We start from the raw sequence: 55946 nt of genomic DNA, 5'->3' as shown, positions 1-55946 counted from the left end.
TGGCGCAGCTGGCCCACGCCGGACGGCGGTCACATCGACCAGATCGCCGAGGTGGTCAAGCAGCTCAAGACCAACCCCGATTCGCGCCGCATCATCGTCAGTGCCTGGAACGTGGCCGACCTGAACAAGATGGCGCTGATGCCCTGCCACGCGTTCTTCCAGTTCTACGTGGCCCCGTCGGAGACGCCCGGTGGGCGGGGCAAGCTCAGCTGCCAGCTCTACCAGCGCAGCGCCGACATCTTTCTGGGTGTGCCGTTCAACATCGCCAGCTACGCCCTGCTCACGCACATGGTGGCGCAGCAATGCGACCTTGAGGTGGGCGAGTTCATCTGGACCGGTGGCGATTGCCACATCTACAGCAACCACCGCGAGCAGGTGCAGGAGCAGCTCTCGCGCACGCCCTTCGCCTATCCAACGCTGAAGATCAAGCGCCGCCCGGCGTCGATCTTCGACTACGCGCTCGACGACTTCGAGATCGTCGACTACCAGCACCACGCCGTCATCAAAGCCCCGGTCGCGGTCTGAGCGCCCCCATGCTCAGCCGCCGACAGCTTTGGGCCCTGGTGGGTCTGACCCTCATGTGGGGGGTCAACTGGCCGATGATGAAGCTCTCGCTGCAAGAGCTCACACCGCTGTACTTTCGCGCCAGCACCATGTGCCTGGGCGCGCTCTGGTTGTTCGTCTACGTCGCACAGCACGGCGAGCGCATGTGGCCCCGCGGGCGCGAGTGGCTCACGATTGCCTGGCTGGGCCTGCCCAACATTCTGGGCTGGCACACGCTCTCGATCTTCGGCGTGAAGGAGCTGGCGTCGGGGCGTGCGGCCATCATCGGCTTCACCATGCCGATCTTCACCGTGTTGCTGGGCGCTTTGTTCTTTGGCGAGCGCGTCACGCCGCGCGTGCGCCTGGCGGTGGTATCGGCCGGCATCGCCATCGGCCTGCTGCTCTGGCACGAGTTGCAAAGTCTCAGCGGCCGCCCCGCTGGCATTGCCTGGATGCTGGGTGCCGCGGCCTGCTGGGGCCTGGGCACCCTCACCTTCAAGCGCGCGCACTTTCAGCTCACGCCCATGGTGGTCACGGTGTGGATGCTGCTGCTGGGCAGCGGCGTGTTGTGGGTTCTGGCCATCGCCCTGGAGCCAGTGCCCGCGCCGCAGCGTTTCAGCCTGCCGATGTGGCTGGCCCTGGCCTATGGCGTGATCATCAACTACGGTGTGGCGCAGCTGATCTGGTTCGGCTTGGCGCGCCACTTGCCACCGGCCACCAGCGCCATGAGCGTGATGGCGATCCCGTTGGTGGGCACGCTGTCGGCCACCTTCATCGTGGGCGAAATCCCGCACTGGCAGGACTGGCTGGCGATCCTGTTCGTCATGGTTGCCATCGCCAGCGTGCTGTGGCCCACCCGCGCCGCCGCACAATGACGCCATGGCACGACTGAACCTCATCTACGCGCGCGCCGCCAACGGCGTCATCGGCAAGGACAACGCCATTCCCTGGCGCCTGCCGGAGGACATGGCGCACTTCAAGCGCACCACGCTCGGCGCGCCCGTGATCATGGGACGCAAGACCTGGGACTCCCTGCCGCCGCGTTTTCGCCCCCTGCCCGGGCGAAGCAACATCGTGCTCTCGCGCGACGCACAGTGGCAAGCGGCAGGGGCGTCGACCGCGGCGTCCCTCGATCAGGCCATCGCCAGTTGCGGTGACGTGCCCGAGATCTGGGTGATCGGCGGCGCCCAGGTCTACCGACTCGCACTGCCGCACGCCCAGCGGGTGGTGGTGACCGAAATTGCCCAGGCCTTTGACGGTGACGCGCACATGGATGCGCTCGGCCCCGAATGGGCGGAAACCGCGCGCGACAGCCAGACAGGCGCCAACGGCCTGCCATTCGCCTTCGTGACCTACGAACGTCGACCCTGAAGGAGAGGTGACACCGATGAAACTGGCGACCTGGAACGTCAACTCCCTGGCCGTGCGATTGCCGCAGGTGCTCGACTGGCTGGCTGCCAATCCGGTCGACGTGCTGGCCTTGCAGGAGCTCAAGCTCACCGACGACAAGTTCCCGGCACAGGCCTTTGCCGACGCCGGCTACCAGGCGCAATGGCATGGGCAAAAGACCTACAACGGCGTCGCACTGATCACGCGTTCGCCGTCGGCCGATGTGGTCAAGAACATTCCAGGTTTTGAGGACGAACAGGCACGCCTGATCACGGCCACGGTGGACGGCGTGCGGGTGATCGGCGGCTACTTTCCCAACGGGCAGGCGCCAGGCTCCGACAAGTTCGCCTACAAGATGCGCTGGCTCGAGGCGCTGCGGGAATGGGTGCGCAACGAACTCATCGCGCACCCGGCGCTGGTGCTGATGGGCGACTACAACATCACCTTCGACGACCTCGATGTGTGGGATCCGCAAGGCCTGCGCGAGACCATTCACTGCACCACCGAAGAGCGCACCCACTTGCAGTCGCTGATCGGCCTGGGACTGAGCGACGCCGTGCGTTTGTTTCCGCAACCCGAGAAGAACTACTCGTGGTGGGACTACCGCGACCTCGCCTTCCGGCGCAACCGCGGCCTGCGCATCGACCACATTCTGGTGAGCGAGGCCATCAAGGCGCGCGCCAGCGCCTGCGCCGTGGACAAGCTGCCCCGCAAGAACGAACGCCCCAGCGATCACGCGCCGGTGGTGCTGACGCTGGGCTGAGTCGCCCGGCGCCCGCTGGGCGCCAGCGAGCGGCCTCACTCCAGGTTGAGTTCCTGGATCTTGCGGGTGATGGTGTTGCGCCCGATCCCGAGCTTGTGCGCGGCTTCGATGCGCCGCCCGCGCGTGTTGGTCAGCGCCGTCTGGATCAGCTTGGTCTCGAAGCGCCGGGTCAGTACGTCCCACACATCGGTGCGCCCCGTTTCCAGCAAGGCCATGGCCTCGGCCTGAAGACCGGACTCCCACGAGCCGGGCACGCCCTCGAACACCGTGGAAGAGGTAGCCACAGGCGTCAATGAGCTGGCAGGCGTGACCACCGGCACATCGCGCGCAACGTCTGCTGCCGAAGACGCAGACGGAGGTGAAGACAGGGGCGCAGCGGGCGCCAACGACGCCGGTAGCGTGGACTGGACGGATGCCGCCAACTCCGTGCCACCCACGGCGCCAAGCACCTCCGGCGGCAAGTCCTTCGACTCGATCACCTGCGCCGGTGCCATCACGGTGAGCCAGTGGCAGATGTTCTCAAGCTGGCGAACGTTGCCCGGGAAATCGAAGTTGCCCAGCAACTTGAGCGCCGCGTCCGAAATGCGCTTGGGCTCCACACCCAGCTGCTTGGCGCTTTGCTGCAGAAAGAAGCGCGTGAGCATCTGCACGTCCTCGCGGCGCTCGCGCAAGGCCGGCAAGCGCAGGCGGATGACGTTGAGCCGATGGAACAAGTCCTCGCGGAACACGCCTTCCTTGACGCGCTGCTCCAGGTTCTGGTGGGTGGCCGCGATGACCCGCACATTGGCGCGCACCGCGCTGTGGCCGCCAACGCGATAGAAGTGCCCGTCGGACAACACGCGCAGCAAGCGGGTCTGCAGATCGAACGGCATGTCGCCGATCTCGTCGAGGAACAGCGTGCCGCCGTCGGCCTGCTCGAAGCGCCCGCGACGCATGGTCTGCGCACCGGTAAAGGCGCCGCGCTCGTGCCCGAACAGTTCGCTCTCGAGCAAGTCCTTCGGAATGGCCGCGGTGTTGATGGCCACGAAGGGCCCGTTGGCGCGCGGCGAGTGCTTGTGCAAGGCGCGGGCCACGAGCTCCTTGCCCGAACCCGATTCGCCCGTGATCAACACCGTCACCTGGCTCTGGCTGAGCCGGCCGATGGCACGAAACACATCCTGCATGGCCGGGGCCTGGCCCAGCATTTCGGGCGCGGCGCTGAGGCGTTCTTCCGACACTTCTTCGCGCTGGCTTTCATCCACTGCCCGGCGAATCAGCTCAACCGCCTTGTTCAGATCGAAAGGTTTGGGCAGGTACTCGAACGCGCCGCCCTGAAACGCCGAGACGGCGCTGTCCAGGTCGGAGTAGGCGGTCATGATGATGACTGGCAGCGAGGGGTAGCGGACTTTGACCTTCTCGAGCAGGTCCAGCCCCGAGCCACCGGGCATGCGGATGTCGCTGACGAGGATTTGGGGGCCCTCGCTCTCGGGCGTATCCGCCAGGGCCTTGAGCACGTCGGTGGCGCTGGTGAAGCTGCGCGTGGGCAGGTTCTCGCGAAGCAAAGCCTTCTCAAGCACGAAGCGGATCGACTGATCGTCATCCACTATCCAGATCGGCTTCATGTATCGGTGGTCCCTTCAGGTCTCGCAGCGCGGTTGGTATCGATCAAGGCAACGGAATCAGGATCTTGAAATCCGTGTGACCCGGCACGCTCTCCACCTCGATCAGGCCATGGTGCTGCTGCACGAAGGTCTGCGCCAGCGTGAGGCCCAGTCCGGAACCACCATCGCGACCCGACACCAGCGGGAAGAACACCCTGTCCTTGATCGAGTCCGGCACGCCGGGCCCGTTGTCGATGACATGCAATTCCAGTGCCAGCCGATAGCGCTGCTTGCCAAAGGTGAGCTGACGGCCCACGCGCGTTCGCAAGGTGATGCGGGCGTCACCCGCCTCGATGCGCTCGGTCAGCGCCAGCGCAGCGTTGTGCGCGATGTTGAGCACGGCCTGAATGAGTTGTTCGCGATCGCCCCGGAATTCGGGGATCGAGGTGTCGTAGTCGCGCACGACCTTCAACCCACGCGGGAACTCGGCCACGATCAGCGAACGCACCCGCTCACACACCTCGTGGATGTTGACGTCGCCCACCACATGCGGACGACGGTGCGGCGCCAGCAGGCGGTCCACCAGTGACTGCAGGCGGTCGGCCTCGTGCACGATCACCTGCGTGTACTCAATGAGCTCCTTGCTTTGCAGTTCCATCTGCAGCAGCTGCGCCGCGCCGCGAATGCCGCCCAGGGGATTCTTGATCTCGTGGGCCAGGTTGCGGATGAGCTCCTTGTTGGCCTGGGCCTGATCCAGCAGTCGCTCCTCGCGCTCTTGGCGGGTCTGTTGCTCCTGCGGCAGCAGCTCGACCACCACTTCGCCTGTCTTCTCGGTCTGTGCCACCACCACGTGCACCGGCAGCGGCTCATGGTTGAGTCGACGCAGGAAAGCGTCGTAGCGCAAGGCGGCAAACTCGTTGCTGCGCGCGCCTTGCAGGGCGTTGTCGAGCAGCACGGGTTCGGTGAAGCAGTCCTGCAGCCGAACGCCCGCCAGGCTGCGCCTGGAAAGGCTGAGGGCGTCCTCCAGCGCAGCGTTGGCAAACACCACGTGGCCCTCGGCATCGACCACCGCCACCAAGGTGGCCAGCAGATCCAGCGCCTGCAATCGCGCGGCCAGATCGGGGTTGGAACGGGCATCGCTCGCCCGGCCGTTGGTGCGGCGAGCGGCGAGACTGAAAAGAGAGAAGGCGTCGGGCTTTTTCAAGCCGTCAATTGTGCGGCAGAAGTTCGGGAGAGGTGCGGCAGAACCCGCCGCCGCCCGAGGAAGCCCCAGGGGACTTCAGTTCGTGGCACCGCCCATGCGCTGCAACTCCCTGCGGATGCCGGCCACGTCGTTCTCGGCACGCGTCACCGCGTCTTTGAGTTCGGCCACGCGGTCCAGGTAGCGTTGGTAGTTGCGCGACTCGATGCCTTGCTTCTCAGGCTCGCCGTTGGCGTAAGCCTTTTGCGCAGCCGCCAGACGCTCTTCGGCCTTGCGCAGTTCTGCCTCCAGCGTGGCGCGGGCGTCGGCATCACGCTGACGCTGCGCCGCGTTGTCGACCCGTGGCGCACTGGCGGGCGAGCTCGGACGCGCTGCCGGCGACGGCTTGGTGCCCTCGATGATGGTGATATTGCCACCCTGCAGCGGCGTGCAACCACGCTGCTTGGCCACCGCGGCGTTGTTGGTGTACTCGTTGCCGCACCGGTAGATGGGCTCCTGAGCCAAGGCCGGCCATGCAGCAATCAGCACCAGGCTGGACACACCACAACGGACGAAGCGGGACTGGACAGACAACGGGTCACCTCCTGAATGCGAACGCGAGGCAGTATGACCGAAATGCCACGCAAAAGTGCCGAGGGCTCACCCGCATCGACGTGCGCCCAAGAAAAAGGGACGGCCGGAGCCGTCCCTTCTGGTGAGCCGACGCCGCATGCGCGGCGCGCGATCACAGGCTGTAGTACATGTCGTACTCGACCGGGTGAGGCGACATGCGGAAGCGGGTCACTTCGTTCATCTTCAGCTCGATGTAGGCGTCGAGCATGGAGTCGGTGAACACGCCACCCTTGGTCAGGAACGCGCGGTCCTTGTCGAGGTAGTCCAGCGCCTGGTCGAGGCTGGAGCACACGGTCGGGACCAGCTTGTCCTCTTCCGGCGGCAGGTGGTACAGGTCCTTGGTGGCGGCTTCGCCCGGGTGGATCTTGTTTTCCACGCCGTCCAGGCCCGCCATCATCAGGGCCGAGAAGGCCAGGTAGGGGTTGGCCGAAGGATCGGGGAAGCGTGCCTCGATGCGGCGACCCTTGGGGTTGGCCACGTACGGGATGCGGATCGATGCCGAGCGGTTGCGCGAGCTGTAGGCCAGTTTCACCGGAGCTTCGAAGCCGGGCACCAGGCGCTTGTAGCTGTTGGTGCCGGGGTTGGTGATGGCGTTGAGCGCGCGAGCGTGCTTGATCACGCCACCGATGTAGTACAGGGCGAACTCGCTCAGGCCGGCATAGCCGTCGCCCGCGAACAGGTTCTTGCCGTCCTTCCAGATCGACTGGTGCACGTGCATGCCAGAGCCGTTGTCACCGGCGTAGGGCTTGGGCATGAAGGTGGCCGTCTTGCCGTAGGCGTTGGCCACGTTCCAGACCACGTACTTCAGCACCTGCGTCCAGTCGGCGCGCTCGACGAGCGTGCTGAACTTGGTGCCGATTTCGTTCTGGCCTGCGCCCGCCACTTCGTGGTGGAACACTTCGCAGGGGATGCCCAGCGACTCAAGGATCAGCACCATCTCGGCGCGCATGTCCTGCGTGCTGTCGACCGGGGGAACCGGGAAGTAACCACCCTTGACGGTGGGACGGTGACCGCGGTTGCCGCCTTCGAGCTTGGCACCGCTGTTCCAGGGGGCTTCGTACTCTTCGATCTCGTAGAACACGCGGCCAGGCTCGTTGCTGAAGCGCACGCCGTCGAAGATGAAGAACTCGGGTTCCGGTCCGAAGTAAGCAGTGTCGCCCAGGCCGGACGCCTTCAGATAGGCCTCGGCGCGGCGGGCAATGGAGCGCGGATCGCGGTCATAGGCCTTGCCATCACTGGGCTCGACCACGTCGCACTGCAGGAACATCGTGGTCTCTTCGAAGAAGGGGTCGATGTTGGCGGTGTTGGGGTCGGGCATGAGCTGCATGTCCGAGGCTTCAATGCCCTTCCAGCCGGCGATGGACGAACCGTCGAACGCGTGGCCCGAGCTGAACTTGTCCTCGTCGAAGGCCGAGATCGGCACGGTGACGTGCTGCTCTTTGCCGCGGGTGTCGGTGAAGCGGAAGTCGACGAATTTGACTTCGTTCTCCTTCACCATCTGCATCACGTCTGCGACGGTCTTTGCCATCAAATGCTCCTGTGTCTCTGTGGAAAGGTGGATAAAAAAATGGGACGCCCGCCGGCATGCAGGTTCCATGCCACTCGAACGCCGTGGACACGGCGTTCAGACGCGCCGGAGATTATGGCGCGTGAACGACTTGAGCCCGCGCCAGGACTGGACCCAGCCACCATCGCACCTTTTCAGTGCTCGCCCAATCTTGGTGCATCGCGCTCAGCGCACCATTTCGGGGCCAAGTTCGGCGCCATGGCCCCTGAGCCCCGCGAGCAAAGCCTCGAAAGCGGGCCTCACTTCCTCAGGCGGGCCTTTGACGCCCAGTTCAATGTGGCGCCCAAAAGTGGGGTGGTCCACGCTGGGCAGGCTGAACACCTTGACCCCGTGCGTGGCTTCGATCTGAAGCATCAGCGGCGTCAGCGTGGCTTCCATGGCGCCCATGACGATCACAGACCGCTCCTGAAACGCGCTGATTCGGTGCAGATGCGCATACCGATGATCCAGCAGGGCCTCAATCATCGGCCAGGCCATGACCGGAAACCCCGGGACGAAATGCACCTGCGCCCCACCCGGCCCGACGCAGCTGAACCCGGGAATCTTGTTGTAGGGGTTCTGGATGATCTCTGCCCCAACCGGGAAGACACCCATGTTGTAGCGGTGCACGTTGTCCGTTCGTTCAGGCTCGAAGGCCACGCCTTGTTCGGCCGCCACGTCGCGCATGCGTGACTCGATCAGGCGTGCGGCCTCGGGGTGCAGTGCCAGCTCCACGCCAAGAGCGCGCGCCGCGCATTGGCGCGTATGGTCGTCGGGGGTGGCACCGATGCCGCCACTGCAAAACACCACACCCTGCCCCGCAAAGGCGTCGCGCAAGGTGGCCGTGATGCGATCGGGATCGTCTCCTACCACCTGCGCCCAGGCCAGGGAAAGACCGCGCGCAGCCAGCAGCTCGGCCACCTTGGGCAGGTGCTTGTCCTGGCGTTTGCCCGAGAGGATTTCGTCGCCGACGATGATCAGGCCAAACGTGGTGCTCATGGTGTCGTAGGGGGTTCGGGCAGGGAAAGCGCCGCAGGCGGGGTCGCATCGTGTGTGAGTGCGGGCTCCGGATCAAGGACCTCGACGCTGGCCGTTGCGCGCATGCGCTCCAGCGCCGCCAGCGCAAAATGCGCGAACCACAACGACGCAAACGCAAACACCAACGTGTAGATCCAGATGGCGGCCGGCACCAGCAGCGGCGCCAAGGCAATGAACATGGCGCCGGACGCCCACAGCAAGCTGGGCGCCGCACCGAGGTAGCCGCTGAGAACGCCCATCACCAACAAGGTCGCACGGTGCTCGCGCAAGATGTGGCGGCGCTCATCGGCACTGGCGTGCGTGGCCAGTGCGTCAAACGCAAAAACCCGGTAGGTGAGCCACCCCCAGATCAATGGGGGCAGCACCAGTACCAGGGGCGGAATCAGCCACAACGGCATCGACAACACCAAGGCCACAACCGCCAACAAGGTTGAGCCAAGCGACCAGAAAATGCTCACCAGCACCGAGCCACCGTGCAGCTTGGCAAGGGTGGGGAAGCGGCGTTGCCCAACCAGATCCACCATGGCCGGCGTCATGAACGAGGCCACCAGCAGCAGGCACAACACGACGATGGCAGGCGTGGCCAGCACCAGCACGATCATCGGCGCGAACACCGCACGCAAGGACCCCAGCCCCATGCGCTCCAGCCAGCCAAGGAAGGCCTGAATCAGGTCGAAGGCCTCGAACCAGGCGGCCACGGCGGCCACCGACGAGTCCCAGAAGAAATACCCAAGTGCGAAGGACACGGCGACCATCAGCACCAGCGGGAGAAAGGAAAGCGCAATCACCCGGGGGTGAAGGCAGTAGGCAACGGATCGCCAGAAGGCGTCGAACATGGCTCGCATGAGCGAAGAATACCTTCAGCAGGCGACATTGCCTTCTCGCTAGGATGGCGGCCATGAACTCGGTCGACATTCACGGCGTGCAACTGGAAGTGGCCCACATCCCCGGGCCTTCGGATCGGCCCCCAATGGTCTTTCTGCATGAAGGCCTTGGTAGCGTTTCACTGTGGACGCAGCGTGGTGTGTGCTGGCCCGCCCAGCTGTGCGAGGCAACGGGGCGCGCGGGGTGGATGTACTCGCGCCGCGGCTATGGGCAGTCCGATCCGGTGGCGCAGGTTCGTGGGCCGGCGCGCATGGAGGGTTTCTGGCACGTTGGCAGGCACGAACCCGACTACATGCACCGTGAAGCGCTGGACGTGCTCCCGCTGGTGCTGGCGCAACTGGGCATCGAACGGCCGGTGCTGGTCGGCCACTCCGACGGCGCCACCATCGCGTTGCTGCACGCGGCCCGTTTTGATGTGAGCGCGTGCGTGGCCATCGCACCGCACGTCTTCGTCGAGGACATGTCGGTCCAGGCCATCGCTCAGGCGCGTGAGGCCTACATCGCTGACCCGGACTCGCCGACCGGGTTGCGCCAGCGACTCGCGCGCCATCATCGCGACGTCGACAACGCGTTCTGGCAGTGGAACGACGTCTGGCTGAGTGAGGCGTTTCGCACCTACGACATCGTGGATGAGTGCTCGCGCATTCGCGCCCCGCTGCTGGTGGTGCAAGGCGAGCAGGACGAATACGGAAGCCTGCAACAAGTGGAATCTGTGCGACGTGCCGTGCCGCACAGCCTTGCCCACACCCTGCCCGATTGCGGTCACAGCCCCCAGCGTGATCAACCGCACGCGCTGACCACACTGCTTCAGGCATTCGTGAATTCCGTCCCGAATTGAACGAAGCGTTACCTCAGTTTGGGGATAGATTGCCTGCGACTGGAATCCCAGAATCCACTCGCCCCGCCAGTTGGCGCCGCAGCCAACGCGCCACAGTGCACCCCCCGAAACCTGAAGGAAGTCACGGCTCCCCGGGTTAATCCCCCGGCAGTGCAAAGCGTGACGGCGGACATGTATACACTTTGATACAAGTCTGGCAAATCGCCCCTCCATGAACACTTGGAACCAACCCTGGCTGCTTGTAGCCCTCGCCCCCGCCCTGCTGGCGGTGGGTGCGCTGCTGCACCGGTTCTGGGCCGCGCGAAAAGCCCGGGAGAAGCGTCGCATTCCGAAACACTGGCCACTGGCAGCGCGCCCACTGGCCAACAGCGAGGAAGCCAGGGTCTGGCATTGGCTGGCCCGTGCCTTCTACGACCACCACGTGATGATCAAGCTGCCGGTAACCCGTTTCACGCTGCCTCGCCAGCGCGAAGAAGGTGTGGACTGGTACAAGCTGCTGGGCGGCGTCTACTGCACATTTACAGTCTGCAAGTCGGACGGGCGCGTGGTCGGCTGCCTCGACGTCCCCGGAGCGGCGGGCATTCCGCGCAGCACCCGTGCGCTCAAGCACTCGCTGCTCAGCCAGATCGGCCTGCCCTATTGGGTGGTCCGCTCGAACAGCCTGCCCACCGTTGCGGAGATCCGCGCCGAATTTCTGGGCGAGTCGGAGTTCAACCGAGCCATGCGCGAGCGCGAGATGGAAGAGCGCGCCATCATCGCGGCCCAGGCCAACCTGCGCAGTGCCATCAATCGCCAACGCAGCACCCGTTCCAACAGCGACTTTGGCCCCCTGTCGAACTGGCCCAACAGCGTGCCAGCCGATGCGCGCAGCAGCGACTTCCACTCCCAGTGGCAGGACAACAACTCGTTCCTGATGCCTCTGGACAGCCGCAAAGGTGATCTTCTTTGAGCTCAAACCGACGCGATCACCGCGGCGGCTGCCTCAACAATTGAACCTCGTCAGCGCTGAGCCAGCGCCATTGACCAGGTGACAGATCATCAGGCAACACCACTGCGCCAATGGCCGAGCGATGCAATTGCTCCACGCGGTTGCCCACCGCCGCAATCATGCGTTTGACCTGGTGGTATTTCCCCTGGGTCAGTACCAGGCGAAGACTGCAATCGCCAGTGGCATCCGCCTTGGCCGCTTTGACGGGGCGGGGGTCGTCATCCAGAACCACCCCCGCTTCCAGCCGGGCACACGTGTTCGCTGTCAACGGATGCCGCAAGACCACTTCATAGACTTTGGGAACGTGGTGCTTGGGCGAGGTCAGGCGATGAATGAACGCACCATCGTCCGACAACAGCAAAAGGCCGGTCGTGTCCTGGTCCAGGCGCCCCACCGCTTGCACGCCGGCGGCCGCTCCACCTCCGCGCTGGCGCAAGGGACCAGGCAGGAGGGTATAGATGCTGGGATGCGACGAAGCGCGCTGTGAACACTCATAGCCTGCCGGCTTGTTCATCATCAAATAGGCGCGTTCCTGCCACATCCATTGCTGCCCGTCCACGCGAAAGCGCAGGGAATGGGGATCAACGAATTCATCTGGGTCCAGCGAAGGATCGATGGCGTCGCCCACGACCACCAGCCCCTGTTGAATCAGGCCACGACAGATTCGACGGGTTCCAAAACCCTGCGAATACAACACTTCTTCCAAGCGCAACATGCCTGCGATTGTCCATGCACAGCGTGCCACCCTGGCTGATGCTCGCGCTCGGCCACAATCCAGGCTCGACCGAAGCTATTCATGCGCATGAAAGACCGCCTGCGGGCCTGGCTACCTTCTCCCGAGACGATCCGATCCAACCGATGGCTGCGTTGGCTGAGACCCCTGTTGCACCAGCCAAGGCTGTGGCACTTCAGCCGGCGAGGTATCGCCATGGGGCTGGGGATCGGCGTCTTCTTCGGGTTCCTTGTTCCGGTAGCGCAAATTCCGTTTGCCGCCGCTGCGGCTGTGATCGCTCGAGCCAACCTGCCTGTCGCGGTTGGCAGCACGCTGGTAACGAACCCCGTCACCTTCGGCCCGGTCTACTACGGCGCCTACAGGCTGGGTAAAGCCTTGCTAGGTGAAGAGCCCGTCTCACATCAAGACGCCGCCCGGGAGCTCGATCATGTACAGAACCTGCCAACTCAGGGCGGCGCATCGGGTCAGCTGAGGCTGTGGCTGGAGCGCATTGGGGCAGTTGGCAAACCCTTGTTCTTGGGGTTGGCCGTCGTTGCCTGCGTCAGTGGATTGGCCGCCTATGCGCTGGCCAGCGCAGCCTGGGTGGCCCGCACTAGGTGGCAACGCAAGCGCCGCCTGCGCCAACGCGCCTTGCGTGGCAACAGACCCTTGCAGTGAGTGGTGGAGCTGGGGGGAATTGAACCCCCGTCCGCAAGCCTTCTTCGCGCAGTTCTACATGTGTAGCCGTCTGATTTGAATCTCGCCTTCTGGATCGCGCAGCGGCACGCTATCCATCAAGCCAGCAGCCTTGAATCTCACCTCGCGCCAAGCTGCCCGGCACGAGACCAGCCGATGTGAATGCCCTCGCAGCCGGGAGGTCTTGCGACCCCCTTGCCCAGCCCATCGGCGTGCTGTTGCGAGGCTCACCGGTGTTTAAGCGGCGAGTGCGAAACGTTCGTCGTTTGCAGTTAGTTTTTTTCTGCGGTTTTACGAGGTGACAGAACCTCGACATGCCCTGCTGCGTGTCCGAACCCACGTCGAAACCGGTGCAGCCCCAGGAGAGCGAGAGTTTAGGGCAAATTGAACAGTTTCAAGAGCTGCAGCGGGCTGTCAATGGCAGCGTCGGCGTTCCACGACGCGACGTTGGCCTCCGACCCGAGGTAGCCGTATCGCGCTGCCACTGTGCGCATACCCGCTGCCCGACCCGCCTGAATGTCGCGCTCATCGTCTCCGACGTACACACAGTCTCGAGCCTCAACCCCCATACGCCTTGCCGCTTCCAACAAAGGCGCAGGGTGGGGTTTTGCATGGGGTGTTGTGTCACCGCACACGAAGGCCTGCATTCTTTCAAACACGGGCAACGCACGGGCAATGGGAAGTGCGAACCGCTCAGACTTGTTCGTCACCACGCCCATACCTCGACCCGATTCAGCAAGACGTGCCAGCAATTCATCAACACCGCCAAACGGGCGTGTCGCATCGAGCATGCGCACCTCGTAGGCGTCAAAAAACGCCTGGCGCAAGGCCTCATAGCCCTCGGCCTCAGGGGTGATACCAAAGGCCACTCGCAACATGCCACGCGCGCCGGAGCCGGCGTGCGCCCGATACCGAATCAACGGCAAAGGCGCCAGGCCCTGAGAAGCCCGCAAATGCTGAGCCGCAGCCCCAAGGTCGGGCGCGCTGTCCAACAAGGTGCCGTCCAGGTCAAAAAGCACAGCACGTACATCGCGCCACATCCCTTCGGCCATGTCACAAACGCCGGGTTGCGAACAGGTAATTGACGGCGGTGTCACTGCTGAGCCAATAGTGCTGTGTCAGCGGGTTGTATTCCATGCCTCGGGTCTGGATAAGCTCCAAGTCTGCCGCGCGGCAATGGGTTGCGAGTTCGCTGGGGCGGATGAACTTGGCATATTCATGCGTGCCTCGCGGCAGCATCCGGAGCATGTATTCGGCACCAAGAATCGCAAACAGGAACGCCTTCGCGTTGCGATTGATCGTGGAAAAGAACACCCAGCCGCCTGGCTTTACCAATCGACTGCACGCGTTCACGACAGACGCCGGGCGAGGCACGTGCTCCAACATCTCCATACAAGTCACTACATCAAAAGAGCCCGGCAATTCGGCTGCAAGCTCCTCCGCACTCACCTCACGGTAGTTGACATTGGGTGTAGACGCCTCCAGCGCGTGAAGCTGAGCGACTTTTAGTGCCTTGGACGCCAGATCGATACCAGTGACTTGGGCCCCGCGCCTTGCCATGGCGTCCGACAAGATGCCGCCACCGCACCCCACGTCCAGTACGTTCTTGCCAGCGACCGAAGCCAGTCCATCAATCCAATCCAATCTCAGCGGATTGATTCGGTGCAAGGGCTTGAACTCGCTGTCCTGATCCCACCAACGATGGGCAAGGTCCGAAAACTTGGCCAGTTCGGCCGGGTCAGCATTGCTTTGAGCAGACATGAGCGAATTATGCAAAGGGCAACAAAAAACCGCGCCATGGCGCGGTTTTTCTTGATCGCGAGGCGAATCAGTTCTTGCGGGTGCCCACAACTTCGACTTCCACGCGACGGTTCTTGGCGCGACCTTCGCGGGTGGCGTTGTCAGCGACCGGTTGGGTCAGGCCTTTGCCTTCGGTGTAGATACGGTTGCTTTCGATACCTTTGCTCACCAGATACGCCTTCACGGCCTCGGCGCGCTTGACAGACAGTGCCTGGTTGTAAGCAGCGGCACCGGTGGCGTCGGTGTGACCCACGGCGATCACGACTTCCAGGTTGATGCCTTGCACCTTGCCAGCCAGATCGTCCAGCTTGGCGCGGCCTTCGGGCTTGAGAACGGCCTTGTCAAAATCAAAGAATGCGTCGGCTGCGTAGGTGACCTTGGTGGCGGCCGGCGCAGGTGCCGGGCGCGGAGCGGGAGCCGGCGCCGGTGCGGGAGCAGCTGCCGCCGGGGCAGGTGCGGGAGCCGGGGCCGGAGCGGGCATGGCGGCTTTGGGAACAATCGCGCCGTCGCAACCTTGAGCAGCAGTGGCAGGCGTCCAAGTGGCATCGCGCCAGCACAGTTCATTCGTGCCGTTCTTCCACACCAGCTCGCTGGTCCCGTTACGCCAGTTGTCGATGCTCTGAGCACCTGCAGCCGTTGCCATGGCGGCGGTTGCAAACAGCATTGCCACTCGGTTGAGTTTTTTCATGGTTTTCCTCTTGGTAAGCCGCAGACGACCTGCGTGACACAAATAACGGTACGACAGAAAACGTTCGGGAGGCCAATCGACCCAAAACGCTGAAAACATTGTGCCACAAGCATGATGACGGTCGTGGGACCGGTTTGGCGCGGCTGGCTGCCTGCGCCACCAAGGCGACATCCGTTGCCCCATCGCAACAGCCCCCCCACAGGAGAGCACCGCGGCTCGCGAACTAAAATGCCCGGTTGCTTCCAGGCCCTGTCCACCAGCTCAAACACCCATGACGTCATTCGCCAAAGAAACCCTGCCCATCAGCCTGGAAGAAGAGATGCGCAGGAGCTATCTCGACTACGCGATGAGCGTGATCGTGGGGCGAGCGCTGCCAGATGCCAGGGACGGTCTGAAACCTGTGCATCGGCGTGTGCTCTACGCCATGCACGAACTCAACAACGACTGGAATCGACCTTACAAAAAGTCGGCCCGTATCGTTGGTGACGTTATTGGTAAATACCACCCCCACGGCGACTCTGCGGTCTACGACACGATCGTGCGGATGGCGCAGGATTTCTCGCTTCGCCACATGCTGGTGGACGGTCAGGGCAACTTTGGCTCGGTCGACGGCGACAACGCGGCGGCCATGCGCTACACGGAAATTCGCCTGTCGAAGATTGCCCATGAGATGCTGGCCGACATCGACAAGGAGACGGTCGATTTCGGTCCGAACTACGACGGCAGCGAGAAGGAGCCGCTGGTCTTGCCAACCCGCCTGCCCAACCTGCTGGTCAACGGCAGCGCCGGCATTGCCGTTGGCATGGCGACCAATATCCCGCCGCACAACCTCAATGAGGTCGTCGACGCCTGCCTGCATCTACTCAAAAACACGGATGCGTCCATCGATGAACTGATGGAAATCATTCCGGCGCCGGATTTCCCGACCGCAGGGATCATCTATGGCATTCAAGGTGTCAAGGACGGCTACCGCACCGGTCGCGGTCGCGTGGTGATGCGGGCCAAGTGCCATTTCGAGGACATCGACAAGGGCCAGCGCCAAGCGATCATCGTTGACGAGCTGCCCTACCAGGTCAACAAAAAGACGCTTCAGGAGCGAATGGCCGAGCTGGTGCACGAGAAGAAGCTGGAAGGCATCTCGCACATCCAGGATGAGTCGGACAAGTCCGGCATGCGCCTGGTGATCGAGCTCAAGCGCGGCGAAGTGCCCGAGGTGGTGCTCAACAACCTGTACAAGCAAACACAGCTACAGGACACCTTTGGCATCAACATGGTGGCGCTGGTGGACGGCCAGCCCCGCCTGTGCAACCTCAAGGACCTCATTACCGTCTTTCTGGAGCACCGCCGAGAGGTGGTGACGCGGCGCACCATCTTCAACCTGCGCAAGGCACGTGAGCGGGGTCACGTGCTCGAAGGTCTGGCCGTGGCGCTGGCCAACATCGACGAATTCATCCGGATCATTCGCGAGTCCCCCACCCCACCGGTGGCCAAGGCGGAGCTCATGAACCGAAGCTGGGACAGCCAGTTGGTTCGCGAAATGCTGACACGCGCCAAAGCCGACGGCGGCACGGTGAACGCCGACGACTATCGCCCCGACGGCCTCGACAAGCTGTACGGCATGCAAGGCGATGGCCTCTACCGCCTCTCCGATACGCAGGCCCAGGAAATTCTGCAGATGCGCCTGCAGCGCCTGACCGGCCTCGAGCAGGACAAGATTGTTGCCGAGTACAAGGAGGTGATGGCAGAGATCGACGATCTGCTCGACATCCTCGCCAAGCCCGAGCGTGTGTCCACCATCATCAGCGAGGAGCTGATCGCCGTTCGCCAGGAATTCGGGCAGACCAAGCTGGGCGCGCGGCGCAGTGAGATCGAGCACAACGCGCAAGACCTCGCCACCGAAGACCTGATCACCCCGACCGACATGGTGGTCACGCTCAGCCACTCGGGCTACATCAAGAGTCAGCCGCTGAGTGAATACCGTTCACAACGCCGCGGCGGTCGAGGCAAGCAAGCCACCGCCACCAAGGAAGACGACTGGATCGACCAGTTGTTCATTGCGAACACCCACGACTGGATTCTCTGTTTCAGCAACCGTGGCCGCCTCTATTGGCTCAAGGTCTGGGAGGTTCCATCGGGCTCACGCGGTTCGCGAGGCAAACCCATCGTGAACATGTTCCCCTTGGCTGAGGGCGAAAAGATCAACGTGGTACTCCCGCTGACGGGCGAATTCCGGAGCTTCCCGGCAGATCACTACGTGTTCATGTCCACGGCCGGCGGCACGGTCAAGAAGACGGCACTTGATGAGTTCAGCAACCCGCGCAAGGCCGGCATCATCGCGGTGGACCTGGACGAAGGCGACTACCTGATCGGGGCAGCGCTTACCGACGGACAACACGACGTCATGCTGTTCTCCGACGGCGGCAAGGCGGTGCGTTTTGATGAAAACGACGTGCGTCCCATGGGCCGAAATGCACGCGGCGTGCGCGGCATGATGCTCGAAGATGGCCAACGCGTGATCGCCATGCTGGTCGCTGAAGACGAGTCTCAAAGCGTGCTGACCGCCACCGTCAATGGCTACGGCAAGCGCACGCCCATTGGTGAGTACACCCGCCACGGCCGCGGCACCAAGGGCATGATCGCCATTCAACAAAGCGAGCGCAACGGCAAGGTGGTGGCGGCCACCCTGGTACATGCCGACGATCAGATCATGTTGATCACCGACAAGGGTGTGCTGGTGCGCACCCGCGTCGGGGAGATTCGCGAAATGGGACGCGCCACACAGGGCGTCACGCTGATCGCACTGGACGACGGCGACGAACTCTCTGGTCTCCAACGCATTGTTGAGAACGACGCCAATGCGCCCGAGGGAAGCGAGCCGGAGGGCGACGAACCGGCGGCAACGACGTGATGGCGCGACCCTTCAACTTTTCGGCCGGTCCGGCCGCCATGCCGGCTGAGGTCTTGCAAACCGCAGCGACCGAGATGCTCGACTGGCACGGCACGGGCATGAGCGTGATGGAGATGAGCCATCGCGGCAAGGCATTCGGCGAAATTCTGGCCGCAGCCGAGGCCGATCTGCGAGAGCTCCTGGCGGTGCCGGCGCACTTCAAGGTGCTGTTCATGCAAGGTGGTGGCCTGGCCGAGAACGCCATCGTCCCGCTGAACCTCTCAAAGGGTGGTGCCATCGACTTCGTGGTCACGGGCAGCTGGAGCCAGAAGTCGCTCAAGGAGGCGGCCCGCTACGCCACGGCGCGTGTGGCGGCCTCCAACGCAGACACCCAACACACCACGCTTCCTCCGCCCACGAGCTGGCAACTGAGTGCCGACGCGCAGTACGTGCACCTGTGCAGCAACGAGACCATTCATGGCGTCGAGTGCCATGAGTTGCCCGACCTCAAGTCGCTGGGCAGCGACGCACCGTTGGTGATCGACTTCTCTTCGCACGTGGCCTCGCGCCCGGTGGACTGGTCGCGTGTCGGCCTGGCTTTCGGCGGTGCGCAAAAGAATCTTGGGCCAGCCGGGCTGACGCTGGTTGTCGTTCGCGAAGACCTCATTGGACATGCCCTGCCCGTTTGCCCGTCGGCCTTCGACTACGAGACCGTCGCCGACAACCAGTCGATGTTCAACACGCCGCCCACCTACGCGATCTACATGGCTGGCCTCACCTTTCAGTGGCTCAAGCGCCAGGGTGGCGTGGCGGCCATGGAGCAGCGCAATATCGCCAAGGCCAAGCTGCTGTACGGCTTCATCGACGGCTCTGACTTTTATGAAAACCGCGTGGCCATCGATTGCCGCTCACGCATGAACGTTCCGTTCTTTCTCAAGGACGAGCGGCGCAATGAGGCCTTTCTGGCCGGCGCACATGCGCGCGGCCTGCTGCAGCTCAAGGGGCACAAATCGGTGGGTGGCATGCGCGCCAGCATCTACAACGCCATGCCCATCGAGGGCGTGCAAGCCCTGGTCGACTTCATGCGCGACTTCGAGAAAGAGATGGCCTGACCCATGGCCGCACAGCCACAACAATCCGATGCCCTGGGCGAATTGCGCGTGCAGATCGACTCGCTCGATCGCCAGTTGCTCAGCTTGCTGAACCAGCGCGCCCGCGTGGCCGAGCAGGTTGGCGAGCTCAAACGCCAAGAAGGCACGCCATTTTTCCGCCCGGATCGCGTGGCCCAGGTCATCGACAAGATCCAGCACGCCAATGAAGGCCCATTGCTCAATCAGCATGTGGCGTCCATCTGGCGCGAAATCATGTCTGCTTGCCTGGCGCTGGAGACGCCCCAGCGGGTGGCCGTGCTCGGACCGCAAGGCACGTTCTGCGAACAGGCCGCCATCGAGTTCTTCGGCAGCGCGGCCAACCTTGTGTATTGCGCCAGCTTTGACGAGGTGTTCCACGCCACTGCGGCCGGCACGGCGCAGTTCGGCGTGGTCGGTGTCGAGAACTCGACCGAAGGCGTGGTCGCGCGCTCGCTTGACTTGTTCCTGCGCTCGCCGGTGCACGTGGTTGGCGAAGTCAGTCTGCTGGTGCGGCACAACCTGCTGCGCCGCCAGGTCGGCCTCGACGGGATAGAGGTGGTCATGGCCCACCCCCAGGCCCTCGCACAGTGCCAGGGCTGGCTGTCGCAGCATTTGCCACACGCCGAGCGCCGCGCGGTGGGCAGCAACGCCGAAGGTGCACGCTTGGCCGCAGAGGATCCGCGATTTGCGGCCCTGGCCAGTGAACGCGCAGCGGCCCAGTTCGGGCTGCACATCGTGGCCCACGCCGTACAGGACGAGGCCTACAACCGCACGCGCTTTGCCATCATCTGCCTGCCCCAGACGCTGGCCACACCGCCGGCCAGCGGGCGCGATTGCACCAGCCTGGTGGTGTCAGTGCCCAACCGCCCAGGGGCGGTACACGACTTGCTGGTACCGCTCAAGCGCCATGGTGTGTCAATGACCCGCTTCGAAAGTCGCCCGGCAAAGTCAGGGCAGTGGGAGTACTACTTCTACATCGACCTCGCCGGCCACCCGTCACAAGCGAACGTGGCCGCCGCCCTTGAAGAACTCCAAAGCCTTTGCGCCTTCTACAAGGTGCTGGGTGCCTACCCGGTAACCGAATGATGTTTGAACAGTTGGGACTGATCGGCTGCGGCCTCATGGGCGGCTCGTTTGCGCTGGCGCTCAAGCGCGCTGGCCTGGTCAAGCGCGTGGTTGGCTACAGCAAGTCACCTTCCACCACGGAGCGCGCGCGGCAGATGGGGGTCATTGATGTCGAGGCCCCGAGTGCCTTGCTGGCGGTGTCCGGCGCCGACCTGGTGCTGCTGGCCGTGCCGGTAGCGGCCACCGAAGCCACCTTCAAGGCCATTCGCCACCTCGTGCGCAACGACGTGCTGATCATGGACGTCGGGTCCACCAAGCGTGAGGTCATTGACGCCGCTCGCCGCGTGCTGCGCGAACAGGTCGGCGTCTTCGTACCGGCGCACCCCATTGCAGGCAAGGAACTCGCCGGCGTGGACAACGCCGACGTGGATCTCTACACCGGTCGCCAGGTCATCCTGACCCCCATCGAACGCACCTCGCCTGGCCACGTGGACAAGGCCGAGAAGGTCTGGCGTGCGCTGGGCTGCCAGGTCAAGCGCATGACGCCCGAAGGTCACGACGCCGCCTATGCGGCGATCAGCCATCTGCCACACCTCATGGCCTTTGCATTGATGACCGCCATTCAGAACCAGCCGGAAGGGGCTGACTACCTTTCCCTGGCGGGTCCGGGCTTTCGCGATTTCACCCGCATCGCAGCCAGCGACGCGGCGATCTGGCGCGACATCCTGCTGTCCAACCGCGAAGAGCTCATCGCTCAGTCGCGCCACTTTCTGCGCGCCATGCAGCAGTTCGAGGCCACGATCAAGAACGGCGACGCGGACGCACTTGAAGCGCTTATCGACAAGGCGAGCGAGGCGCGGGCGAACTGGCGCATGACGGCCATCAAGCCGCAAGGCTGAGCGGGTCGGGTCGCCACGCATGTTCTCAATACCCAGCCTGGACCTACCCCACCTTGCCACTGCCGGTGGGCGGGTGCGACTCCCCGGCTCGAAGAGCATCTCCAACCGGGTGCTCCTGCTGGCCGCGTTGAGCGACGGCCCCACCCAGGTCGATGACCTGCTCGACTCCGACGACACCCGCGTGATGCTGGACGCCCTGCGCGCACTGGGCTGCGGCGTGGAGTCCACCGGCGAGTCCTCGGTGCGCGTGCGCGGCCTCGGCGGCCGGCTCCCCGTTCGCGATGCCCGTCTGTTCCTGGGCAACGCCGGCACGGCCATGCGTCCGCTGACGGCCGCTCTTGCGCTGATGGCCACCGCCGAAGGTGCCCGCTTCGAGCTCAGCGGGATCGCGCGCATGCACGAACGCCCCATTGGCGATCTGGTGGATGCACTGCGCCAACTGGGCTGCCCAGTGAAATGCCTGGGCAACGAAGGCTACCCGCCGCTGCAACTGGGTGACGGTGCAGCGCATTCACTGCAGCTTGACGCGCCCATCCAGGTGCGGGGCGATGTGTCCAGCCAGTTCCTCACCGCCTTGCTGATGGCGCTGCCCCTGGCCGCGCACTCGCAGGACGTGGTGATCGAAGTGGTCACCGAACTCATCTCCAAGCCCTACATCGAAATCACCCTCAACCTGCTGCAACGCTTTGGCGTGCAGGTGCAGCGCAAGGGCTGGCAACGATTCGTCATTCCCCGAGGCAGTCGCTACACCTCACCCGGGCACATCGCCGTGGAGGCCGATGCGTCGTCGGCCAGTTACTTCATTGCACTCGGTGCCATCGCGGCCCCGACGCCGGGCACCGACGGCGTCGTCATTGAAGGCGTGGGCTTGTCGTCCATTCAGGGCGACATCCGATTTGTGGACGCGGCGCGCCTCATGGGCGCCAATGTTCAGGGCGAGGCCAACAGTCTGCGGGTTCGGCGCGGCGCGTGGCCGCTCAAGGCCATCGACCTCGACTGCAACCACATTCCGGACGCGGCCATGACGCTGGCCGTCATGGCCTTGTTTGCAGACGGCCCCTCCACGCTACGCAACATCGCCAGCTGGCGGGTCAAGGAAACCGACCGCATTGCGGCCATGGTCACCGAATGCCGCGAACTGGGTGCCACCGTCGAAGCCGGCGACGACTTCATCCGCATCACACCGCCGACGGTCTGGCGCAAGGCCAACATCCACACATACGACGACCACCGCGTGGCCATGTGCTTCTCGCTGGCCGCTTTCAACCCGGCTGGCCTGCCGGTGCGCATCGACGACCCGAAGTGCGTCGGCAAGACCTTTCCCGACTACTTCGAAGCCCTGTTCAGCGTCTGCCGCACCCGTGCCGAATCGATCCCGGTCATCTGCATCGACGGGCCGACGGCGTCCGGCAAGGGCACGCTGGCGGCCGAACTGGCCTCGCAGCTGGGCTATCACCTGCTCGACTCCGGCGCGCTGTACCGACTGGTCGGGCTGGCCGCCGAGCGCGAAGGCCTGTCCACCACCGAAGCCGACCTGCGCGAACCCGAGCACGCCGATCGCATGGGCAAGCTGGCCTCCTCGCTCGACGTTCGCTTCACCCCAGGCAAGACCTGGCTGGACGGCGAAGACGTCACCGAAGTGCTGCGCACCGAGTCCGCAGGCATGGCCGCCTCGCGCGTCTCCGCCGTGCCCCAGGTGCGTGCGGCGCTGCTCGATCTACAGCTCGGGTTTCGGCACCTGCCTGGCCTGGTGGCCGACGGCCGCGACATGGGCACCGTCATCTTCCCCGGGGCCCCGCTCAAGGTCTACCTCACCGCCAGCGCCGAACAGCGCGCCTCGCGTCGCCATAAGCAATTGATTTCAAAGGGAATACCCGCTATACTCGCCGACCTTCTGGATGACCTGAAGGCGCGCGACGCCCGCGACATGAATCGCAAGCACGCGCCCCTCAAGCCAGCCGAAGACGCGGTGCTGCTGGACAACTCCGAGCTGACCATCGAGCAATCGGTGCGGCAGGTGTTGACCTGGTGGCACAGCAAGCAAGCTTTCCCAGCACGCTGAGAAGGCCGATCCAGGCCCCGACGGCCCCGCCGGATGTTCCCCGTCCGCAGGTCTTAGGGTTCTTTCACTCAACCCGCCGTGTTTCGCACGGCACAAGCAACGCCGCCCACCCGTCGAACCCGCGCTGCCCATTGGGGCGTACCGCGCCGACGTCAGGCGGTTCTCAGGAAACCCAATGTCTGAATCTTTTGCCGCCCTCTTCGAAGAGTCCCTCAAGCGCGCTGAAATGCGTGCTGGCGAGGTCATCACCGCCGAGGTCGTTCGCATCGAACACAACCACGTGGTGGTCAACGCCGGTCTGAAGTCGGAAGCCTATGTGCCGCTGGCCGAATTCAAGAACGACCAGGGCGAACTCGAAGTGCAGGTCGGTGACTTCGTCTCCGTGGCCATCGACTCCGTCGAAAACGGCTTCGGCGACACCCTGCTCTCGCGCGACAAGGCCAAGCGCCTGGCCTCGTGGATGGCCCTCGAGAAAGCCCTGGAATCGGGCGAATTCGTGACCGGCACCACCACCAGCAAGGTCAAAGGCGGCCTCAAGGTCATGGTCAACGGCATCAGCGCGTTCCTGCCGGGCTCGCTGGTGGACAGCCGTCCCACCAAGGACCTCACCCCCTACGAGAACAAGACCCTGGAATTCAAGGTCATCAAGCTCGACCGCAAGCGCAACAACGTGGTGCTGAGCCGCCGCGCCGTGGTGGAAGCCTCCATGGGCGAAGAGCGCGCCAAGCTGATGGAAACGCTGAAAGAAGGCGCCATCGTCAACGGCGTGGTCAAGAACATCACCGAATACGGTGCGTTCGTCGACCTCGGCGGCATTGACGGTCTGCTGCACATCACCGACATGGCATGGCGCCGCGTGCGCCACCCGAGCGAAGTGGTGCAGGCCGGCCAGGAAATCACCGCCAAGATCCTCAAGTTCGACACCGAGAAGCAACGCGTGTCGCTGGGTCTGAAGCAGATGGGCGACGATCCGTGGCTGGGCGTGAGCCGCCGCTACCCGCAAGGCACCCGCATGTTCGGCAAGGTCACCAACATCGCCGACTACGGCGCGTTCGTGGAACTCGAGCCCGGCATCGAAGGCCTGGTGCACGTCTCCGAAATGGACTGGACCAACAAGAACGTGGCCCCGTCCAAGCTGGTGTCGCTGGGCGACGAAGTCGAAGTCATGGTGCTCGACATCGACGAAGACAAGCGCCGTATCTCGCTGGGCATGAAGCAGTGCAAGGCCAACCCCTGGCACGAGTTCGCTGAAGCTACCAAGCGTGGCGACCGCGTCAAGGGCCCGATCAAGTCGATCACCGACTTCGGCGTCTTCGTGGGTCTGGCCGCCGGCATCGACGGTCTGGTGCACCTGTCCGACCTGTCCTGGAACGAGCCCGGCGAACAAGCCGTGCGCAACTACAAGAAGGGCCAGGAAGTCGACGCCGTCGTGCTGGCCATCGACGTGGAGCGCGAGCGCATCAGCCTGGGCATCAAGCAGCTCGATGGCGACCCGTTCACCACCTTCGTGTCGGTCAACGACAAGGGCTCCATCGTGACCGGCAAGGTCAAGACCGTGGACGCCAAGGGCGCCGAGATCGACCTGGGTGAAGACGTGATCGGCTACCTGCGCGCCTCCGAAATCAGCCGCGACCGCGTCGAAGACGCGCGCAACGTGCTGAAAGAAGGCGACGAGGTCAACGCCGTGGTTGTCAACGTGGACCGCAAGACCCGCAACATCCAGCTCTCGATCAAGGCCAAGGACGCTGCCGACCAGCAGGAAGCCATGGCCAGCCTGAGCCAGAACGCGGGCAATGCCGGCACCACCAGCCTGGGCGCCCTGCTGCGCGCCAAGCTCGACAACAACAACGGACGCTGATAGACGTTGAGCGTTCGGCGTGGGGCGTTGAGCGTGGGGGATACCTGCGCGCCCGCTCCTCGCTGAACGCCAAACGCACAACGCACAACCTTTCATGACCCGAAGCGATCTCGTCGAAGCCCTGGCCGCACGGTTTGGCCAGCTCACCCACCGCGACGCGGAGTTTGCCGTCAAGGCCATCCTCGACGCGATGGGCGATGCCCTGGTCAAAGGGCACCGGATTGAAATCCGGGGCTTCGGCAGCTTCTCGGTGAACCGCCGCTCTCCCCGCATCGGGCGCAACCCGCGTTCGGGCGAGAGCGTCATGATTCCCGAGAAACGCGTGCCGCACTTCAAGCCCGGCAAAGCGCTGCGCGAGCAGGTGGACGAACGCACCAAGGCCATGCAACAGCAGCAGGCATCCGACCTGCCAGGCTGAACACCCTGACTACAATGCATGCCCACCACAGAGGGGATGCAGTGAAGTACCTGATGTGGCTGCTCAACGCAGCCATTTTTTTTGTCCTCTTCGCATTCGCGCTGAACAACCACGACAGCGTGACCTTGCACTTCTTCTTCGGCCACAGCTGGCAGGCCCCGCTGGTGCTTGTGCTGCTGTTGGTGCTCCTGATCGGTGTCGGCCTGGGTGTGCTGGTAATGCTGCCCCTGTGGCTGCGCGCGCGCCGGCCCCGCTCACGCTCGGGCGCAGGCACCACCACCTTCGGGCCTGAATCGACCGTCATGCCCCACGAACCCATCGATCGCCGGCATGGACTTTGATCTCACCTGGTTGCTATGGGGCCTGCCGGTGGCCTTTGCGCTCGGCTGGGTGGCCTCTCGCCTGGACCTGCGCCAATGGCGCATGGAAAGCAGGCAGGCGCCCAAGGCCTACTTCCGCGGTCTCAACCACCTGCTCAACGAGCAGCAGGACCAGGCCATCGACGCCTTCATCGAGGCCGTCCAGGGCGACCCCGACACCACCGAACTGCACTTCGCCCTGGGCAATCTGTTTCGCCGCCGAGGCGACTACGACCGTGCCGTGCGCGTGCACGAACACCTGCTCTCGCGCGCAGACCTGGTGCGCAAGGACCGCGATCGCGCCCAGCACGCATTGGCGCTCGACTTCCTCAAGGCCGGTCTGCTCGACCGCGCCGAGTCGGCCCTGCAAAAGCTCGAAGGCACCGCCTTCGAGAGCGAAGCCCGGCTGGCGCTGCTGGCCATCTACGAGCGTTCGCGCGACTGGGCCCTGGCCCGCACCATTGCCGAGAAGCTCGACGCGGTGGAGCAAGGCAGCTTTGCCACGCGCATTGCCCACTACCTGTGCGAGCTGGCCGACAACGCCCAACGCGAAGGCGATCCCGCCCGCGCCCGCGCCTTGCTCGACGACGCGGTGCAGCGCGTGCCCTCATTGGCGCGCGGCTGGATGGCCCGCTCGGCCTTGCGTGCGCAACAAGGCGATACCGCCGGCGCGCTCGACGACCTGTTCTCGCTGACCCGCCTCGCCCCACAGGCTGCGCCACTGGCGGCACGCGCCATGGCCGAGCTGGCACAGCAGACCGAACGGATTCCCCAGGTGCGCGCCGCACTGGAGGCGTTGCAGGCGCGCGCCCCCTCGATCGATGTCACCGACGCGCTGGCGCGCCTGAGCCCGGCGGGCGACGAATCCCGCCGCGTGCTGCTGCACCACCTGGAGGCCGAGCCCTCCCTGGTGATCGCCAGCCAGTGGCTCGCCGGCGAGGCACTCTCTGACCCCGCCGCGGCAGAGCCCGTGCGCCGGGCACTCGATCAGGCCAGCGGGCCACTGCAGCGTTACCGCTGCGCGGCCTGCGGCTTCGAAGCCCGCCAGCACTTCTGGCAGTGCCCGGGCTGCCAGGCCTGGGACAGCTACCCCGCGCGCCGCGTCGAAGAACTCTGATCGTCAGGCGCCGAAGCCACCGCCGCCCGGCGTGTGGATTTCGAACACATCGCCCACAGCCATCTCGGCCTGACCGATGTGCGCCAGGTCTTCGATGCGCCCATCGGCGCGCACCACGCGGTTGATGCCAGGCGCACCCGGCGCGCCACCCGCCATGCCGAAGGCCGGATGCACACGCCCGTTGGACAGGATGCTCGCCGTCATGGGCTCCAGGAAGCGCACGCGGCGCACGCCGCCGTGTCCGCCGTGCCAGCGCCCGGCACCGCCCGAGCCCTGCCGTATCTCGTAGCTGTCCAGGCGCACCGGGAAGCGGAACTCCAGCACCTCGGGGTCGGTCAGGCGCGAGTTGGTCATGTGCGTCTGCACGACCGACGTGCCGTCGAAGCCATCACCGGCACCCGATCCGCCCGAGATCGTCTCGTAGTACTGGTGCCGGGCGTTGCCGAAGGTGAAGTTGTTCATCGTCGGCTGACTGCCCGCCATCACGCCCAGGGCGCCATACAGGGCATTGGTGATGCAGGTCGACGTCTCGACGTTGCCCGCCACCACCGAGGCCGGCGGGTTGGGGTTGAGCATGCAGCCAGGCGGGATGATCACTTCCAGCGGCTTGAGACAACCCGCGTTGAGCGGAATGTCGTCGTCGACCAGCGTGCGGAACACGTACAGCACCGCCGCCATGCACACCGCCGTCGGCGCGTTGAAATTGTTGATCTGCTGAGCGCTGGTGCCGGCGAAGTCGATCTGCGCGCTGCGCTGCGCCGCGTTCACCCGCACCGTCACCTGGATCTGCGCGCCGTTGTCCAGCGGCAGGGTGAAGGCGCCGTCTTTCAGGCGCGTGATCACACGGCGCACGGACTCCTCGGCGTTGTCCTGCACGTGGCGCATATAAGCCTGCACCACATCAAGGCCGAACTGCTCGACCATCTTGCGCAGCTCCTGCACGCCTTTCTCGTTGGCCGCGATCTGTGCCTTGAGATCGGCCATGTTCTGCTGCGGGTTGCGGCTCGGGTACTCGCCGCTCTGCAGCAAGGCGATCATCTCGGCTTCGCGCAGGCGACCGCCTTCGACCAGCTTGACGTTGTTGATCTGCACGCCCTCTTCTTCAATGCGCGTGGAGAACGGGGGCATCGAACCTGGCGTGGTGCCACCGATATCGGCATGGTGTCCACGGGAGCCGACGTAGAACAGCGGCCGCTCAACGCCAAACGCGGAGCGCTCAACGTTCATGTACACCGGCGTGATCACCGTGACGTCGGGCAGGTGCGTGCCGCCGTGGTACGGATCGTTGAGCACATAGACGTCGCCCGGCTGCATCCGCCCGGCGTTCTCGCGGATCACCGTCTTGATGCTCTCGCCCATGGAGCCCAGGTGCACGGGCATGTGTGGCGCGTTGGCAATCAGGTTGCCCTCGGCGTCAAACAGCGCGCACGAAAAGTCCAGCCGCTCCTTGATGTTCACCGAGTAGGCGGTGTTCTGCAGTTGCAGCCCCATCTGCTCGGCAATGTTCATGAACAGGTTGTTGAACACTTCCAGCAGCACCGGGTCCACCGTGGTGCCCACCGCGTGCTGGGTAGCGCGCGGCACGCGGCGCTCGAGCACGATGTGGTCCAGTGCCGTCAGCTGTGCCTCCCAGCCGGGCTCGACCACCGTCGTGGCGTTCTTCTCCGCAATGATGGCCGGCCCGTCGATCACGTCGCCCGGGCGCATGTCCTCGCGCACCACCAGTGCGGCGTCGAACCACTGTCCTTCGGCGTACATCTTCACCGTGTCGCGGCGCGGCACCTCGCGCGGCTCGTGCAGGGCGTGGCGTGGTTCGGCGGGTGCGTCGCCGGCCACCACCGCCTCCACCGACACGGCTTCGGCGATCAGGCGCTTGCCCGGCATCAGGAAGGCAAAGCGCTGGCGGTACGCGGCCTCGAACGCCGATTCGATATCGGCCTGCGCGCCAAAGGGCACGATCAGCGCCGCGTCGCTGCCTTCGTAGCGCACGTGCACGCGGCGCAGCACCTGCACCTGCCCCTGGCTTACCTGCTGCGCGCGCAGTTCATCGGAGGCGCCCAGCGCGAGCACATCGAGCTGCGCGGCGATGTCGGCCATGGCGTCGGGCGCCAGCACACGCTCGACCGCCTGCTCCTTGATGACGTTCTGGTCGGCCAGCCCCATGCCATAGGCACTGAGCACACCCGCCAGCGGGTGCACGAACACGCGCCCCATGCCCAGCGCATCGGCCACCAGACAGGCGTGCTGACCGCCCGCGCCGCCAAAGCACTGCAGGGTGTAGCGCGTCACGTCGTAGCCGCGGGCCACCGAAATCTTCTTGATTGCGTTGGCCATCTGCTGCACCGCGATGCGGATGAAGCCCTCGGCCACGTCTTCTGCGGTGCGGCCGGTCTGCTGCGCCAGTTCGCCGAACTTCGCACGCACGGCTTCGGCGCTCAGGGCCTCGTCGGCATTGGGGCCGAACACCTTGGGGAAGTGCGCCGGCTGGATCTTGCCCAGCATCACGTTCGCGTCGGTCACCGCCAGCGGGCCGCCACGGCGGTAACTGGCCGGGCCGGGGTTCGCACCCGCGCTCTCGGGCCCGACGCGAAAGCGCGAGCCGTCGAAGCTGAGAATGGAGCCGCCGCCCGCGGCCACGGTGTGGATGCTCATCATCGGTGCGCGCATGCGCACGCCGGCCACCTGGGTCTCGAACTCGCGCTCGAAGGCCCCCGCGTAGTGCGACACGTCGGTGGAGGTGCCGCCCATGTCGAAACCGATGACCTTGTCGTGGCCAGCGAGTGTTGCCGTGCGTGCCATGCCCACGATGCCTCCGGCAGGCCCGGACAGGATCGCGTCCTTGCCCTGAAAGCGGTGGGCGTCCGTCAGGCCACCACTGCTTTGCATGAAGAACAGCGGCACACCCGGCATCTCGCCGGCCACCTGGTCGACGTAGCGCCGCAGGATGGGCGACAGGTAGGCGTCAACCACCGTGGTGTCACCGCGGCTGACGAACTTCATCATCGGGCTGGTCTCGTGCGAGGTGCTCACCTGCGTGAAGCCGATCTCTTTGGCCAGGCGCGCGGCGGTTGCCTCGTGTGCGGTGAAGCGGTAGCCGTGCATGAAGACGATGGCCACGCTGCGCAGGCCGGCGTCGAACGCCGCCCACAGCCGCTCGCGCAGGTGCGCTTCATCCAGCGCCTCGATCACCTCGCCTTGCGCGTCCACCCGCTCCTGCGCCTCGATCACGCGGCTGTACAGCAGTTCGGGCAGCACGATGTGGCGATCGAACAGGCGTGGTCGGTTCTGGTACGCAATGCGCAGCGCATCGCGAAAGCCGCGCGTGGTGACCAGCAGCGTCGGCTCGCCCTTGCGCTCAAGCAAGGCGTTGGTGGCCACCGTGGTGCCCATCTTCACGCAGGCCACCTGCGCGGGCGTCACCGCTTCGCCTGGCTTGAGGCCCAGCAGGTGGCGGATGCCGGCCACCGCTGCGTCACGGTATTGCTCGGGGTTTTCTGACAGCAGCTTGTGCGTGGTGAGCGTGCCGTCGGGGCGCTTGGCGACGATGTCGGTGAAGGTGCCACCGCGGTCGATCCAGAATTGCCAACGGGCGTCGATGGAGGAGTTCATGTGCGTTGAAGAAACGTCGGGAGGGTCAGGCCCTCATCGGGGGGATTGCAGGTAATAGGGGACGAAGATCGCGTTGGCTTCGTGACCGACGGATCGTACCCACTCGCGGGAAAATTTCTCGCCCAGTCGCTTGAGTGCGGCGTCCACCTGGGCTGGCACGCGCGAGACCGTCATGCCTTGCTGGCGCAGGGTCTGCGTGGAGGTGGAGGCCGCCGCTTCGCTCAACTGCCAGCCGCGCGCCTCGGCCTCGCCAGCCGTTCGCAGCAGCGCCTGGCGTTGAGATGCGTCCAGTCGCTCGAACGCGAGTCGACTCACGAACACGATGTTCTTGGGAAACCAGGCGTTGATCTCGTGGTAGTGGTTGATGTGCTGCCACACCGAACTTTCAACGCCCGTCACGGCCGAGGTGATCATGCTGTCAATGCGCCCGGCCTGCAGCGCCTGCGCCACCTGCACCATGGGCACATCCACCGGCTCGGCACCCAGCAACTGCGCAATGCGAACCGTGGTGGCGTTGTAGGTGCGCATGCGGCTGCCACGGAAGTCGCTGACGTCGCTGATCGGGCGCCGGCTGTACAAGCCTTGCGGCGGCCAGGGCACGGCATACAAAACCACCAGACCGCGCTCGGCAAAGTGACGCTCGATCAGCGGGCGCTGCAAGGTCCACAGGCGCCGGGCGTCCACGTAGCTCGACACCACGAACGGCACCGAGTCGGCCCCGGCGATCGGTACCTCGGCGACCAGGCTGCTCATGATGGTCTCGCCTGCCTCGATGCGCCCGGCGCGCACCTCACCTTCGATGCGGGCCAACGGGGCCAACTGGTTGTCGGGCACCACATCGATGCGCAATGCACCGCCAGTGGCCCTGCCCGCGGCCTCGGCAAACCAGCGCAGGTTTTCGGTGTGGAAGGAACTGGCGCGATAGCCCGTGGCCAGCCGCCAGGTCGTGGGTGCGTTGGCGCCCAGCGCCAGTGACGCGCCCAGGGCGTGGCCCAGGCCGATCAGTGCGGTGCGACGTCGCATGGGGGTGCCCTCCTCAGCCCTGCATCTGCGAGGGCAGCCACAGCGCCAGGCCCGGCGCCAGGTAGGTCATCAACACGGCCACCACCATCAGCACGAACAGCGGCAACGTGGCGCGCGCGATCCAGGTCACCTCGCGTTGGGTCAGGCCCTTGAGCACGAACAGGTTGAAGCCCACTGGCGGCGTGATCTGCGCCATCTCGACCACCAGCACGATGTAGATGCCGAACCAGATCAGGTCGAAGCCGGCAGCCTGCACCGTGGGCAGCAGCACCGCGATGGTGAGCACCACCATCGAGATGCCATCGAGAAAGCAGCCCAGCACGATGAAGAACACCGTGAGCAGCACCAGCAGGCCCAGCGGCGGCAGGTGCAGCGCGCCGATGAGCTCGGCCACCTGGCGCGGCAGACCGATGAAGCCCATGGCCAGCGTGAGGAAGGCTGCGCCCGCCAGGATCAGGCCGATCATGCAGTACACCCGGCAGGCCGAGACCAGTCCGTCGCGAAACGTGGCCCAGCTCAGCGTGCCGTCGATGCGCGAGAGCAGCAGCGAACCCGCCACGCCCAGGGCGGCGGCTTCGGTTGCAGTCGCCACGCCGCTGTAGATGCCGCCGAGCACCAGCACGATCAACAGCACCACCGGGATCAGGTGCCGCGAGTCGTTGAGCTTCTGCCACCAGCCGCTGCCCGCCTCGGGCGGTGGCAACTGGTCGCGCCGCAGCAGCGACCAGACGACGATGTAGCCGCTGAACAGCAGACCCAGCGCCAGGCCAGGCACCACGCCGGCCAGGAACAGCTTGGCGATCGACACGTTGGCCGCCACACCGTAGACGATGAGGATGATCGAGGGCGGGATCAACAGGCCCAGGGTGCCGGCGCCCGCCAGCGTGCCAACGGCCATGTGCTCGGGGTAGCCGCGCCGTTGCAGCTCGGGCAGCGTGATCTTGCCCACCGTGGCGCAGGTGGCGGCCGACGAGCCCGAGATCGCCGCGAAGATGGTGCAGCCCACCACGTTGGCGTGCAGCAGCCGCCCGGGCAACCAGTTCAGCCACGGCGCCAGGCCCTTGAACAGGCTGTCGGAGACGCGGCTGCGGAACAGGATCTCGCCCATCCACAGAAACAATGGCAGCGCCGTCAGCGTCCAGCTGGAGGTGGCGCCCCACATGGTCAGCACCATGCTGTCGCCCACAGGCCGGTGGGTGAAGAGTTCCATGCCCACCACGCCCACCGCCACCAGCGACAGGCCGATCCACAGGCCCGAACCGAGCACGGCAAACAGGGCGATCACGAGCACCAGGGCAATCAAGGCTTCCATGCGCGGTCCTTGGAGGGTTGATTCAGTGGTGAGTCAAGGCTCATTCGGTGCGGGCGGCGGTGTCGGCTGCGATCAGCTCGCGCCCGGACAACCGCCAGATCACCGCCTGCGCAAAGGCCAGGGCCAGACCGATACAGCCCAGCGCCATCGCCAGTTGCGGCAACCACAGGGGCGTGGCATCGGCTGCGGGCGAGACGTCGTGGGTCAGGTGCGAGATCCACACCAACTGGCCGGCGTACCACGCCGTGTAGAGCGACAAGGCCAGGCCGGCGAGCAGGCACCACCACTCGAATCCGCGGCGCCAGCCGGCAGGCAGGCGATCGAGCACCAGCGTCACGCGGATGTGCTCGCCGCGCACCAGCGTACCGGGCAAGGCCAGGAACAGCGCCGCCGCGATGGCGTAGCCGGCGTACGCGTCCAGGCCCGGGATGTCCCAGCGCATCAGCCGCGCCATCACCCCCAGGCTCACGCTGGCAAAGGCCGCCAGCATCGCCACACTGGCCAGCGCCAGCAACAGGCGGAAGAATTGCAGGACGAGCTTGTCCATCGTGCGCCTCGCCACGTTGAGAAAGAGAAGGGAGAGAGGTTCGGGCGGTGCCGCCCACCGGGGCACCACCCAGGTAAGGCCGCGTGGCCACCTAGTCCAATGAATCAGAGAAAACGCACCCCCGCCGTGCCGCCAAGGTGTGCAGGCGTAGACGCGGTCCGCCGCGCAGGCTGGCCGCCTGCGCAAGGGCCGCAACGCCCGCATGCGCGCCTTGGCGGCACGGCCCGAAGGGTGAGCACCTGCCAGGGGCACCCTCGTCGTTGCCAATGCTCGCCAGGCAACCAGCCTGGCTGCGCTTGGCGCCTAGATGGCGCCCCTGGCAGGTGCTCACGGGGGTGCGTTTTCTCTGATTCATTGGACTGGCATCAGCCGCTCAGGGCTGCTTGCGGAAGGCGTCCACGATCGCCTGGCCCTCAGGGCCGGCCGCCTTGATCCATTCGGCGGTCATGGTCTCGCCGATGGCGGCCAGGGCCTGCTTGAGCTCGGCGCTCGGCGGCGTGATGGCCATGCCATTGGCGGCCAGCTGCTTGATGTACTCGCCGTCGAGCCTCTCGCTCATGGCCCAGCCACGCGTCTCGGCCTCGGCCGCCGCTTTGAGCAGCGCGTCCTGCGTCGGCTTGTCGAGGGCGTCAAAGTCTTTCTGATTGACCACGGTGATGTTGCGCGGCAACCAGGCCGACACCGGGTAGAAGTTCTTCACCTGCTCATGCAGCTTGCTCTCCACCCCGCTGGCGCTGGAGGTGAGAAAGTTCTGCACAGCGCCGGTGGCCAATGCCTGCGGCAGCTCGGCCAGCTGGATGGTCACCGGTTGGGCCTTGAGCAACTGGGCGATGCGGGTGGTGGCCGGGTTGTAGGCGCGCATCTTGGTGCCCACCAGATCGGCCGGCCCGTTGACGGGTTTGATGGAATAGAGCGACTGGCCGGGCCAGGGCACCGAGAACAGCACCTTCATGCCCTGCTGCGCCAGCGCCTTCTCTTGCGCGCCCCTGGCGGCCATGTACAGCCTCTTGGCGTCGGCATAACCGGTCGCCAGGAAAGGCACCGAGTCCACGCCGAACAGCGGGTTCTCGTTGGCCGCCCCCGAGATGATGAATTCGCCCGCAGGTGTCTGGCCGGTCTGCACCGCACGCTTGATCTCGTTGGCCTTGTAGAGCGAGCCGCCGGGATGCAGCGTGATCTTGAGTTTGCCGGCCGTGGCTTTGTCCACGTCGTTGGCGAACTGCTGCAGGTTCTGCACCTGGAAGGTGTTGGCGCCGTAGCCGCTGGGCAGGTCCCACTTGGCCTGCGCGTGCACCGCGCCGGCCAGTGCCAGGGCACTGAGGCCGATTACCGTCTTGAACATGTCACTCTCCTTGGTCGCTTGCGAGTTGCTGGTTGAGAAGGTCGGTGATCAACATCGCGCCCGGGGCGTGCGTGATGCAGAACGCGGGGCGCGCCTGTGTGATGGCCGCTTGCGGCGTGACGCCACAGGCCCAGAACACAGGCAGTTCGTCGGGCATCACCTCAACCGCGTCGCCGTAGTCGGGGTGCGCCAGGTCGTGGATGCCGATGAGTGCGGGGTCGCCGATGTGCACCGGTGCGCCGTGCACGTCGGGAAAGCGCGAGGTGATCTGCACCGCGCGGATGGCGTCGGCCGATTTGAGCGGGCGCATGCTCACCACCATGGGGCCACTGAACGGGCCGGCGGGTGCCGTGGCCAGGTTCGTGCGGTACATCGCCACGTTGCGCCCCTGGTCGATGTGGCGCAGGCGCATGCCGGCCTCCAGCAAGGCCTGCTCGAACGAGAACGAACAGCCAATCACGAAGGTGACCAGGTCATCGCGCCAGAGCGAGGTGATCTCGGTCGGCTCGTCCACCAGCACGCCGTCGCGCCAGACGCGGTAGCGCGGCAGATCACTGCGGATGTCGATGCCGTCGCCCAGACCGGGCAGCGCCGGGTTGCCCGCCTCACCCACCGCCAGCAGCGGGCAGGGCTTGGGGTTGCGCTGGCAATACAGCAGAAATTCGTCGGCCAGATCGCGCGGCAGGATTACCACGTTGCCCTGCACCAGATCGTCAGCCAGGCCGCTGGTGTGTTGCGTCCACTCGCCGTGGCGGATGGTGTCGCGCAGGTGCCGGGCACGCGCCTGGGCGTCGGCATCGATGCGAATCACGTCCATGTCTTCCAACAGCCCCACGGTCCTGGTCTCCGGTTGAAACGGCATGTGCCGCTTCGGTTGCACGTCACAGGCTTGTCACGTTGGGGCGGATTGTGGGCAGCCGGCCGTGCGGCCACAAACGCAAATTTTCTTGCTTAGCTCATCGATTTTTTCGATGCTTTGCCTTGGGGCGCTTTGGCGCGCGAACGCCCCATTGCGGTGCCTTCGCGGTGCGCCCGCCAGGCGTCCACAAAGGCCACCGCCGAGCGCATGACCGTCTCGACGGCCTGGGTGGACGGGTCGCTGCGGTAGCTGGCGTGGATGGGCAGGGGCTGCAAGCGCGCGTCGCAGGGGAGCTCGCGCAGGTCGGCCACGGCAAACAGGTGCTGCACCGCCTCGCGCGGCAGCGTGGCCACGCCAAAGCCACCCTGCGCCATCTGCAGCATGGCCGACACCGACGAGATGGTGTGCACCCGCCGGGGCTCCACGCGCGCCGCGCGGAACAGTTCCAGCAGGGCCACATGGGGCAGCGATCCGCGCTGGAAGGTCAGCAAGTCCAGCTCGGCCAGATCGTCGAGCGTGTAGCGGCGCTTGCGGTGCAGGCTGGCGCTGCCCACAAACACCATGTCCATCGACGGCAGGCTGCGCGAGCGAACGCCATCGGCGGCCGTGGGCAAGGCGGTGAAGACGATGTCCTGCGTGCCCCGGCGCATTTGCTCGATCAGGATGGGCGTGGTCTCCACCGACAGCTCCAGCTCCAGCCCCGGGTGCTCGATGCGCAGCTGCTCCATCCACGGAATCAGCCAGGCGTGCAACACCGACTCGATGGCGCCAATGCGCAGTGATACCGCCAGTGCTTCGCCCGAGCCCATCTCGGTCTTGGCCTCGCGCTGCAGCTCCAGCATGCGCTGGGCATAGGTCAGGAATCGCGTGCCGGCCGTGGTCAGGCGAAACTGCTTGTCGCGCCGGTCCAGCAGCAACACGCCGAGTTCTTCCTCCAGCGCAGCAATGCGGCTGGACATGGCCGACTGCGTGAGGAACAGCTTTTCTGCCGCGCGGGTGACGCTCTTGAGCGTGGCCACCCAGTAAAACGCTTCTACGAAGCGAAGGTTCATGACGCGCCTGGCCTCCGGGGAAACACGGACGAACCTGGCCCGCCTTTTGCAACTATGCTGCCCATCTTTGTCAATCGTTCAAACCCTGGAGCGACCATGAAATTCAAACTTGCCCTGGCCAGCCTGGCCGTCGCCTTTGGCGCTGCTGCCCAGGCCCAGACCGCCTGGGACCTGCCCGCCGCCTACCCGGCCACCAACTTCCACTCGGTCAATCTTGCCACCTTCGCCAGCGACGTCGACAAGGCCAGCGGCGGCAAGCTCAAGATCACGGTGCACCCGGGTGCCTCGCTGTTCAAGGCGCCCGAGATCAAACGCGCGGTGCAAGGCGGCCAGGCGCAGATCGGCGAGATGCTGCTCGCGGCCTACCAGAACGAATGGCAGATCTTCGGTGCCGACGGCATCCCGTTCCTGGCCACCAGCTACGCCGATGCGAAGAAGCTCTACGCCGCGCAAAAACCCATCCTGGCAAAGAAGCTGGGTGAGCAAGGGATGATGCTGCTCTACGCCGTGCCATGGCCGCCGCAGGGTCTGTACAGCAAGAAGGCCGTCGCCAGCGCGGCCGACCTCAAGGGCGCCAAGTGGCGCGCCTACAGCCCGTCGACCACCCGCATTGCCGAGCTGGTGAGCGCTCAGCCCGTGACCGTGCAAGCCGCCGAGCTGTCGCAGGCGCTGGCCACCGGCGTGGTCGAGGCCAACATGACCTCGGGCGCCACCGGTGTGGACAGCAAGCTCTACGAGCACCTCAAGTACTACTACGACGTGCAGGCCTGGTTGCCCAAGAACGCCGTCATCGTGAACAAGGCGGCCTTCGACGCCCTGGACAAGGCCACGCAAGGCGCCCTGCTCAAGGCTGGCGCCGACGCCGAGGCCCGTGGCTGGGCCGCCTCCGAGAAGGTCAACACCGACACGCTGGCCACCCTCAAGGCCAACGGCATGGCGGTGGAGCCGCCCTCGGCCGCCCTCAAGGCCGACCTGCAGAAGGTGGGCGCCACCATGCTGCAGGAGTGGCTGTCCAAGGCTGGACCCGAAGGCCAGCAACTCGTGGACGCCTACAAAAAGTAATCACCCCCGCCGCGCTTTGCGCGACCCCCTCAAGGGGGCGGCACCAGAGGCCCGGCCAAGCCGGTTCCTCGGTGCCTCTGAACTGCGTGGCGGGTACGCCACCTGGGTTTCCCCATGCGCAAGTCGCTTGATGCTCTCTACCTTGGCGCGGCCTGGCTGGCCGCGCTGTTCATGGTCGGCGTGCTGGTCATGGTGCTGCTGTCCATCGTCAGCCGGCTGGCCGGCTTCTATGTGGCCGGCACCGACGCCTATGCGGGCTACGCCATGGCCGGCGCGGGCTTTCTGGCCCTGGCGCACACGCTCAAACGCAACGAGCACATCCGCGTGACGCTCATCATCGGCCACCTCGGCGGCAAGGCGCGCCAGGGCCTGGAGCTATGGGCCCTGTCGATTGCGGTGCTGCTGGCCGGCCTGTTGAGCTGGTTCTCCTGGCGACTGGTCTGGCAGTCGCACCTGTTTCACGACATCTCCACCGCGGCCGATGCCACGCCGCTGTGGATTCCGCAGATCCTCATGGGCCTGGGTTGCACCGTGCTGCTGATCGCTCTGATGGACGAGTGGGTGCTTGAGCTGCGCGGCCAGCGTGCCCGCACGGCGGAGGACACCCGCCATGAATGAGTTCGTCGTCACCACGATGCTGATCGTGGCGCTGTTTGCCCTGCTGGGCAGCGGCGTGTGGATCGGCCTGACCCTGGCGGGCGTGGCCTGGATCGGCATGGAGCTGTTCTCATCGCGCCCCGCCGGCGACGCCATGGCCCTCACCATCTGGGGTTCGGCCAGCAGCTGGACGCTGACCGCCCTGCCGCTGTTCGTGTGGATGGGCGAAATCCTGTTTCGCACCAAGCTCTCCGAGAGCATGTTCCGCGGCCTGGCGCCGTGGGTGAACTTCCTGCCCGGGCGGCTGCTGCACACCAACATCCTGGGCAGCACCATCTTTGCCGCGGTATCGGGCTCGTCGGCCGCCACCTGCGCCACCGTGGGAAAGATGAGCATCCCCGAGCTCTCGCGCCGCGGCTACCCGCCCGAGAAGATCGTCGGCTCGCTCGGCGGCGCCAGCACGCTGGGGCTGCTCATTCCGCCCTCAATCATCATGATCGTCTACGGCGTGGCGGCCGAGGTGTCGATCGCCAAGCTGTTCGTCGCGGGCGTGATCCCCGGCCTGCTGCTGGCGGCGCTGTTCAGCGGCTCGCTCATGGTGTGGGCGCTGCTCAACCCCGATCGCGTGCCCAAGGCCGACGCAGACATGACGCTGCGCGAGAAGCTCGCCGAGGCGCGCCATCTGATTCCGGTGGTGCTGCTTATCGGTGGCGTCATCGGCGCCATCTACACCGGTGTGGCCACCGCCACCGAGGCGGCGGCCGTGGGTGTGGTGGGCGCGCTGATCCTGTCGGGCGCCCAGGGCTCGTTGAACTGGGCCACCTTCCGCGATGCGCTGCTGGGTGCCACCCGGCTGTACTGCATGATCGCGCTGATCCTGGCGGGCGCGGCCTTCCTGACGCTGGCCATGGGCTACATCGGCCTGCCGCGCCACCTGGCCGAATGGGTGGGTGGCCTGGGTCTGTCGCCCGGCATGCTGCTGGTGGCCCTGGCCATCTTCTACATCGTGCTGGGCTGCTTTCTCGACGGCATCTCCATGATCGTGCTCACCATGGGCGTGATCCTGCCCACGGTGCAGGCCGCCGGCATCGACCTGATCTGGTTCGGCGTCTTCGTCGTCATCGTGGTCGAGATGGCGCAGATCACGCCGCCCGTGGGCTTCAACCTGTTCGTGCTGCAGGGCATGACGCAGCGCCAGATCACCTGGATCGCGCGCGCCTGCCTGCCCTACTTCCTGCTGATGGTGGTGGCGGTCTTGGTGCTGTACTGGTTCCCAGGGCTGGTCACCTGGCTGCCCGGCAAGATGTAGGGGCGCCGACCGCTAAGATGACCACCCCGCCGCCGCCTCGGTGCGCGGGGTTTGTTTTTCCGGAGATCCCGTTTCGTGTTCAAAAACCTCACGCTCTATCGCATCGCGCCCGGCTGGGCGCCCACGCTCGATGCGATGGAAAAAGCGCTGGATAGCGCCCGCTTCGTGCCCTGCGGCGCCACGCAAGACCTGTCGGTGGGCTGGGTGGAGCCGCGCGGCGAGGCCCACGGCCCGCTGGTGGAGGCCATCGCCAACCAGCGCATCCTCAAACTGCAGATCGAGACCAAATCCGTGCCGGGCGCCGTGGTGCGGCGCAAGGCACAGGAGCAGGCCGACCACATCGAAGCCACCACCGGGCGCAAACCCGGCAAGAAGGAAACCAAGGCCCTGCGAGAGGACGCGTTGCAGGCCCTGCTGCCGCAGGCCTTTGCGCGCCAGCAAAGCGCCTGGGTCTGGATCGATCCCGAGCGCGGCTGGCTGGCCACCGACGCCAGCAGCCAGGGCAAGCTCGACGCCATCGTCACCGCGCTGGTGCGTGCCTTCGACGGCCTGGTCATCACCCTGCTCAACACGCAGGTCACGCCACAGGCCGGCATGACGCAATGGCTCACCGCCACCGACCCCGAAGAATGGCCCGCTGGCCTGGCGGTTGAGCGCGACTGCGAGCTGCGCTCCACCGACGAGGAGCGCTCCATCGTGCGCTTCACCCGCCACCACCTGTTCAACGACGAGGTACGTCGCCACGTGGCCGAGGGCAAGCGCCCCACCCGCCTGGCGCTGAGCTGGGAAGGCCGCGTCGGCTTCGTGCTCACCGAAAGCATGCAGCTCAAGAAAATCCAGTTCCTCGAGGGCGTGTTTGAAGAGAGCAATGCCAAGGAAGAAGAGACCTTCGACACCAACGTGGCCATTGGCACCGGCGAGCTGCGCGGCACCCTCGATGCCCTGATCGCCGCACTGGGCGGCGAACTGATGCCGGGTCAGATGCCGGCAGGGGCGCCCGATGACACGGCTGCGCCCAAACCCGTGGCCACGACCACAACAGCCACAGCGGCCACCACCGCCGACGACGACGGAGCGCCCTTCTGATGCTGTCGGTGCTCGCCATCGCCCTGGGTGCCACCATCGGTGCGTTGCTGCGCTGGCGGCTTGGTTTGTGGCTGAGCACCCCGGGCAGCCTGCTACCCTGGGGCACGCTGGTCGCCAATTGGGCAGGCGCCTACGCCATCGGCCTGGCCGTGGCCGTGTTCCAGGCCAACCCACACTTCGACCCGGTCTGGCGCCTGGCCATCGTGACCGGCATGCTGGGCGCACTCACCACCTTCTCCACCTTCTCGGTCGAGGTGGTCACGCTGCTGCAGCAAGGCCGCCTCACGCTCGCCATGGGCGTGGCCTCGCTGCATTTGTTCGGCTCGCTGCTGCTGACCTGGCTCGGGCTTCGCACGCTGGCCTGATCAGCCCCTCGGCGTCGGACGTTCTGAGGACACCGCTGCCCAGGCCCCCAGCCCAAGGTACACCCCCGCCGTGAGGTAGCGCCCCCAGCGCTGCGCGCCGGCCATGCGATCTGCACCGGGCGCCAGGCGTCTGGCCAGCCAACGCGACAACAGCACGTAGCCACTGTCGCTGCACGCGGCGATCGCCACGAACAGCGCGCTCAGGGCCATCGCCTGCGAGGTGGCCGCGCGCGCGGGGTCGATGAACTGCGGCAGAAAGGCCGCAAAGAACAAGGTGGTCTTGGGGTTGAGCAAGGCCACCACGAAGCCGTCGCGAAACAACTTGCCCAGTCGAACCCGGCTCACCTGCCCGGGCAAGGACATCGGCGCCCGCGCGCGCAGGGCCATCACGCCCAGCCACACAAGGTAGGCCGCACCGGCGTACTTGATGACGGCAAAGGCCAGGTCGGACGCCAGCAGCACCGCAGCCAGCCCCAGCGAGGCGGCCACCGCGTTGGCCAGGTTGCCCAGCGCCACGCCCGCCACCGAGGCCATGCCGGCCCCGCGCCCTTGCGCCAGCGTGCGCGCCACGATGTAGAGCACCCCGGGCCCCGGCGTGACGGCCAGTACCAGGGCTGCGCCCAGGAAAGCCAGCAACAGCGGGCCGGGCAGCAGCACAGGCAACAGTTCAGACAGGTTCAGGTTCATGGCAGGCCACGCACAGCTTGTTGCCCTCGGTATCGCGGAAGTAGGCGCCGTAGTAATGCGGGTGGTACTCGGGGCGCAGGCCGGGCGCGCCTTCGTCACTGCCGCCGCTCGCCAGGGCCGTTGCGTGGGCCCTTGCCACCACCGCCCGGCTGGACGCGAGCAAGGCCACCATCTGCCCGTTGCCCGGCACATGGGTCTGGCCATCAAACGGTGTGCCGATCAGGAACAGGGGTCGCGGGCCCGGCAAAGACTGCCAGCCGGCCCAGGGACGTTCAGGCTCGCAGAAGCGCTCGGCGATGCCCAGCACCGGCATCAACGCGCGGTAGAAAGCGAGCGCGAGGTCGAAGTCGCGCACCCCGAGGAAGACGTGCGACAGCATCGCTGACCGACCCTCAGGTGGCCTCGGTGCAGCCCTGCGGCTTGAGCACGCGCTCGGTGGACGCCGGGTTGTTGATCAGCTTGCCGGCCGGGCGGATCGGCCGACGCACCAGCTCGCCCCCACAGTTCGGACACACCCCACCCAGGCGCTCGCTGGCACAGGCTTCGCAAAAGGTGCACTCGAACGAACAGATGCGGGCATTGCGCGCATCGGGTGGCAGGTCGGTGTCGCAGCATTCGCAGTTGGGTCGCAGTTGCAGCATGGTGGGCCTCCTTGGCGATCGGGCTGGGGAACCTGCAGTGTAGGCAGGCGATCCAGCCTGTGCACGCCAACGCGCGATGGCGTGCCCCACAATGCGCGCCGAACGCCCAACGCCGAACGCCCAACGCCGAACGCACAACGCCGAACGCACAACACACATCGCACAACGCCCATGACCCCCAACCTGCACGCCATCCTCGTCCTGCTTCACCTGCTCAGCGCCATCCTGTGGATCGGCGGCATGGCCTTTGCCCACTATGTGTTCCGCCCCACCGTCGCGCAGATGCTGGAGCCACCGCAACGCCTGCCGTTGATCGCTGCGGTGCTGGGCCGCTTCTTTCGCATCGTGGCCGTGGCCGTGGTGGTACTGCTGGCCACCGGCATCACGCTGCTGGTGCAGGTCGGCATGGCCAATGCGCCCATCGGCTGGCACATCATGCTCACGCTGGGACTGGTGATGACGGCCATCTTCGGCTTCATCAACCATGGCTTGTTTCCCAAGCTGCGCCGGCACGTGGCCGACAAGGCCTGGCCGGCCGCGGCCGCGGTGCAGAACCGCATCCGCGTGCTGGTCTACACCAACCTCTGGCTGGGCCTGCTGACGGTGGCAGCGGCCGTGTCGGCGCGCTACTGAATTAACCGGCCTCGCCCACGGCCAGCGTCTTTCCGCTGCCGTCCTGCACCGTCACGGTCACCGGGAAGCCCTGGCGCACGCTCTGGGTCACGGTGCAGAAGTCCTCGAACTGCGCCAGCACGCGGTCCAGGTGCGCCAGTTCAGCGGCGGGCTTGTCCAGGCTGAGCGCAACGTCCACCTGCTTCACACGCAAACGCCTGGCCTCGTTGCGCCCGATGGTGGCGGTGGCGGTGGCGCGCAGGGTGCCGGGGTCCTGCTTGTACTTCTGCAGCGCAAACAGCAGGCTCGCACTCAGGCAGTTGGCAATGGCCGACAGCAGCAGCTGGTTGGGCGACGGGCCACTGCCCGTGCCCAGCGGTGCCGGCTCGTCGGCCACGATGGTGGGCAGGCTGTCGCCGAAGTCGACCAGAAACTGGTAGCCCTGCTGGCGGGCAATGGTGATGGTGATGGTGTTGACGGCGTCTTCGGCCATGGCTGGAAATTCCTTTCGGGTCGAACAAAAAATCGGTCTCAACGCTGGCGAACGCAGCGCATCTCGGGTGCGCCAAAGCCCCAGGTGATGGTGGCCTCGCCCTGGTGCTCCCACAGCGACTCGTTGCGGCCCTGGTAGCGCGCACCACTGGCGGATGGCTGCACGAACATCAGCGACACGCTGTCGCCGCGCTCGGCGATCAGCGTGGGCGGCTCGGTACGAAAGTAGGTGGCGATCACCTCGTCGGCGGCGCGGCCGTTGCATTGCCAGGTCACGGTGGCGGTTGGCGGAATCAATCGGTAGCGTGCCTGCAGCTCGGCAATGCGCTGCACGTAGGCGTCCCGCACGCAGGCGCCCGGCTCGGCGGCCTTCCAGCAATCGTCGCGGCCTTTGACCCAACCGCGCTGCGCGGCCTTGAGCACGGGCGGGTGTTCATTGCGCGCGCGCTTGAGTGCGGCCTGGTAGACCCAGGCCAGCCGACGGTCCAGCGCGGCCAGCGATGCATCGGCGCACACCTGCGCGGCCACGCTGGCGGGCGGCACGGCTTTGCAATCAAACGATGGCCCCGGGTTGGCGTTGCGCCTGGCCAATGCCTGCTCAACGGCAGTACACCAGGCGTCGCTGTCAATCGGGGGCATATCGCTGCGCCCACGCAGCCCGAGCTTGAAGGCCACCACGGCGCGCCATTCGGCCGAACCCAGGTCCGGTCCATGGCCCTGCCCGTCGCCACTCGGCAGGCGTTGCTCGACCGAGCGTTGCCAGGCCGGCCCGCAGTCAACCGCCGGCGCGGCAAAGGCGCCGGCCGCGATCAGCCAGACGCCCAACAAACCCCAACGCAGCCCCATGCATGCTCCCGTGGACAGACAGGCACACATGATCGCACCGCCGCGTGAACAGCCGCCGCCAGAGCGGTTTCATCAGCGCGGCACCCCGTGCCGCCAACACCGCCGCCAGCGCCATGCCTGCCGTGTGCAAGGCCACCATCGCCATGGGCAGCCACAGCCCCTTGGCGCTTGAGGTGCCACCTGCCGAGGTGCACCACGGCAGCAAGGCGGGCACCAGCGCCGCGCCCACAGCGGGTACCGAGGCCGCGCCGAAGGACCACAGGGCGAGGGCCATGGCGCCCCAGGGGATGCGCGCCCGGGCCGGTGCGCCGCGGGCGACGGCACGGGTACCGGGCACCAGGATCAGCAAGACGACCAGAACGGGCACCACAAAGACCGGCCAGGCGCGATCGCCAATGAGGATGGCGGCACCGCCGATTCCGAGCGCCAGCCATGCCATCGCCAAGGCATGGCCCAGAACCATCGCACCCCAGCCGCCAAGCGCAGAGCGCCACCACCGTGGCCGCCCCCCGTGCCCGGCGGCACCCCCACACAAGGCCAGGAGGGGCCAGCCGCTCAGGGGGCTCAGGCCATGCAAAGCCCCTGCGCCGAACGCCAGTCCGCCCAGCCACCCGATCGTGTCCATGGCCGGGCTCGCAAGCGCTGGGTCAACCGTGGGTTGCGCAGCAGGCGGCCGAGGTCTTCGTCGCTGGTGCCGGCTCGTAGCGGTCGTGGTGACGCACCCAGGCCATGGTGTACGGCAGCCCCGCTTCATCGCGCCCCCTGGGGGTGAGGTCCAGCAGGGGGTAGGTGCCCATCATCACCTCCACCCCCCGCCCGTAAGTGGAGTAGGTGTGGAACACATCGCCCGCGTCGTCGCGGCAGAACACGCTGATGCCCGGCGCTTCGTCGCTGGGAAACGGGCGCAGCGCGTAGTTGTAGTCCACCTCGCCGGCCGCGGTGGCGCCGGGTTCGAAGCTCACGCCGTAGTCGAAATTGAAACGGTTGCCGTGCGACGACACCCAACGCACCTGCCAGCCCATGCGCGCCTGAAAGCGCTGGATCTCGGCCAGCGGCGCGCGAGAGACGCGCAGCAGGCTGACGTCGCGCTGCGCCAGGTGCACAGCCATGCCGTCGAGGTGATCGGCCATGAACGAACAACTCGGGCACCCCTGCGCCCAGCCCGGGCCCAACATGAAGTGCTGCACCAGCAGTTGCCGCCGCCCTTCGAACAGGTCCGACAGGCTGCGCGGCCCATCGGCCGTGTCGAACACGTAGGGCTGCTCAACGCGCACCCAGGGCATGGTGCGGCGTGCTTCGGCCATGGCGTCCTGCGCCTGCGTCAGGGCTTTCTCGCGTTCCAGCAGGCTGCGTCGTTGCGCGAGCCAGGCGTCGCGGCTCACCACGGTGTGGCGGGCGGGGGACAGGAGATCGGTGTCGGTGTTCATGAAGGGACTCCTCGGTGAGGGTTGTGGGTCGGGTTGGGTACAAGGCCGTCACTTGACGGCCGTGCGGCGCGGCCGCTTCACGGCGCGCACCTTGCCGCTGCCACCTCCGCCGCAATAAAACAGATCGGCGCCGTCGGACTCCAGTCCGCTCACACCCATGCCACTGGGCATCTGCAGGCGCTGCAGCACGGCGCCGCTGGCCGGGTCGATCTGGCGCAACTCGCTCTCGTCGCCCTCCCAGGTGCCGTGCCAGAACTCACCATCGACCCAGGTCACACCGGTCACAAAGCGGTTCGACTCGATGGTTCGGCGGATGGCACCGGTGTCCGGGTCGATCTGGTGGATCTGGCGGCTGCGGTACTGCCCGACCCAGAGACTGCCCTCGGCCCAGGTCAGACCCGAGTCCGCACCCTGCCCCGGCGCCGGGATGCTGGCCACCACCGCACCACTGGCCGGATCGATCTTGTCGATGCGGGCCTCGGCGATCTGGTACAGGAATCGGCCATCGAACGCGGTGCCGGCGTCGCACGGCTGCTCAATGCGGTGCTGGGTCTCGCCGCTGGCCGGATCAAAGGCCACGATGCGCGCGCCGACAGCGGCCCAGACGTGCCGGCCATCGTGGGTCACGCCGTGCACGGCGCTCGCGCCGTCGAACGGGCCGTACTCGCGGACGATGTCGGCGGTTGGCGGGGGCGGGTTTCGGCTCATGGGTGGCTCCTTTCATCGGCACCGGAGGCGGTGCCATGGAGCGCACTCTAGGCAATCGGCAGCGCCGTGGGGAGTAACAAGATCGTCGCGATTTCGCTCAGGGGTGGGGCCAGCCAGCGCCGCGCCCTGCCCTGCCCAATGGCACGCACCCGGCCCTCGGCCTGCAGTTCGGCCAGTGCGCGCTGCACCGTGCGCTGACTGGCGCCCATGGCCAATGCCAGGGCCGAGGTGGACCAGGCCACGCCGTCCGAGAGCAGGGCCTGCAGCGCGGCCTGCTCGCCCGCCACCGGCGGCAGCAACAGCACCACCTCGCGCCCATGCAGCGCGCGCAAGGCATAACCGCTCGGCGTGGCTTCGATGGCGGCCACATCGCGCCACAGCGCGCGCAGGCGCCCGATCTCCACACGCAGGCGCGCGCGCAGGGTCTCATCGGCGTGGCGGGTGCGAAAGGCCTCGGCGATCAGCGCATGGCGCGCAACGTCGCCCGGCCACGCGGCCGCCAACGCACGGGCCAGTGCGAACAGCACCGGCCGCCCGGCCAGCGGCACCCACTGCGCGCCCACACCCAGGCCACGCCGACACGCGTCCACCACCAGCGCGGGCGTTGCCAGCAACGCATCCACCTCGCCCAGCGCAAGCAAGGTGGTTTGTCCCTGACGCACCACCTGTGCGGCCGGACGCAGCAAGGCCGACTGCGCATCGCTCACCTCGGCCAGCAACGCGGGCACGCCGGCGCGTGCAGCCAGAAGCTGTGCCCGCCGCAAGGCCTCGTCCGCAGGGCCCACGCGCCAGGCTCGCCAGGCCAGCTCACCGGCGGTCAAGGCGGCCAGTGCCTGGTGCAGCGGCCCGGGCAATGCCGCCTCGTCCACCAAGGCCAGCGCCTGCGCCGCTTCGTCGAGCTGCCCGAGCAACACGCACCGGCGGGCCGCCACCAACCGCGCTTGCGCCGCGTTGGCCACATCACCGTGCGCCGCCAGCACCTCGGCCGCGGCCAGCAAGCCGCGCGGCAGACCACCCAGATCGCGCATGGCCAGCGCGACCTCGGCCTCGGCCACCACGCAGCGTGCGCGCGCCAAGGCTTCGTGCGACCCAAAGCGCCTGGCCGCCTGACGCAACAACTCGCGCGCCCGCTCGAACTCGCCCAGCTGCGCCAGCGCAATGCCGCGCAAGGCCAACGCGGGCGGGTCGTCGCGCAAGGCCACGCGTTTGAGCGCGCCCAGCGCATCGCCCGCGGCCAGGGCGCGGGCGGCGGCGGTGATCAGGGCATCCATGATCGCGAAGCGTAGCCGCACCGCGCTCGCGGCTTCAGCCACCCCCGCGTTGCATGTACAGGTCAAAGCGCCGCATGAAGGCGTAGCGCTGCGCGTCGTCGAGCCCGTCGAAGCGGAACCGCACCCGCAACACCGGCAGACGCACCAGGGCAATGACGCGCCGTGGCATCACGGTCCACTGCAGGTACAAGCGCCCGCCAGGCAGTTCGACCTCAACTAGGGAGCCATCGCGTCGCCAGGGGTGCTCGCCGATGGCCGCCGGCAGCCAGCCCAGCCACTCGGCCTCGGTGCAACCCATGTCGCGCTCGAAGGCCTCGGCGTAATGCGATTGCACGCTGCACTCGTCAGCCGCCGGCGATTGGCGGCCAGATCGCCAACACATCGCCCGGCTGCAGGTGCGCCGACAGCCGCTCCTCGGGCGAGAGGTACTTGCCGTTGACCAGCACCAGGTGAACCAGCTTGGGCGGCATGCCGTAGGGGTCGATGATCTGCTGCACGCTGGCGTCGGGGTCGACCTCGATGTCGATCTGGTTGGCGCGGCGCGCTTCGTGCGGCAGGTAATCCGTCAGCGTGGCAAACAGCTTGAGCGTGATCTTCATGCGGGCATTGTGGACCGCGCTCATCGGCGGCGGGAGTCGGCCGCACCGCTCCAGTCGTCCTGCCCTTGCGACGCCGCCAGGTAGGCCTCCATCAGGCGCGTGGGGTCGGCCATGAGGTGGTCCTTCCACTCGCCCAGCTTCACCTGCCCTTCCACCAGGCCGCGCATCACGCCGACGTGTGCCGTCCAGCCCACCGAGTTGCAGCCCACCATCACATCGCCCGCGAACTGCAGGCTCAGGTGGCGCCCGGCCGCCTCATCAGTGAGTTCGACGTGCTGGCCGCCGGGGACGCCTTCCCAGTTGCCGAAGCTGGTGGAGATCATGCCCAGCGTGTCGAGCACGTTGATCTGCGTCACGCCTTTGAGGCTGGTGCGCTGCCCGACCATGTTGAGGGCAGCCACGCGCGCCTGCTCCGCGGCGTTGGGCTGGATCGCGCTCACGATGGTCTGGCCACTCACCTTGTCAAAGGCCTCGGCGCAATCGCCAGCGGCGTACACACCCGGCACGTTGGTCTGCAGGTGCTCGTCGGTGAGCACACCGCGCAGGCAGGTGATGCCCGAGTCCTTGAGGAAGCCGATGGCGGGCCGCACGCCCGTGGCGCTGATCACCAGATCGACGTCGACGGTGTGGCCGTTCGACAGCTTCACCCGCAGCGGCGAGCCGGCCTCGATGGCTTCGACCTTGGTGCCGGTGTGCACGGTGACGCCCTGCTGTTCGCACCAGCGCTTGATCATGGCACCCGCGGTGGGGCCCATCATGCGCGGCACCATGCGGTCACCCATCTCGACCACGCTCAGCGCCACGCCACGCTGCTTGAGCGCTTCCATGATGATGCAACCAATGAAGCCCGCGCCCATCTGCAGCACCCGCGCACCAGGTCTGGCCAGCTGCGCGATGGCCCGCGCATCTTCCAGCGTCCAGCAAGGGTGCACACCGGGCAGGTCGATGCCGGGGATCGGCGGGCGGACTGGGTGCGAACCGGTGGCGATCAAGAGGCGGTCGAAGGACAAGGTCTGGCCGTCGTCGAGCGTCACAGTGCGCTTGGCCGCGTCCACCGCCGTGGCTTTGGCCCGCACCTGCTTCACCCGCAATTGCTCATAGTGCGAAGCCTGCTTGCGCAGGTAGGTGCCGCGCTCATCGATGTTGCCCACCAGCAGGTAGGGAATGGCCATGCGCGAGTACGGCGGCTCGGCCTCGTCGCCCACCAGCGTGATGGTGGCGGCGGGCGCCTGCTTGCGGATGGTTTCGGCGGCGATCACGCCGGCCGGGCCGGCGCCAAGAATGACGTGGTGCATGCAGGGCTCCTGCAAAAAAAAGGGGGCAGCGCACGCACTGCCCCGGAGGTTCAACACATGCCGACGGGAACAAGTCCCGTCACAGGCCCAGACGGGCCTTGGTTTCCTTGGTCGGCCGGCCTTCCTTGTCCCAGCCGCGCACCGCGTAGTACTTGGGCAGCATCTCGGGCAGCTGGCTGACCATGCCTTTGCCCGGGCCGGTCTTGGCGGCTTCGGTCAGCAGGCGTTTGGGCAGCGAGTCGTCCTTGGGCGTGAAGCCGGCCGCGTTGTTGAACTCGCGCTCCATGTTCCAGATGCGCTCGCCGATCTTCTCGAGTTCTTCGGTGGTGTAGCTGGCGTCGCACGCGGCCTGCAGCTGCGGCGCCAGATCGGCCACGCCCCAGGCGAAGGTCGTGAACACGCACAGGCCCGACGAGTCGAACGCCGCGGTCGCGTCCTGGAAGGCCTTGACCAGTTCGGGCTTGCCGGCGCTCTCGGTCGGCTCGGTCTTGACCGGAATGCCCAGCACCTCGGAAGCAATGGTGTAGCCGCGCAGGTGGCAGGCGCCGCGGTTGCTGGTGGCGTAGGCCAGGCCAATGCCCTGGATCACGCGGCCGTCGTAGGCCGGGAACTCCTGGCCTTTGACGCTCATGGACAGGTCAGGGTGGCCGTACTTTTTGGTCAGGCGCGCCGAGCCCAGGCCGATCTCCTTGCCGAAGCCTTCGCCCTTGCCGGTCATTTCGGCAAACGCCGCCAGTGCCGCCGCCGAACCGAAGGGCGCGTCGATGCCGATCTGCTCCTTGGTAAGCACGCCCATCTCGTAGAGCTCCATCACCGCGCCAATGGTGGCGCCGAAGCTGATCGGGTCCATGCCGTACTCGTTGCACAGCAGGTTGGCGTACTGAAGCGCCTCCAGATCGTTCACCCCGTTGGCCGCGCCCAGCGCCCAGGCCGCTTCGTACTCCAGACCGCCGTTGGCGCCCCAGTACTCGGGCTTGTTCTTCACGGTGAAGTGGGTCTCGTCGATCTTGCTCACGCGACCGCAGGCGATGGTGCAACCGAAACAGGCCTGGTTGGTCACCAGGTGCTTCTTGCCATCGCTCTCGCGCGGCGTGGCCATGGCCTCGGCCGAGATGTCCTTGGCGCCCTCGAACTGCACGTCGCGGTGGTTGCGCGTGGGCAGCGCGCCCACTTCGTTGATGACGTTCATCAACACCTGCGTGCCATAGGTGGGCAGGCCCTGGCCGGTCACGGCGTTCTCGGCCAGGATCTTCTTCTTCTCTTTCACGGCCTGCATGAAGCCCTTGGGGTCGCGGATGTTGCCGACACCCTTGGTGCCGCGCACGGCAATGGCCTTGAGGTTCTTGCTGCCCATCACCGCGCCCACGCCCGAGCGGCCGGCCGCGCGGTGAAGGTCGTTGACGATGGCGGCGTACAGCACCTCGTTCTCGCCCGCCTGGCCAATGCTGGAGACGCGCACCAGCGGGTCCTGCAGCTGGTTCTTGATGATCTCTTCGGTCTTCCAGACCGTCTGGCCCCACAGGTGCGAGGCGTCGCGCAGCTCGGCCACGTCGTCGTTGATGACTAGGTACACCGGCTTGGGCGACTTGCCCTCGAAGATGACCATGTCCCAGCCGGCCATCTTGAGCTCCGCGCCCCAGTAGCCGCCCGAGTTGGAGCAGGCAATGGCACCGGTCAACGGCCCCTTGGTGATGACGGTGTAGCGCCCACCGGTGGAGGCCATGGTGCCGGTCAGGGGCCCGGTGGCCCAGATGATCTTGTTCTCGACCGCCAGCGGATCGACCTTGGGGTCAACCTCGCTCACGAAGTACTTGGTCCCCAGGCCGCGCGAGCCGATGTAGTCGCGCGCCCAGGCCTTGTTGAGGGGTTCAGAGGTGATGGTGCCCGCGGTCAGGTTGACGCGGAGGATTTTTCCAGCCCAGGACATGGTGTGGCTCCTTCGGGTGTTCGGTGCTCAGGCCGCAGACGGCTGGTTGCCCAGCTTGTCGGCCCATTGCTTCATGCGGTCCAGACCGGTCCAGTTGGCGTCGATGAAGGTGATCGCGCCGGTGGGGCAGGCCTCGGCGCAGGCGGGCTCGCCGCCGCACAGGTCGCACTTCTGGACCTTGCCCGTCTCCTGGACGTAGTTGATGGTGCCGAACGGGCACGCGATGGTGCAGACCTTGCAGCCCACGCAGGTGGAATCGTTGACCACCTTGGCGCCGGTGGCCTTGTCCAGCGTGATGGCTTCCACCGGGCAGGCGTGCAGGCACCAGGCCTCGTCGCACTGGGTGCAGGTGTAGGGCACCTTCTTGCCGGTGTGGTGGAAGTCGAAGACCTTGATGCGCGACTTCGAGGTCGCGAACACCCCGTGGTTCTCGTACGAGCAGGCCATTTCGCACTGCAGGCAACCCGTGCACTTCTCCGGGTCGATGTGAAGCACCTTCTGCATTCTTGTCTCCTGTGGGGCGACGCCATGACCGCGGCGCGGTATGCATGGGTCTGCATACGATTGTTCAAAGGTCCACCCGGTTTGAAGAAAGGGTTAACCCTCGAATCCGGCCGGTGTCGCAGAAAGTCTCAGATTGAGACGCCCGCAACGGATGGCTCAAATCCCTATGCAACTTGCCCATACGTCATGCCAATGCGCGTTGTGCATGGCCCGAATCTCAAATTGAGAACATGTCGGGCAGTGCCGGGCTTTCGGGGGTTAACCCTCGAATCGCGCCCCGGGTCGCGTGCTCCACTGGATTGGCCTTCCCACGACAACCCAGGAGACAAACATGCCCGTCGAACTCAAGGTCAACGGCCGCGCCGTGACCGTGGATGCGCCTGCGCACACCTTGCTGGTGCAGGCCCTGCGAGAGAACCTGCGACTCACCGGAACCCATGTCGGCTGCGACACCGCCCAGTGCGGCGCCTGCACCGTGTTGATCGACGGCAAGGCCGTCAAGTCGTGCAACGTACTGGTGGCGCAGGTGGCCGGGCGCGAGGTCACCACCATCGAGGGTCTGGCCGCCGCCGACGGCACCATGCACCCCATGCAGGCGGCCTTCAAGGAGTGCCACGGCCTGCAATGCGGCTTCTGCACCACCGGCATGGTGATGAGTGCGGTGGACCTGTGCCAGCGCCAACCCAAGGCCGACGAACACGCCATCCGCGAGCAGCTCGAAGGCAACCTCTGCCGCTGCACGGGTTACCACAACATCGTCAAGGCCGTGCAGCAAGGCGCTGCCGCCATGAAGTGAAGGAGACACGACATGGGTGCCATTGATTTCGCCAAGCTGCCGCACATCGGTGAGCCACTGCGCCGCAAAGAGGACTACCGCTTCCTCACCGGCGCCGGCCAGTACACCGACGACATCCAGCTCGCCGGCATGCGCTACGCGGTGTTCGTGCGCTCGCCGCACGCGCACGCCAACATCCGCTCGATCAACAAGAAGGCCGCGCTGGCCGCGCCCGGCGTGGCCGCGGTGTTCGACGGCCAGGACATCGCCGCCGACAAGATCGCCGGTCTGCCCTGCGGCTGGCTCATCACCAGCACCGACGGCACGCCGATGAAGGAGCCGCCACACCCGGTGCTGGCGCAAGGCAAGGTGCGCTACGTGGGCGATCACGTGGCCATCGTCATCGCTGACACGCTGGAGCAGGCGAAGAACGCGGCCGAACTGGTCGAGGTCGACTACGAGCCGCTGCCCGCAGTGGTCGACGTGCGCGACGCCATGCAGAAAGGCGCGCCCGCGCTGCACACCGAAGCGCCCGACAACCATTGCTACAAGTGGGCCATCGGCGACAAGGCCGCGGTGGACGCCACCTTCAACGGCGCGGCGCACGTCACCAAAATCGACCTGCTCAACAACCGCCTGGCACCCAACCCGATCGAGCCGCGCGCGGCCATCGGCAACTACAACCGCGCCAACGACGAGTACACGCTCTACGTGGCCAACCAGAACCCGCACGTCGAGCGGCTGCTGATGACCGCCTTCGTGATGGGCCTGCCCGAGCACAAGGTGCGCGTGATCGCACCCGACGTGGGCGGTGGCTTCGGCGCCAAGATCTACCTCTACGCCGAAGACGTGGCCGTCACCTGGGCCGCGAAGAAGCTCAACTGCGCCGTCAAGTGGACCTGCGAACGCAGCGAGGCCTTCCTGTGCGACGCGCACGGCCGCGACCACGTTACGCACGCCGAACTGGCCATGGACAAGGACGGCAAGTTCCTCGGGTTCCGCGTGCATACCGACGCCAACCTGGGTGGCTACCTGTCGACCTTCTCGACCGCGGTGCCGACCATCCTGTACGCCACGCTGCTGGCGGGTCAGTACACCTGCCCGCAGATCTACGTGGAGGTCGACGCCTGGTTCACCAACACGGCACCGGTGGACGCCTACCGTGGCGCCGGCCGGCCCGAGGCCACCTACCTGCTCGAACGCATCGTGAGCCGCGCGGCCTGGGAGACCGGTTTGAGCCAGGACGAAATCCGCCGCCGCAACTTCATCACCCAGTTTCCGTACCAAACGCCAGTGGCGCTGCAGTACGACACCGGTGACTTCAACGCCTGCCTGGACAAGGCCAACCAGCTGGCCGACGCCGCCGGCTTTGCCAAGCGGCGCGAAGCCAGCAAGGCCAAGGGGCTGCTGCGCGGCATGGGCTACAGCAGTTACATCGAGGCCTGCGGCCTGGCGCCGTCGAACATCGCCGGTGCGCTCGGTGCGCGTGCCGGCCTGTTCGAGTGCGGCGAGGTGCGCGTGCACCCCACCGGCAGTGTCACCGTGTTCACCGGCTCGCACAGCCACGGCCAGGGGCATGAGACCACCTTTGCCCAGGTGGTGGCCTCGCGCCTGGGGTTGGACCCGTCGCAGGTCGACATCGTGCACGGCGACACCGGGCGCGTGCCTTTCGGCATGGGCACCTACGGCTCGCGCTCGATCAGCGTGGGCGGCGCGGCCATCATGCGCGCGCTCGACAAGATCGAGGCCAAGGCCAAGAAGATCGCCGCGCACCTGATGGAAGCGAGCGATGCCGACGTGGACTTCGCCAACGGCGAGTTCACCGTGAAGGGCACCGACAAGAAGGTGACCTTTGGCCAGGTGGCACTCACCGCCTACGTGCCGCACAACTACCCGCTCGACAAGCTCGAACCCGGGCTGAACGAGACCGCCTTTTACGACCCGACCAACTTCACCTTCCCCGCGGGTACCTACATCTGCGAGGTCGAGGTGGACCCGGGCACGGGCGTGGTGCGCGTGGACCGGTTCACTGCGGTCGACGACTTCGGCACCATCATCAACCCCATGATCGTGGAAGGCCAGGTGCACGGCGGACTGGTGCAGGGCATTGGCCAGGCGCTGCTGGAGCACTGCGTGTACGACCGCGAGACGGGCCAGCTCGTCACTGGCTCCTTCATGGACTACGCCATGCCGCGCGCCGACGACGTGCCCAGCTTCACCATCGGCCACGTGTGCACCCCCTGCACCACCAACCCGCTGGGCACCAAGGGCTGCGGCGAGGCCGGCGCCATCGGCTCGCCGCCGGCGGTCATCAATGCGGTGCTCGACGCCCTCGCCCCACTGGGCGTGAAGGACTTCGACATGCCCGCCACGCCCAACCGCGTGTGGCAGGCCATCCAGAACGCCAGCAAATAAGGAGACAGGACCATGTACGCCTTCACCCTTGAACAACCCAAGTCCCTGGCCGACGCCAAGCGCTTGGTCGGCGGTGGCGCGCAAGCCCTGGCCGGTGGCCAGACGCTGATCGCCTCGCTCAAGCAACGCCTGGCCCAGCCGGGCGCGCTGGTCGACCTCGGCGGCGTGGCCGAGCTGCGCGGCATCCGCCGCGAGGGCAACCAGCTGGTCATCGGTGCCATGACGCGCCACGAAGACGTGGCAAGCAACGCCGACGTGAAGTCGTCGATCCCGGCGCTGGCCGCACTCGCCGGCCAGATCGGCGATCGGCAGGTGCGCGCCATGGGCACCATCGGCGGCTCGCTGGCCAACAACGACCCCGCCGCCTGCTACCCCAGCGCGGTGTTGGCGCTGGGTGCCACCATCGTCACCGATCAGCGCGAGATCAAGGCCGACGACTACTTCCAGGGCATGTACGCGACCGCGCTCAACAGCGGCGAGCTGATCACCGCGGTGCGTTTCCCGGTGCCC

The 55946-nt window shown here is 66.2% G+C and carries 56 protein-coding genes and 1 other RNA gene (1 of these 57 running past the window's edge); 25 read left to right on the top strand and 32 right to left on the bottom strand.

Features of this window, described 5'->3' with window-relative positions:
* The 4 genes in view from KF871_RS13580 to xth are tightly spaced (at most 16 nt apart) and all read left to right on the top strand, a layout consistent with a single transcriptional unit that may run on beyond the window.
* A protein-coding gene (locus KF871_RS13580; RefSeq protein WP_291143356.1) for a thymidylate synthase crosses the window boundary here: on the top strand, positions 1-525 show its 3' portion. It extends 312 nt beyond the left edge of the window; 525 of the gene's 837 nt are visible here — the last part of the coding sequence; its start codon lies beyond the left edge, outside the window; the stop codon is at positions 523-525.
* Between the two features lie 8 nt (positions 526-533).
* On the top strand, positions 534-1418 hold the full coding sequence (locus KF871_RS13575) for a DMT family transporter (protein WP_291143352.1): 885 nt from the start codon (positions 534-536) through the stop codon (positions 1416-1418).
* A 4-nt stretch (positions 1419-1422) separates the two neighbouring features.
* Positions 1423-1914: a dihydrofolate reductase gene (locus tag KF871_RS13570; RefSeq protein WP_291143349.1), complete on the top strand. Its 492-nt coding sequence runs from the start codon at positions 1423-1425 to the stop codon at positions 1912-1914.
* 16 nt (positions 1915-1930) lie between these two features.
* A complete protein-coding gene (gene xth / locus KF871_RS13565) occupies positions 1931-2695 on the top strand; it encodes an exodeoxyribonuclease III (RefSeq protein ID WP_291143346.1) in 765 nt (254 codons plus the stop codon).
* A gap of 35 nt (positions 2696-2730) precedes the next feature.
* Here the strand turns inward: xth and ntrC are convergent, their stop codons facing one another.
* From ntrC to KF871_RS13535, 6 genes are all read right to left on the bottom strand, one after another.
* Positions 2731-4296: a nitrogen regulation protein NR(I) gene (ntrC, locus tag KF871_RS13560; protein ID WP_291143344.1), complete on the bottom strand. Its 1566-nt coding sequence runs from the start codon at positions 4294-4296 to the stop codon at positions 2731-2733.
* A 43-nt stretch (positions 4297-4339) separates the two neighbouring features.
* Positions 4340-5392 carry a nitrogen regulation protein NR(II) gene (gene glnL / locus KF871_RS13555; protein WP_291143586.1) on the bottom strand — a complete coding sequence of 351 codons (1053 nt, stop codon included), beginning with the start codon at positions 5390-5392 and terminating at the stop codon, positions 4340-4342.
* Positions 5393-5554: 162 nt separating this feature from the next.
* The gene (locus tag KF871_RS13550; RefSeq protein WP_291143342.1) at positions 5555-6049 is read right to left on the bottom strand and encodes a hypothetical protein; all 495 of its coding nucleotides are present in this window, start codon (positions 6047-6049) and stop codon (positions 5555-5557) included.
* A gap of 151 nt (positions 6050-6200) precedes the next feature.
* Complete coding sequence (gene glnA / locus KF871_RS13545) at positions 6201-7616, bottom strand: type I glutamate--ammonia ligase (RefSeq protein ID WP_291143339.1); 1416 nt, start codon at positions 7614-7616, stop codon at positions 6201-6203.
* Between the two features lie 204 nt (positions 7617-7820).
* Complete coding sequence (locus KF871_RS13540) at positions 7821-8633, bottom strand: molybdopterin-binding protein (protein WP_291143336.1); 813 nt, start codon at positions 8631-8633, stop codon at positions 7821-7823.
* Complete coding sequence (locus KF871_RS13535; protein ID WP_291143333.1) at positions 8630-9517, bottom strand: EI24 domain-containing protein; 888 nt, start codon at positions 9515-9517, stop codon at positions 8630-8632. Before KF871_RS13535 ends, KF871_RS13540 begins: the two co-directional genes overlap by 4 nt.
* 53 nt (positions 9518-9570) lie before the next feature.
* Here KF871_RS13535 and KF871_RS13530 point away from each other — a divergent pair, with 53 nt between their 5' ends.
* Positions 9571-10395, top strand: a complete 825-nt coding sequence (locus KF871_RS13530) for an alpha/beta hydrolase (protein WP_291143330.1) — start codon at positions 9571-9573, stop codon at positions 10393-10395.
* A 211-nt stretch (positions 10396-10606) separates the two neighbouring features.
* Complete coding sequence (locus KF871_RS13525; RefSeq protein ID WP_291143328.1) at positions 10607-11344, top strand: hypothetical protein; 738 nt, start codon at positions 10607-10609, stop codon at positions 11342-11344.
* Between the two features lie 16 nt (positions 11345-11360).
* Here KF871_RS13525 and KF871_RS13520 read toward each other — a convergent pair whose 3' ends face one another.
* On the bottom strand, positions 11361-12095 hold the full coding sequence (locus KF871_RS13520; protein WP_291143583.1) for a 16S rRNA pseudouridine(516) synthase: 735 nt from the start codon (positions 12093-12095) through the stop codon (positions 11361-11363).
* Positions 12096-12179: 84 nt separating this feature from the next.
* Here KF871_RS13520 and KF871_RS13515 point away from each other — a divergent pair, with 84 nt between their 5' ends.
* A complete protein-coding gene (locus KF871_RS13515) occupies positions 12180-12773 on the top strand; it encodes a DUF2062 domain-containing protein (protein WP_291143325.1) in 594 nt (197 codons plus the stop codon).
* A gap of 1 nt (position 12774) precedes the next feature.
* Here the strand turns inward: KF871_RS13515 and ssrA are convergent.
* The 4 genes from ssrA to ompA all read right to left on the bottom strand — a co-directional run bounded on the left by ssrA (position 12775) and on the right by ompA (position 15279).
* Positions 12775-13151, bottom strand: a transfer-messenger RNA (tmRNA) gene (gene ssrA, locus KF871_RS13510).
* 14 nt (positions 13152-13165) lie between these two features.
* On the bottom strand, positions 13166-13831 hold the full coding sequence (locus KF871_RS13505; RefSeq protein ID WP_291143580.1) for an HAD-IA family hydrolase: 666 nt from the start codon (positions 13829-13831) through the stop codon (positions 13166-13168).
* Between the two features lie 13 nt (positions 13832-13844).
* The gene (gene ubiG, locus KF871_RS13500) at positions 13845-14552 is read right to left on the bottom strand and encodes a bifunctional 2-polyprenyl-6-hydroxyphenol methylase/3-demethylubiquinol 3-O-methyltransferase UbiG (protein ID WP_291143323.1); all 708 of its coding nucleotides are present in this window, start codon (positions 14550-14552) and stop codon (positions 13845-13847) included.
* Positions 14553-14619: 67 nt separating this feature from the next.
* On the bottom strand, positions 14620-15279 hold the full coding sequence (gene ompA, locus KF871_RS13495; protein WP_291143577.1) for an outer membrane protein OmpA: 660 nt from the start codon (positions 15277-15279) through the stop codon (positions 14620-14622).
* 271 nt (positions 15280-15550) lie between these two features.
* On the opposite strand from ompA, the gene gyrA reads away from it, so the two are divergent.
* The 9 genes from gyrA (at position 15551) to lapB (ending at position 27074) form a co-directional block, all read left to right on the top strand.
* Positions 15551-18187 (top strand): DNA gyrase subunit A, encoded by a 2637-nt coding sequence (gene gyrA, locus KF871_RS13490; RefSeq protein ID WP_291143321.1) that lies wholly within the window; start codon positions 15551-15553, stop codon positions 18185-18187.
* On the top strand, positions 18187-19278 hold the full coding sequence (gene serC / locus KF871_RS13485) for a 3-phosphoserine/phosphohydroxythreonine transaminase (protein ID WP_291143318.1): 1092 nt from the start codon (positions 18187-18189) through the stop codon (positions 19276-19278). The genes gyrA and serC overlap by 1 nt, the downstream gene beginning before the upstream one ends.
* Before the next feature lie 3 nt (positions 19279-19281).
* On the top strand, positions 19282-20382 hold the full coding sequence (pheA, locus tag KF871_RS13480) for a prephenate dehydratase (protein ID WP_291143315.1): 1101 nt from the start codon (positions 19282-19284) through the stop codon (positions 20380-20382).
* A complete protein-coding gene (locus KF871_RS13475) occupies positions 20382-21260 on the top strand; it encodes a prephenate dehydrogenase/arogenate dehydrogenase family protein (protein ID WP_291143574.1) in 879 nt (292 codons plus the stop codon). Before pheA ends, KF871_RS13475 begins: the two co-directional genes overlap by 1 nt.
* A gap of 19 nt (positions 21261-21279) precedes the next feature.
* Positions 21280-23322, top strand: a complete 2043-nt coding sequence (locus KF871_RS13470) for a bifunctional 3-phosphoshikimate 1-carboxyvinyltransferase/cytidylate kinase (RefSeq protein ID WP_291143312.1) — start codon at positions 21280-21282, stop codon at positions 23320-23322.
* Positions 23323-23497: 175 nt separating this feature from the next.
* A complete protein-coding gene (gene rpsA, locus KF871_RS13465; RefSeq protein WP_291143309.1) occupies positions 23498-25180 on the top strand; it encodes a 30S ribosomal protein S1 in 1683 nt (560 codons plus the stop codon).
* Between the two features lie 94 nt (positions 25181-25274).
* A complete protein-coding gene (locus tag KF871_RS13460) occupies positions 25275-25598 on the top strand; it encodes an integration host factor subunit beta (protein ID WP_291143306.1) in 324 nt (107 codons plus the stop codon).
* Positions 25599-25639: 41 nt separating this feature from the next.
* Positions 25640-25939 (top strand): lipopolysaccharide assembly protein LapA domain-containing protein, encoded by a 300-nt coding sequence (locus KF871_RS13455; RefSeq protein ID WP_291143303.1) that lies wholly within the window; start codon positions 25640-25642, stop codon positions 25937-25939.
* The gene (lapB, locus tag KF871_RS13450; RefSeq protein ID WP_291143299.1) at positions 25929-27074 is read left to right on the top strand and encodes a lipopolysaccharide assembly protein LapB; all 1146 of its coding nucleotides are present in this window, start codon (positions 25929-25931) and stop codon (positions 27072-27074) included. Before KF871_RS13455 ends, lapB begins: the two co-directional genes overlap by 11 nt.
* A 3-nt stretch (positions 27075-27077) precedes the next feature.
* Here lapB and KF871_RS13445 read toward each other — a convergent pair whose 3' ends face one another.
* The 7 genes from KF871_RS13445 to KF871_RS13415 form a co-directional block, all read right to left on the bottom strand.
* Positions 27078-30683, bottom strand: coding sequence for a hydantoinase B/oxoprolinase family protein (locus KF871_RS13445; RefSeq protein WP_291143296.1), 3606 nt, complete (start codon positions 30681-30683; stop codon positions 27078-27080).
* A gap of 33 nt (positions 30684-30716) precedes the next feature.
* Positions 30717-31706 carry a TRAP transporter substrate-binding protein gene (locus KF871_RS13440; protein WP_291143293.1) on the bottom strand — a complete coding sequence of 330 codons (990 nt, stop codon included), beginning with the start codon at positions 31704-31706 and terminating at the stop codon, positions 30717-30719.
* A 13-nt stretch (positions 31707-31719) separates the two neighbouring features.
* Entirely contained in the window at positions 31720-33018 is a 1299-nt protein-coding gene (locus tag KF871_RS13435; protein ID WP_291143290.1) for a TRAP transporter large permease subunit, read from the bottom strand.
* A gap of 40 nt (positions 33019-33058) precedes the next feature.
* Complete coding sequence (locus tag KF871_RS13430) at positions 33059-33565, bottom strand: TRAP transporter small permease (protein WP_291143287.1); 507 nt, start codon at positions 33563-33565, stop codon at positions 33059-33061.
* A 373-nt stretch (positions 33566-33938) separates the two neighbouring features.
* Positions 33939-34907: a TRAP transporter substrate-binding protein gene (locus KF871_RS13425; RefSeq protein WP_291143284.1), complete on the bottom strand. Its 969-nt coding sequence runs from the start codon at positions 34905-34907 to the stop codon at positions 33939-33941.
* A 1-nt stretch (position 34908) separates the two neighbouring features.
* Positions 34909-35724 (bottom strand): putative hydro-lyase, encoded by an 816-nt coding sequence (locus KF871_RS13420; RefSeq protein ID WP_291143570.1) that lies wholly within the window; start codon positions 35722-35724, stop codon positions 34909-34911.
* A gap of 134 nt (positions 35725-35858) precedes the next feature.
* On the bottom strand, positions 35859-36818 hold the full coding sequence (locus KF871_RS13415; protein ID WP_291143281.1) for a LysR family transcriptional regulator: 960 nt from the start codon (positions 36816-36818) through the stop codon (positions 35859-35861).
* Between the two features lie 96 nt (positions 36819-36914).
* On the opposite strand from KF871_RS13415, the gene KF871_RS13410 reads away from it, so the two are divergent.
* The 5 genes from KF871_RS13410 (at position 36915) to crcB (ending at position 41237) form a co-directional block, all read left to right on the top strand.
* Positions 36915-37880: a TRAP transporter substrate-binding protein gene (locus KF871_RS13410; protein ID WP_291143279.1), complete on the top strand. Its 966-nt coding sequence runs from the start codon at positions 36915-36917 to the stop codon at positions 37878-37880.
* A gap of 114 nt (positions 37881-37994) precedes the next feature.
* Entirely contained in the window at positions 37995-38498 is a 504-nt protein-coding gene (locus tag KF871_RS13405; RefSeq protein ID WP_291143276.1) for a TRAP transporter small permease, read from the top strand.
* Positions 38491-39786: a TRAP transporter large permease subunit gene (locus KF871_RS13400; RefSeq protein WP_291143273.1), complete on the top strand. Its 1296-nt coding sequence runs from the start codon at positions 38491-38493 to the stop codon at positions 39784-39786. The genes KF871_RS13405 and KF871_RS13400 overlap by 8 nt, the downstream gene beginning before the upstream one ends.
* Before the next feature lie 75 nt (positions 39787-39861).
* Positions 39862-40872 carry a recombination-associated protein RdgC gene (locus tag KF871_RS13395; protein ID WP_291143270.1) on the top strand — a complete coding sequence of 337 codons (1011 nt, stop codon included), beginning with the start codon at positions 39862-39864 and terminating at the stop codon, positions 40870-40872.
* Positions 40872-41237: a fluoride efflux transporter CrcB gene (gene crcB / locus KF871_RS13390; RefSeq protein ID WP_291143266.1), complete on the top strand. Its 366-nt coding sequence runs from the start codon at positions 40872-40874 to the stop codon at positions 41235-41237. Before KF871_RS13395 ends, crcB begins: the two co-directional genes overlap by 1 nt.
* Here crcB and KF871_RS13385 read toward each other — a convergent pair whose 3' ends face one another.
* From KF871_RS13385 to KF871_RS13375, 3 genes are read right to left on the bottom strand one after another with little or no spacing between them, the layout of a single operon-like run.
* Entirely contained in the window at positions 41238-41924 is a 687-nt protein-coding gene (locus tag KF871_RS13385; protein WP_291143263.1) for a LysE family translocator, read from the bottom strand.
* On the bottom strand, positions 41905-42303 hold the full coding sequence (locus KF871_RS13380) for a VOC family protein (RefSeq protein WP_291143260.1): 399 nt from the start codon (positions 42301-42303) through the stop codon (positions 41905-41907). Before KF871_RS13380 ends, KF871_RS13385 begins: the two co-directional genes overlap by 20 nt.
* Before the next feature lie 13 nt (positions 42304-42316).
* The gene (locus KF871_RS13375) at positions 42317-42565 is read right to left on the bottom strand and encodes a DUF1272 domain-containing protein (protein WP_291143257.1); all 249 of its coding nucleotides are present in this window, start codon (positions 42563-42565) and stop codon (positions 42317-42319) included.
* Between the two features lie 171 nt (positions 42566-42736).
* Here KF871_RS13375 and KF871_RS13370 point away from each other — a divergent pair, with 171 nt between their 5' ends.
* Entirely contained in the window at positions 42737-43198 is a 462-nt protein-coding gene (locus KF871_RS13370; RefSeq protein ID WP_291143254.1) for a DUF4149 domain-containing protein, read from the top strand.
* Between the two features lies 1 nt (position 43199).
* Here the strand turns inward: KF871_RS13370 and KF871_RS13365 are convergent, their stop codons facing one another.
* From KF871_RS13365 to KF871_RS13315, 11 genes are all read right to left on the bottom strand, one after another.
* Positions 43200-43670, bottom strand: a complete 471-nt coding sequence (locus tag KF871_RS13365) for an OsmC family protein (protein WP_291143252.1) — start codon at positions 43668-43670, stop codon at positions 43200-43202.
* Between the two features lie 38 nt (positions 43671-43708).
* Positions 43709-44515 carry an MliC family protein gene (locus KF871_RS13360; protein ID WP_291143249.1) on the bottom strand — a complete coding sequence of 269 codons (807 nt, stop codon included), beginning with the start codon at positions 44513-44515 and terminating at the stop codon, positions 43709-43711.
* On the bottom strand, positions 44445-45140 hold the full coding sequence (locus KF871_RS13355) for a hypothetical protein (protein WP_291143246.1): 696 nt from the start codon (positions 45138-45140) through the stop codon (positions 44445-44447). Before KF871_RS13355 ends, KF871_RS13360 begins: the two co-directional genes overlap by 71 nt.
* A gap of 22 nt (positions 45141-45162) precedes the next feature.
* Positions 45163-45942, bottom strand: coding sequence for a thioredoxin family protein (locus KF871_RS13350; protein WP_291143243.1), 780 nt, complete (start codon positions 45940-45942; stop codon positions 45163-45165).
* Between the two features lie 48 nt (positions 45943-45990).
* Complete coding sequence (locus tag KF871_RS13345; protein ID WP_291143240.1) at positions 45991-46650, bottom strand: hypothetical protein; 660 nt, start codon at positions 46648-46650, stop codon at positions 45991-45993.
* Positions 46651-46697: 47 nt separating this feature from the next.
* The gene (locus KF871_RS13340; protein WP_291143237.1) at positions 46698-47921 is read right to left on the bottom strand and encodes a helix-turn-helix domain-containing protein; all 1224 of its coding nucleotides are present in this window, start codon (positions 47919-47921) and stop codon (positions 46698-46700) included.
* A gap of 34 nt (positions 47922-47955) precedes the next feature.
* Positions 47956-48255: a hypothetical protein gene (locus tag KF871_RS13335; RefSeq protein ID WP_291143234.1), complete on the bottom strand. Its 300-nt coding sequence runs from the start codon at positions 48253-48255 to the stop codon at positions 47956-47958.
* A 10-nt stretch (positions 48256-48265) separates the two neighbouring features.
* Positions 48266-48520, bottom strand: coding sequence for a MoaD/ThiS family protein (locus KF871_RS13330; protein ID WP_291143566.1), 255 nt, complete (start codon positions 48518-48520; stop codon positions 48266-48268).
* Between the two features lie 20 nt (positions 48521-48540).
* A complete protein-coding gene (locus tag KF871_RS13325; protein WP_291143231.1) occupies positions 48541-49815 on the bottom strand; it encodes an FAD-dependent oxidoreductase in 1275 nt (424 codons plus the stop codon).
* A 79-nt stretch (positions 49816-49894) separates the two neighbouring features.
* On the bottom strand, positions 49895-51742 hold the full coding sequence (locus KF871_RS13320; protein WP_291143228.1) for an aldehyde ferredoxin oxidoreductase family protein: 1848 nt from the start codon (positions 51740-51742) through the stop codon (positions 49895-49897).
* Between the two features lie 27 nt (positions 51743-51769).
* Positions 51770-52246 (bottom strand): 4Fe-4S dicluster domain-containing protein, encoded by a 477-nt coding sequence (locus KF871_RS13315; RefSeq protein ID WP_291143225.1) that lies wholly within the window; start codon positions 52244-52246, stop codon positions 51770-51772.
* A gap of 331 nt (positions 52247-52577) precedes the next feature.
* Between KF871_RS13315 and KF871_RS13310 the strand changes: the two genes are divergently transcribed.
* From KF871_RS13310 to KF871_RS13300, 3 genes are all read left to right on the top strand, one after another.
* Positions 52578-53042, top strand: coding sequence for a (2Fe-2S)-binding protein (locus KF871_RS13310; RefSeq protein ID WP_291143222.1), 465 nt, complete (start codon positions 52578-52580; stop codon positions 53040-53042).
* A 12-nt stretch (positions 53043-53054) separates the two neighbouring features.
* Positions 53055-55436: a xanthine dehydrogenase family protein molybdopterin-binding subunit gene (locus KF871_RS13305; RefSeq protein WP_291143218.1), complete on the top strand. Its 2382-nt coding sequence runs from the start codon at positions 53055-53057 to the stop codon at positions 55434-55436.
* 12 nt (positions 55437-55448) lie between these two features.
* Positions 55449-55946, top strand: a 498-nt coding sequence (locus KF871_RS13300; RefSeq protein WP_291143215.1) for an FAD binding domain-containing protein, incomplete at its 3' end; no start/stop codon positions are given.

It is taken from the genome of Hydrogenophaga sp. (genome assembly GCF_019635465.1).
Classification (GTDB): Bacteria; Pseudomonadota; Gammaproteobacteria; order Burkholderiales; family Burkholderiaceae_C; genus Hydrogenophaga.
Note: the sequence above shows the minus strand (reverse complement) of the source record. Positions and strands in the feature narration are given on the sequence as shown.

Excerpts from the sequence above, each read along its gene's own strand:
- ubiG (WP_291143323.1), bottom strand. The coding sequence starts at position 14,552 with ATGTCTGCTCAAAGCAATGCTGACCCGGCCGAACTGGCCAAGTTTTCG.
- crcB (WP_291143266.1), top strand. The coding sequence starts at position 40,872 with ATGCTGTCGGTGCTCGCCATCGCCCTGGGTGCCACCATCGGTGCGTTG.
- KF871_RS13575 (WP_291143352.1), top strand. The coding sequence starts at position 534 with ATGCTCAGCCGCCGACAGCTTTGGGCCCTGGTGGGTCTGACCCTCATG.
- pheA (WP_291143315.1), top strand. The coding sequence starts at position 19,282 with ATGGCCGCACAGCCACAACAATCCGATGCCCTGGGCGAATTGCGCGTG.
- KF871_RS13420 (WP_291143570.1), bottom strand. The coding sequence starts at position 35,724 with ATGGACGTGATTCGCATCGATGCCGACGCCCAGGCGCGTGCCCGGCAC.
- KF871_RS13385 (WP_291143263.1), bottom strand. The coding sequence starts at position 41,924 with ATGAACCTGAACCTGTCTGAACTGTTGCCTGTGCTGCTGCCCGGCCCG.
- KF871_RS13340 (WP_291143237.1), bottom strand. The coding sequence starts at position 47,921 with ATGGATGCCCTGATCACCGCCGCCGCCCGCGCCCTGGCCGCGGGCGAT.
- KF871_RS13405 (WP_291143276.1), top strand. The coding sequence starts at position 37,995 with ATGCGCAAGTCGCTTGATGCTCTCTACCTTGGCGCGGCCTGGCTGGCC.
- KF871_RS13410 (WP_291143279.1), top strand. The coding sequence starts at position 36,915 with ATGAAATTCAAACTTGCCCTGGCCAGCCTGGCCGTCGCCTTTGGCGCT.
- KF871_RS13435 (WP_291143290.1), bottom strand. The coding sequence starts at position 33,018 with ATGGAAGCCTTGATTGCCCTGGTGCTCGTGATCGCCCTGTTTGCCGTG.
- KF871_RS13370 (WP_291143254.1), top strand. The coding sequence starts at position 42,737 with ATGACCCCCAACCTGCACGCCATCCTCGTCCTGCTTCACCTGCTCAGC.
- KF871_RS13345 (WP_291143240.1), bottom strand. The coding sequence starts at position 46,650 with ATGAGCCGAAACCCGCCCCCGCCAACCGCCGACATCGTCCGCGAGTAC.
- rpsA (WP_291143309.1), top strand. The coding sequence starts at position 23,498 with ATGTCTGAATCTTTTGCCGCCCTCTTCGAAGAGTCCCTCAAGCGCGCT.
- KF871_RS13540 (WP_291143336.1), bottom strand. The coding sequence starts at position 8,633 with ATGAGCACCACGTTTGGCCTGATCATCGTCGGCGACGAAATCCTCTCG.
- KF871_RS13380 (WP_291143260.1), bottom strand. The coding sequence starts at position 42,303 with ATGCTGTCGCACGTCTTCCTCGGGGTGCGCGACTTCGACCTCGCGCTC.
- KF871_RS13570 (WP_291143349.1), top strand. The coding sequence starts at position 1,423 with ATGGCACGACTGAACCTCATCTACGCGCGCGCCGCCAACGGCGTCATC.
- KF871_RS13330 (WP_291143566.1), bottom strand. The coding sequence starts at position 48,520 with ATGAAGATCACGCTCAAGCTGTTTGCCACGCTGACGGATTACCTGCCG.
- KF871_RS13525 (WP_291143328.1), top strand. The coding sequence starts at position 10,607 with ATGAACACTTGGAACCAACCCTGGCTGCTTGTAGCCCTCGCCCCCGCC.
- KF871_RS13515 (WP_291143325.1), top strand. The coding sequence starts at position 12,180 with ATGCGCATGAAAGACCGCCTGCGGGCCTGGCTACCTTCTCCCGAGACG.
- KF871_RS13305 (WP_291143218.1), top strand. The coding sequence starts at position 53,055 with ATGGGTGCCATTGATTTCGCCAAGCTGCCGCACATCGGTGAGCCACTG.
- KF871_RS13325 (WP_291143231.1), bottom strand. The coding sequence starts at position 49,815 with ATGCACCACGTCATTCTTGGCGCCGGCCCGGCCGGCGTGATCGCCGCC.
- KF871_RS13425 (WP_291143284.1), bottom strand. The coding sequence starts at position 34,907 with ATGTTCAAGACGGTAATCGGCCTCAGTGCCCTGGCACTGGCCGGCGCG.
- KF871_RS13310 (WP_291143222.1), top strand. The coding sequence starts at position 52,578 with ATGCCCGTCGAACTCAAGGTCAACGGCCGCGCCGTGACCGTGGATGCG.
- KF871_RS13460 (WP_291143306.1), top strand. The coding sequence starts at position 25,275 with ATGACCCGAAGCGATCTCGTCGAAGCCCTGGCCGCACGGTTTGGCCAG.
- KF871_RS13530 (WP_291143330.1), top strand. The coding sequence starts at position 9,571 with ATGAACTCGGTCGACATTCACGGCGTGCAACTGGAAGTGGCCCACATC.
- KF871_RS13315 (WP_291143225.1), bottom strand. The coding sequence starts at position 52,246 with ATGCAGAAGGTGCTTCACATCGACCCGGAGAAGTGCACGGGTTGCCTG.
- KF871_RS13415 (WP_291143281.1), bottom strand. The coding sequence starts at position 36,818 with ATGAACCTTCGCTTCGTAGAAGCGTTTTACTGGGTGGCCACGCTCAAG.
- KF871_RS13375 (WP_291143257.1), bottom strand. The coding sequence starts at position 42,565 with ATGCTGCAACTGCGACCCAACTGCGAATGCTGCGACACCGACCTGCCA.
- KF871_RS13400 (WP_291143273.1), top strand. The coding sequence starts at position 38,491 with ATGAATGAGTTCGTCGTCACCACGATGCTGATCGTGGCGCTGTTTGCC.
- KF871_RS13320 (WP_291143228.1), bottom strand. The coding sequence starts at position 51,742 with ATGTCCTGGGCTGGAAAAATCCTCCGCGTCAACCTGACCGCGGGCACC.
- xth (WP_291143346.1), top strand. The coding sequence starts at position 1,931 with ATGAAACTGGCGACCTGGAACGTCAACTCCCTGGCCGTGCGATTGCCG.
- KF871_RS13365 (WP_291143252.1), bottom strand. The coding sequence starts at position 43,670 with ATGGCCGAAGACGCCGTCAACACCATCACCATCACCATTGCCCGCCAG.
- serC (WP_291143318.1), top strand. The coding sequence starts at position 18,187 with ATGGCGCGACCCTTCAACTTTTCGGCCGGTCCGGCCGCCATGCCGGCT.
- KF871_RS13430 (WP_291143287.1), bottom strand. The coding sequence starts at position 33,565 with ATGGACAAGCTCGTCCTGCAATTCTTCCGCCTGTTGCTGGCGCTGGCC.
- KF871_RS13505 (WP_291143580.1), bottom strand. The coding sequence starts at position 13,831 with ATGTGGCGCGATGTACGTGCTGTGCTTTTTGACCTGGACGGCACCTTG.
- gyrA (WP_291143321.1), top strand. The coding sequence starts at position 15,551 with ATGACGTCATTCGCCAAAGAAACCCTGCCCATCAGCCTGGAAGAAGAG.
- KF871_RS13350 (WP_291143243.1), bottom strand. The coding sequence starts at position 45,942 with ATGAACACCGACACCGATCTCCTGTCCCCCGCCCGCCACACCGTGGTG.
- KF871_RS13440 (WP_291143293.1), bottom strand. The coding sequence starts at position 31,706 with ATGCGACGTCGCACCGCACTGATCGGCCTGGGCCACGCCCTGGGCGCG.
- ntrC (WP_291143344.1), bottom strand. The coding sequence starts at position 4,296 with ATGAAGCCGATCTGGATAGTGGATGACGATCAGTCGATCCGCTTCGTG.
- KF871_RS13445 (WP_291143296.1), bottom strand. The coding sequence starts at position 30,683 with ATGAACTCCTCCATCGACGCCCGTTGGCAATTCTGGATCGACCGCGGT.
- lapB (WP_291143299.1), top strand. The coding sequence starts at position 25,929 with ATGGACTTTGATCTCACCTGGTTGCTATGGGGCCTGCCGGTGGCCTTT.
- KF871_RS13355 (WP_291143246.1), bottom strand. The coding sequence starts at position 45,140 with ATGGACACGATCGGGTGGCTGGGCGGACTGGCGTTCGGCGCAGGGGCT.
- KF871_RS13470 (WP_291143312.1), top strand. The coding sequence starts at position 21,280 with ATGTTCTCAATACCCAGCCTGGACCTACCCCACCTTGCCACTGCCGGT.
- KF871_RS13535 (WP_291143333.1), bottom strand. The coding sequence starts at position 9,517 with ATGCGAGCCATGTTCGACGCCTTCTGGCGATCCGTTGCCTACTGCCTT.
- glnA (WP_291143339.1), bottom strand. The coding sequence starts at position 7,616 with ATGGCAAAGACCGTCGCAGACGTGATGCAGATGGTGAAGGAGAACGAA.
- KF871_RS13475 (WP_291143574.1), top strand. The coding sequence starts at position 20,382 with ATGTTTGAACAGTTGGGACTGATCGGCTGCGGCCTCATGGGCGGCTCG.
- ompA (WP_291143577.1), bottom strand. The coding sequence starts at position 15,279 with ATGAAAAAACTCAACCGAGTGGCAATGCTGTTTGCAACCGCCGCCATG.
- KF871_RS13360 (WP_291143249.1), bottom strand. The coding sequence starts at position 44,515 with ATGGGGCTGCGTTGGGGTTTGTTGGGCGTCTGGCTGATCGCGGCCGGC.